The organism is Flavitalea plasmicola (genome assembly GCF_030546645.1).
Taxonomy (GTDB): domain Bacteria; phylum Bacteroidota; class Bacteroidia; order Chitinophagales; family Chitinophagaceae; genus Puia.
The window spans coordinates 115,344-173,014 of sequence record NZ_JAUOTO010000012.1 but is presented as its reverse complement, the minus strand read 5'-3'; the positions used below and the strand labels follow the sequence as shown (position 1 = coordinate 173,014).

Below are 57,671 nucleotides of genomic sequence, written 5' to 3'. Positions count from 1 at the left end.
ACGAAAAAACATCCTAAAAATGAAAAAACATTGCGCTCTTTTCTTTTACATGGCACTCTCTTTGGCTTTCGCTCAGCAGGCATCTGCACAGAAAGGCTCATCTTATGAAAATGCGGTCGGCATGCGCGTCGAGTTCGGGAGCAAGTACGGCACCTGGGCAGGTCTGTCCGGTAAGCATTTCTTTAATGAGAATGTTGCCGGCGAGATGATGATCCTGTTTGGAGATCACGTGACACTGCTGGAGCCGGAATTACAGTATCATGGCGACATAGCGAACGCAGAAGGTTTGAAATGGGTGCTTGGTTTCGGTCCGGGCTTTGCCTTCGGCAACGGTACATCGGATGTGTTGCTGCGCCCGCTGGCAGGACTTGATTATAAGATCGCGGATGTTCCCATCAATTTTACATTTGACTGGCGCCCGGCCTTTGTGCTGACGCATGGCACCGACTTCAATGCGGCGCGTTTTGGCCTTGCCGTTCGATATGCTTTCTAATGCGAAAGGGGTAGGTGAATTTGCTAAAATCAGCTAATATTCGCTGCAATCGGGAAAATTTCAAACAAATTCACCTATTTCCTTGCATTTAGCGTCCTTTAATCACAATTTAATTTGATAATTATTTCTGGCGGGTAATTTTGTTGCATGGTGATAAGGACCCTGCTACTTACCTGCGCAACCGTAGTGATCTTTGGTCGTCTGGCCGCACAGAAGCCCTCCGGCAATGGGGGCGTGATCACCGGCAATGTGCTGGAGGAGGCAGGCGGCAAGGCGGTTGCTGCGGCGACGATCGAGCTGCTTTGTCCGGCGGAGCCCGGTAAGGGCCGGTCGACGGTTACAAATGGCAATGGCGAGTTTGTCTTTTCCAACCTCGATATGGGGATCTACCAGCTGCGGATCTCCAGCGTGGGATTCAATACGCTGTCCATCGACAGCATCCGGCTGCGCCCGGACCGGAATGATTTCAGCCTGAACGACCTTAGACTAACGGCCAGGAGCACGGAGATGACGGCCGCGGTCGTGTATGCGGAAAAGCCCCTGGTCCAGAGCAAGAATGGCAATATTACTTTCAACGCGGCGGAATCCCCGCTCAGTGCGGGCTCCAGCGCCAACGAGCTGCTGAAGAATGTGCCGCTGGTCAGTACGGATGCCGATGGCAACCTCACCGTACGGGGCAAGCAGCCCAAGGTGCTCATCGATGAAAAGCCGGTCAATCTCAATGCCCGCCAGTTGCAGGATTTCCTGGATGCGCTGCCGGGGAACATGATCGAACGCATCGAAGTGATGACCAATCCGCCTCCCCAGTATGCCAATGAAGAAGGAGGAGTGATCAACATCGTCACGCGGAAGGGCAAGATCGGCATCGGCGGCAGATTCAGCGTGTATGGCGGTACGAGGGGCGAGGCCGGAGCGGGCTTCAACGGCAACTACCGCGACAAGCGGCTGGTGGTGAATCTCAGCGGGGGCCTTGGATACAATGAGTTCACCGGAGACGGCTGGTCAAAAAGACAGAATATTTATCCTGACTCCACTAATTTTTTAAACACGACCAGCAACTACACGAACAGGAATACGCGCCCCAATGGCAGATTGAGCGTGGACTACGACCTGGACAAGAACGACTTTGTCAATGTCGTTGCGCAGATCAATAACAATGACTTCCGCAACCGCAATTTCACGGAGTACACGAATATAAATGGGGCGGGCAATGTGTACCAGATCAGCGACCGGAACAAGCTCAGCACCGGGCATAATGTGAATCCGAAGGTGAGTTTTACTTACCGCCACAAGGGGAATGAGCCCGGCGAGGACTTCCAGGTCATTGCCTCTTATGACTATTCCTCCAACCTGATCCACCGGGATTTCAATCAGCCTTATTTTTACCCGGACCATAGGCCTACGGGGGTCGACTCTACGCAGGCGCAGGACAATAACAGCTGGATAAAGGGATACAACATCCGGGCGGATTACAACAAGCCGCTGATAGGGCAGAAAACTTTTTTGTACCTGGGTTCATTTTACAATTACAGCGGCAACCTGGTGGATGTGTCGACAAGATTCTTGAACAAGGCGGATAGTTCCTGGATCACCAGCGATCTGCTGAGCAGCCATCTCCGGTTTACACAAACCATCACGGACTTCAAGGGATCGCTCAGGCAGGTGTTTGGCAGCGGCTTCTCACTTACGGCCGGTACGGCCCTGGAGCGAACGGGTGTGGCTTTCGACCTGTATTCGCTGAAAAAGGATACGGCTAACCATTACTGGAACTGGCTGCCGTTTGCGAATTTCAATAAGACCTGGGAAAGCCAGTGGAGCGTCACGCTGGTGTACAGGCGGACCATCCGCCGGCCGGGCATCGGCGAGCTCAACCCCAGCGTGGATTATTCCGATCCTTACAATATCCGGAGCGGCAACCCGGGCCTGCAGGCCTCCACGGCGCATAATTTTGACTTTTACCTGGGGAAGAACAGCGACAAATTCTATCTAAACTACGGACTGGGCTTTAATAAGGTCCAGGATATCTTCAGCCAGATACAAACCCTGCTGCCGGGTGGTGTCACGCTGACCACTTTTCAGAATATCAGCCATCGGGACGAGTATTCCACCAGCACCTGGGCGGGCTATACCTTTTCCCGGCAGTTCCGGGTAAACCTGGGGGCCAGCTTCAACTACAATGTTTACAGCGATTTCGATCATGTCACCAGGAACTATCATGACGGCGGGTCGTTGTATTCCAATTTCAATCTCACCTATACGCCTACACGATTGTGGAATATCACCGGCAGCTGTCTGCTGAACCGGTATGCCAATCCGCAGGGGGCTTCTTCCAGCTACGTCAGCATGAACATGGGTATCCAGCGGAAATTTTTTGACAGGAGGTTTATTGTGACGCTGAATATCACCGATCCTTTCGTACAGCAGCACAGTCTCAGCCACACGTATGGTACGGATTTCTACCTGGAGAGCTATGGTTCCACCCAGAGCCGCAATTTCCGGCTAACCCTGAGTTATGATCTGCATCGGGTCATCGACGCGGGGAGGAACAAGCTGCTCAGGGCAGGGCATCAGGCTTCATAGTTGTCGCTTCACCAGCAGCATCGGGGCTATGGAGCAGATGGTCATGATCACCAGGCAGGTGAGACTGATCTGTGTGCTGCTGCTATCTGCCGCGGCCGCCTGGAGACAGCATCCCACCAGCGAGAGTCCGATGCTGGAGCCCATGGAGTAGGTGGCGGATTGGAGGCCGGCCGCGATCCCCTGCCGGGCGGAAGGAACGTTCGACAGCGAAAGGATCGTAAGGGAAGGATAAGCGATGGAGATACAGACGCTGTTGACGAGGAACAGCGCCGCCAGGTACCAGGACAGCTGGCGGGCTTCGACACCGGTCAGCAGGAGCAGCAGCCCTGCCGCCAGGCAGATCATGGCCAGGAGGGCCACTTGCGACACCTTCATCCGGGTGTAGAGCCAGGGCAGGAAAAATTTCGCTACCAATGCAGACCCGATGCTGTAGGGGAACATGAGGAGCCCGATGGCCTGCACGCTCCAATGCATCACTTCAAACAGGCTGAGCGTACAAAGGAATATAAAGCTGAGAAAGCTGATCCCCAGGATCAGGGAGGCGCCCAGGGCCCGCAGGCCGGCGCTGCCGGCAAAGATATCTTTCGCAAAAAATGGCTGCGGGTGATGGCGGTCATATCGTAGCAGGGTGAAGCCGGAAATACCGGCCGCTGCCAGGAGGGGAAGGACACTCCATCCCAGGGTATTCCATTCGTGTATGCAATAGCAGAAAAGCAGCAGCGTGGCTGTCAGCCAGCAAGCCGTCAGCGGGCTGAGGGGGGCGGCATTGTTCATCTTCTCACCCGGGATCAGGTAGCAACCTGCTGCCAGAACGGGGAGGATCACCGGGACATTGATACCAAATATCCAATGCCAGTCATAGAAGGAGGTGATGATGCCTCCCAGCGCCAGTCCACCGGCAAAGCCTATGGCGGCAAAGGCGCCGAAGATACCCATGGCCGTCTGACGGGGCCGTCCTTCTTCGAAATGGCGGCTTATGAGCGAGATGGCACCCGGGATCGCCAGTGCGGCACCCATCCCCTGTGCTGCACGGGCTGTCAGCAGCGGAATGATGTGGTGACTAAGAAGGGCCAGGGCGGAAGCGCCGGCGAACAGCAGCATGCCCAGGAGAAAGATGCGTTTGCTGCCGGCATAGTCGGACAGGCGGCCGCCCAATAGCAGGAAGCCGCCGAAAGTCAGCAGGTAGCCGGTCTGTACCCATTGGGCCGCGGCGATGGAGACGTGCAGGTCGCCGGCGATCACGGGCAGGGCGAGGTTGACGACGGAGACGTCCAGGGCTTCGAAGAAGATGGCGGAGCAGGCGAGCCAGAGGATGGTGCGCTGGCGCGTGGCGAATCCGGAGGAGGTTAGCTGATGCGTGTTATGGTTGGATGGCGATCGCATATGGAAGACATGAATACGTGCTGCAGGTGTAAAAAAAATAGCCATATAAAAATAAAGAGAAGTCGCAAATGTATTTTCCCGATCGTAAATTTGTTACAATTGCTATTTGTCGGGCATTCTGAAATGACATTTGTTATTTTTAATCGATTTTTATCATGAAAACAGAACGAAGCATCTCCGGCGGACTGGAGCTGGATACGGTGGATATCCAGATCCTCAACCTGCTGCAGGTGGACGGTAAATTATCGGTCCGTGAGCTGGCGCGAAAGATCGGACTGTCGACGACGCCTATTCACGAGCGGCTGCGGCGGCTGGAGTCATCGGGGATCATCGATCATTATGCGGCGGTGCTGAACACGAATCACCTGGGACAGTTCATCATCTTCTTCGTGTATATCACGCTGAAGGAGCATGGGACGAGGCAGGGCGGATTGTTCATAGAGCGCATCAGGTCTTTTCCGGAGGTGGTGGAGTTCCATGTCATCGGAGGGGAGCATGACATGATGATCAAGGTGATCGTGCCGGATATGGTGTCTTACCGGAGGTTCTTCGTGGAGAAGCTCGGGGAGGTGCCGAATGTGGCAAGGCTGCAGAGCGTGATCGTGCTGGATACGTTGAAGCGGGAGAGCAGGATACCGTTGTGACAACTTACAATTGCATATAGTTTTATTTCCGCAAAACAAGAACGGCTACCCGTCGTTAGAGGAATAGCCGTTTGAATGAAGTGCGGGCGATAGGGGTCGAACCTACATGGATTGCTCCGCTAGATCCTAAGTTTTTGCTTCAGCTTAATCTAGTTGAATCTTATTTAACCTTATTTTACTTAACTACTTGATTTCAAATAGTTAAAGCGTTGTTCGGTATCTTTATTTGGACGTTGAGAAACCTCAATTAACTGCTGGTTGCCAGCAAATTTCCAGCAAATTCTTGTGGGAGTGATTTCGTAAATATCACAAAACGTTCAAATATGACAATACCAACATTCGCCGTGGACCTCGACACCCGGAGACTCAAAATCAAGAATGGAACCTACCCAGTCAAATTGTATGTTGACTACAATGACGTTCCAAACACCTACGGTACCATTTATGACATGACATTGGAGGAGTGGCAAAAGTTGAAACAGCCGCACATTAGCGCCAGTCTCCGGGAGAAGAGAGATAAGCTCCAAGAGCTGGAGGATAAAGCCCGTGAGTTCGCACGAAGCCTGGAGATATTCTCGTTCAATCGGTTTGAACAGCTGTTTATAGAGGGCAACCCATTAATAAAGGCTCGCAAGCGAACAAATAAAGGAGGATCGGCTCCCGCGGATAACTTCGATTTCACCCCCTTTTTGGAAAAAGTATACATACTAAAGGACGAAGATCTCGGAAAAGGCTCCATCCTGGATGTATTTGTAATGAAAATTAAAGACCTGCTCCAGGAAGGCAGCGTCGGGACCGCCCAGGTATACCAGGCGGCGTACTATTCGTTAAAATCCTATTGGGGGTTGAAGCGATTTGGCGAGATCAGTGTGTCTGTTATAAAACAGTATGAGCGATCGCAGAAAGAAAAGGGCAATTCCCGATCGTATGTAGGGATAAATCTCCGGACTTTAAGGGCAATGTTCAACTATGCGGATGCTAAAGGAATAATCGACAAGAAAAAGTATTATCCGTTCGGTAGATATAAATATGTCATTGCTAAGCCTGCCAAAAGAAAAAAGTTTTTAACACCGCAGCAATTGGCTTCAGTCTATTTCTATCAGTCAGACGATTGTGATTTAATGGAAGCAGTTGCGTACTGGAAATTTCTTTATCTCGGGAATGGCATGAACATGAAAGACGCATTGCTTCTGACATGGGATTGCTTTCAGGGAAACTATATTGTTTTTGAACGTGCAAAAACGGAACTGACGGCAAAAGGGGAGCAAGACTCTATTGATGTATTTATCTCGGATGATCTGCGTGAAATCCTTAATTATCTGGGAACTAAAGACAAATCTCCCGATAATTATATCTTCCCAATACTCAACAAGGAAATGAATGCCGTCGAAATTCATCATACTATAAAACGGGTGATAAAGCGAATTAATGCCCGAATGAAGTGTGTATGCAAAGACCTCGGAATACCACCGATTGCCACGACAGGTCTTGCCAGAAAGGCAGCCGTCAACCAGGTTTTAGCGGGCGGGGCTACACCCCACTTTATTAAAGAATTTTTGGGTCATGAGAACCTCAATACCCAAAACCATTACACTGATACCGCTGCTGAATTGCAAAAACGACAAATGGCCATTCAATTAACTCGGTTTGAAAATGCGGGCCGGCCGGATTTATCTGGTTCGAATCAGTCAACTTCCAGTCCTTGCTCATAAGGGTATTAAAATCAATGACATAGAAAAAGCTAAATAAATTGGCATTTTTTTGGTTGACAAATTCATATTTTTATTTAATTTTGTCAACAAGCGAAAAATTGATATGGCAGAATCAAGGGAAAATACTTTTGGAGCAAGACTAAAGCTGGCTCGAAAAATGGCGGGAATGTCCCTGCAGGACTTGTCCGATGCACTGGCAAATAAGGTGACTAAACAGGCATTAAGCAAGTACGAGCAGGGTGAAATGAACCCGACCAGCGCAGTATTATTGGCCATTTCGCAGGCTTTAAAACTTAAGCCGGACTATTTTTTACGGAAAAAAAGCCTGGAATTCGGTGACATTCAGTTTCGAAAGCGTGCAGCCCTGTCAAAGAAAGAAGAAGAAGCCATTGTTGAAAAAGTGCGCGATTACGTAGAAAGGTACATGGAGTTAGAAGAAATATTGAATGTGCAGATGAGCTTCGAAAACCCCTTGGGGGGATTCAAGATTTCGGTCAAGGCGGATGTGGAATTGGCGGCGATGAAGTTGCGGAAGGATTGGGACCTGGGCGATAAACCGATTGCTAACATTGTCGAGATGCTGGAGCTAAAGGGGATTAAAGTGGTGCTAATCGACGATGCTGATGGGCTAGATGGTCTTGCCGTTTTTACGTCCACTGGTATTCCGATAATTGTAGTGAATAAGTTGGATAAGTCGATAGAGCGGATTCGGTTTACCATAATCCATGAACTTGCTCATTTATTGCTAAACCTTTCAGTTCTGGGGGACGATCATCGCCAGGAGGAAGAATGGTGCCACTTCTTTTCGTCTTGTTTTCTGCTTCCTAGCCACATGTTGCGGCGAATGATCGGCGGAGGAAAGCGCTCCTATATCTATATCAATGAACTAATCAGCATCAAGGAATATTTCGGAATATCCATTCGGGCAATCGTTCATCGGCTTCGGGCTTTAGAAGTGATAACCGATACCTATTACAATCGGTGGATTGTGTATATGAGCAAAACTTATGGCTCAAAAAGTGAACCAGGCCAATACAAGGGGCGGGAAGAGGCCAAAGGGTTTGACCTGCTGATCGCCCGAGGTCTTTCCGAAGGCATTATTAGTTTGAGCAAGGCTGCATCTTTAAGCAATACTGACATTAATCACCTAAGAAGGCAATATGGCAGTATCAGCTAAAGTGGAAGTGGTTATTAAGGACGCCTGTATTATGTTCGATCTCATTGATCTGGGATTGTTGGACGGCTTTTATCAGCTAGAGCTAATCGTAATGACCACGCCCGGAGTGATCGCCGAGATTCTTGACGAAACCCAACTGAAGCAGATCCAGGTGTATATCGACAACGGACGGCTCCAAATTGATACATCAGGTATGCTCGAAGACCTTGATCAAATTGTAGAAGCGAATCCAGGCCTTAGCTTCACAGACGCATCTGTTTTAGATCTGGCTACCCGTCACAAGGCAACCGTTCTGAGCTCGGATCAAAGTCTTAGGAAAGAGTCGCAGAAAAGGGGATTGACAGTGCGAGGATTGTTGTGGATAATAGAACAATTGCACCTGGAGCAGATCCTGGCCATAGAGGTCATGCTGGAGAAATTGAAACTGTATCAAGAGCTGAACAAGTGGGCGCCACGGTCCCATATTGAGGCCCTAATTAAGAAATATGTGACCAACTGATCTACTTGCAAAGCAGCACCTTTAAGATTGCGAATATGAAAGTCATTCTCATCAATTCACCCTTATTCCGAAATAGGAACGACCGGTACGATGAAGATTCGCTGCCGCCTATCGGGCTGGGGTACATCGCTACCCAGCTCAAAAATAGCGGAATAGCAGTGGAACTGATTGACGCTGTCTATCAGCGTATTCCGTTGGTGGACCTTATTGCGATGCTCTCAGCAAAACGGCCCGATGTAATCGGTATAAACATCTTCACTACGAACTACGAGCTGGTCAAGGATATCTGCGAAGGACTTGATTTCCCCACCCGCATTGTTGTGGGAGGCCTATCCACGAGAGAATTATACAAGAATATCCTCACCTGGAAAACGGACAATCCGATTGACGTGATAACGGGTGACGGGGAACGGATCATGCTGGACATTGTCCGAGGATCTGTATCTGACACCGCCTTTCTTAACGAAGGAAATCGAAGAGTATTTAAGGTCGACAACCACTCCAGCTATCTCGTTGATGATATTTCGGATGTCGCCTTGGATAGGACCTTTTTCATGAATGAGCCTGTCCTACATCCGCTTGGCTTCATAGAGGCGAACATCGTGACGAGTAGAGGATGTGTCTATAACTGTACGTTCTGCGCTGCAGCTCGATCATTGAATCGGGACTACCCAGTCCGGGAAAGGTCGGTGTCGTCGATCAAGGCCGAACTTCATGAAATCGCTACGCAACTTCCGACTGTGAGTTCCATACGGGTGCTTGACGACCTTTTCCTTAAGTCAAAAGCCTCTATTCAGAAGGCTATTGAAATCTTTAGCCCCTTTACTTTTCAATGGCGATCCATGGCGCATGTGCAGACTTTCCGCAATGTGGAGGATGACCTGATGGACGGCCTCCGTGACAGCGGTTGTCATGAGCTCTTTATAGGAATAGAATCCGGGTCGCCAAGGATACTGGAAAACATCAACAAAACGAAGGATGTGGCTGTCATCGTTGAAAATCTAACCAAGTCATTCAAAGCCGGTATACCAATTAAAGGGTATTTTATCTACGGTTTTCCTGGGGAGACCGAGAAGGACATGCAAATGACCTACGAATTAGCTGTCCAGCTTAAGGATATCTCTCGCCGATATGGTGTGAATTTCAGAACTAGTGTGTTCCAATACCGGCCGTATCATAGCAGCCAAATTTATCATGATCTGGAGGCCCAGGGTAAGAGTCTACAGGTATCGCAGGTAGAACCTAATGAGGCCTTATCCAGCCTAGTCGGCCGTTTGCAGTTCAATTTTCATAGTGGCAATTACTCAGAAGTTGGTAATCAGGTAGTTCAAGATTATATTTACCGCACAATTAACCTCAATGGCGGTAACATCTTCTCCGATTTCTCACCCGACGGTGGCCCCCTGCAACGGGAAAATCTGTAAATCCTGCGGACTTTATCTCAACCAAGCACCGATCTTCGACGAAAGGCGAATGGCGGATGTCTTTTGGGTCGGCTTGTCCGCTGTGCGATTCGAAGATGGCCAGGAGAGACTGCCTCTTTCTCCACTAACTGCCTCCGGTGCGTTGATCAGCCAGATCGAACAACCCTATACTTCCAAGTTGAGGTTTTATAAGACCAATTTGGTAAAGTGCTTGCCACTAAAAGATGATCGAATACGTTATCCGATGGAACGAGAAATGGAAAAATGCTTTTCTAATTTCGAATGGGAGTTGGAGAACCTAAGGCCGGCCACTGTGTATTTATTGGGGAAGCAAGTAGCTACATTTATACTAAAAAAGCTTTCAGGTGACAAACCAATACTTCCCGAAGATTTTACATATACATCCGTAAGAATCAACAATATCAGCTTTATCCCTGTTCATCATCCCTCCTATATTTTGGTATATAAAAGAAAAATGCTGGAACAATACGTTAAGCATGTTCAAATCCTTTTTCCATCGGAATCACGCGGCGAGAAATGCAAGGATCACTCTGCCAGTCATAAAATATCATCGCTAAAACGAAAATTCGATGGTTCGAGGGTGTAGATTATTACAGGTTCTAGTAATTGATGATTTTACCGTATAGTTGGAATGTTGAGGAGTGGTTACCGGTAAAGAATTGCGGGGGTATAGTGTTGCTCTAATGAACCTTCATTCAGCAGTAGGTGACCCGCTAGAAAAAAGCACTAATTCCCGAGGCTAATCCGTTCAACGACCGGCTAGGCTAAGCTGGCAATAATCTTACGGGTCTCGCCTCGATTCAGATGAAGACGGGTCGCTTTCATCTGAATTGCTAGGGGGTGGAGTCTCCGGAATGACTGCATCAGGAAGGGCCTTGGCTAAAGAAGATGAGCTATTTTTGTCAGTCGCTTCAGGAGGCATCAAATTATACCAGGATGAATACATTGTATATGAAGGGTAAATTTGTTCAAAGGTCATTTTCATAAACACTCCAGATCCAAGCCAAGATTCTCTTTCAGCCATATGAATGTCTTTCAGTGCCATCGTACTTATCAATATTCCCCGGTTTTGAAACTCAAAAATGTCACCTTTTTTGGTCATGGCCTTGACGCGTCCCATTTCCTTCCGGGTTGCCCATCTTGCCGAGAGTTGAAATTCTTCGGCCAATGCCATATATTTTTCAATATCGATCAAAAAAAGAAGAAACACACGACCAAACATCAAATCAAAAATAAACTCCTTCGCAAAAGGCAAGGTAAAGATTGGCTTATATAGAGACTCAAAGACCATACGTATGTCCATTAGAATGTACTTCTCAGATTCGACCTGTGCCAATGCTTTCAATACCGTCCGCCCCTGGTCCCGGAAGTCGCCTTTGAATAAGCCTATATGCAAACAATTGTCGATATAATCATAAGCCAGCATATTATTTTTATCAAGTTCTTCACGGAGCCTAATTAGTCTGTCCGTATATCTGGGCGTTGGTTCTTCAGGTGTGATGATAGATATCGGCCGGCCTGTCGAATTATCGATTCCTTCATCTTTATTGACGACGTCCGCAATATTCTGTAATACCATCATTTGTTTAAACTGTCGCTCCAATTGGTCCAGGTCGTCTTTTGAAAAATGGTATTTCTTATAAAGTTGTTCGGGTGTCATTTCCTCTTTAGTCATTTCTCCCAGCATTTCTAGGATTTGGTGATTTCTAGTCCCTTCTTTCACTTCCTGAATAGTTAACTTGCCGTCAATAAGGCATAAGAGGTCGCCTGCCTGAACATAACCGGTAAGGTCCGTTATCAAAGCAAAATCCGTAGGTTTTTTGTTGATTTCAGCAGCGACAAACCTAACGGATTCGAAATTAGTGTCTCGAAGCTTCTTCTCTCCTCCAACACCATTATAAAGGCGCCTTGAAATATAAGTCTGACCTTTGATCAATTGCCAAACTATCGAGTCCATCAAATGCCGGAGAATATTTTCTTTTACATCCAAGGCTTTCATATTACCGTTGATCTTTGTCTGAGCCCCCTTATCTTTTTGTTTTCTGGCTGCTTTCAAAGCGGCGTTATTGGCTTCCCTTTCATCTTGAATTTGCAGAATCAGGTTTAAAGCCTTTTCCTGCCCCATTTTAAATCCCTTATGAACATTACCAATAAAATCCTCCTTTCTCTCTGTTATTGCCTGCTTCAACTGATCATATTGCTCAAAATCAGTTGTGAATGTAGTCTTAATGCCATATTCATGTATAAGATCAGTTATATCCCGTATTTGTACCTCAAAATCGGCCCATTCCTGTTTATCCTTGAGATAGCGTGGTCTCATTGCGTCAAGTTTAGTAATAGCTTCACCGAGACTAGTTGTACCTGTCTGTTGCAAAATATGGTCTCTATATGCAGCCGTAAGTTGGGTAAGGACGCCGTTATCGATATTGTCTTTTAAATAGCGAATCCCATCACGTCCTTCAGCTCCTGCCTTATTCAATATGGATTTGATGGCAAAATTTGCCAATAATGGTGGGGTATTTAAAATACCCATATTCGATGGAATCTTTGTGTAAAGAATCGTTTCTACTCCCTGGAAGCCATCAATCCGTTCAATAGTGACCGCATCCCTATTCTTTTCATCTGATCGATTGTATTGCTCTCCTGATCCAACCTTGTTTCGTTCTCTTCTCCAAAGCATCGAAGTCGCCTGTTCGATGCTTGTCTCATCGTCAAGAACAAGGATCATGGCATTAACGGGGGTACCTCCTGTAACAGGTATTAAGGTTGGCGCGTTATCCCTGGTTCGACTCAACCGGGCATATTCAACCTTAAAAGGCGTCTGACAAGCAATCCTGTCTACAATATGTTTAGCTATTTCATCTCCGGGATTATTGATCAAAGACCCGTAGGCCATAATTCCAAGCGTTCGTTTGCCAGTTGTAGAATCCATATTCGGGGGTTAATAAATAAAACTACATATTTAGGAGCAAACGCCAGAAGCCTCATTAGTTCATGGCGCATAGATGGGCTATTGGTATAGATTTTCGTTTTATATTTTGATTATCAATGTTGTTAACTTTAGAGCATGCGATCAGTTCGTCCTCCAAAGATTAAACTTCGTCCGCCGGCCTAACCTATATATCTCATTTATATAATCTATTACCCTATTAAGGTAATTTTGTCGGTTTTCAGTTTAGATGTAGCCAAACAATCACCGGTCGATTATGGTTTTAACCCCTTATCACGCCAAATACATCGCCTATGAGCTTACCAGAAGAAGTTTCTCCGATGGTATCCAAAAATTAGCCTCTACCCTCGTCAATGCCCAGGTGGACATCAATCCACACCAGGTTGAAGCCGCACTTTTTGCCTTTCGCTCCCCACTGTCAAAAGGGGCGATCCTAGCCGACGAGGTCGGTCTGGGAAAAACCATTGAAGCCGGCCTCGTGATTGCTCAAAAGTGGGCCGAGAGAAAACGACGCATACTAGTCATCACCCCGGCGAATCTTAGAAAACAGTGGAGTCAGGAACTGCTCGATAAGTTCTTTCTCCCATCCATTATTCTGGAAGCAAAATCCTTTAGCGAAACGGTAAGAAGAGGCAGTGGAAATCCCTTCACACAAAGTGCCATCACCATTTGCTCCTACCAATTCGCCCGGGCCAAAGAAACATTCATCCAGCAAATCGATTGGGACTTGGTGGTCGTAGACGAGGCCCACCGCCTACGCAACGTGTATAAACCGGGAAACAAGATTGCGCAATCGATAAAAAAATCCCTTGCAGATGCCCCGAAGATTCTGCTTACGGCTACGCCGCTTCAAAACAGCCTGCTGGAGCTTTATGGTTTAGTCAGTATCGTCGACGAATATATTTTTGGCGATCAACGGAGTTTTAGGGCACAATACAATCGGCTAAATGGCGCCGTCGACCCCACCTCATTCAACGAGTTAAAAGACCGGCTTAAACCCGTCTGCAAGCGAACGCTCCGCCGCCAAGTGTTGGAATATATCAAATACACAAACCGGATAGCCTTGGTCGAGGAATTCTATCCGACCGATGATGAACAACGTCTCTATGACCTAGTTACCGAATATTTACAACGGGATAATTTATATGCCCTCCCCGCCAGCCAACGCAAACTGATGACGCTCATTTTACGACGGCTCCTTGCATCCTCCACTTATGCCATATCTGGTACGCTGGAAACCCTTGCCGCAAAACTCGCCGGCATGATCCAACGTCTTCATCAACAAAGCATCGAAGACTCGATTGCGGCGGATTTTGAGTCCTTCGGAGAGCTCAAAGACGAATGGTTGGAGGAAGGTGAATTACTACCATCGAGCGGCGAGGTAGCGGAGAATGACGTTCCGAACATACAAAGCGAGATCGATTCGCTGCAATCCTTTGCTCAACTGGCGAATTCGATCACCTTGAATTCAAAGGGCGAAAAGCTGTTCACCGCCCTTGAAAAAGGATTCAATGAGGTGGACAGACTCGGCGCTCCTAAAAAAGCGATCATTTTCACAGAGAGTACGAGGACACAGGAATATCTCCGGGCCAATCTGGAAAGCAAGGGGTATTCCGGTCAGGTAGTCCTATTTAACGGCACGAACAACGATAAGCGCTCTAGGGCGATCTACCAGGACTGGGCGGAGCGCCACAAGGGGACAGATAAGGTGACCGGTTCCCGAACGGCCGACATGCGGGCCGCGCTGGTAGAGTACTTCAGGGACCACGCCACCCTAATGATCGCCACCGAAGCCGCAGCCGAAGGTATTAACCTGCAGTTCTGTTCGCTTGTCATCAACTTCGATCTCCCTTGGAACCCTCAGCGCATCGAACAACGTATTGGCCGCTGTCACCGCTATGGCCAAAAATTCGATGTCGTGGTTGTCAACTTTCTTAACAGAGCGAATGCAGCCGATGTCCGGGTATATGAACTACTCGAACAGAAATTCAACCTGTTCAGCGGGGTGTTCGGCGCAAGCGATGAGGTACTCGGAAGTATCGAAAGCGGGGTAGATTTTGAAAAACGCATTGCGCTCATCTTCCAGGAATGCAGGACACCCGACCAGATTGCGACGGCCTTTAATCAACTTCAATCCGAATTAGAAGCGACGATCGGCGAGTCCATGCACCGGACAAGACAAAGTCTACTGGAAAATTTCGACGAGGAAGTGCATGAAAAGTTAAAGATCAACCTGCAGGAAAGCAAGGAATACCTAACAAAATATGAAAGCTGGCTCTGGAATATCACCAGGTATTGCCTCGGCGGACATGCTGAATACGCCTCCGACGAGCATTCCTTCACGTTGTTGCAAAATCCCTTCGAAGGATCCCAAATCCATCCCGGCCCTTACAAGATCGGCAGGAATGTCGATAAAGCAAACGCCTACCGCATCAATCACCCGCTGGCCCAGGCGATCATTGACAAATGTAAATCCAATTACCTCCCAACTGCCGAACTATGTTTTGATTATTCCAACAATGCCAAACGAATCTCCATTCTCTCCCCACTTGTCGGCAAAAGCGGCTGGCTAAAGATCGCTATCCTGACCGTTACTACGTTTGACGCGGAAGACCACCTCTTGATTGCCGGGACCATCGACGACGGTCGCCCCCTGGATCAAGACCAATGCTACCGACTATTTTCCCTTTCTGCGGGGGTGATAGCAAATACGATCGACCCAGACGACACGGAACTGGGACAACTCGAGACCTTGTTGGAAAACAGCAAACAAAACATCCTGCAAGACATTCGCGTCCGAAACGCAAACTATTTTGAGATCGAGATTGAAAAGCTGGATCATTGGGGAGAAGATAAACGAAATTCTTTGAAAGTCGCACTAAAGGAACTAGACGAACAGATCACCACCATCAGGAAACAAGCCCGACTGTCGCCTGACCTCGCCGAAAAACTGGCATTGGAAAAGCAACGAAAAGAACTTGAATCAAAGCGCGACGGATCTTGGCGTGAATATGATGGTGCGGCCAAAGAGATCGAACTGAGCAAAGACAAACTGCTTGGTCAAATCGAGCAAAGACTCCAACAGACAATAACCGAAGAATCCCTTTATACAATAAAATGGACCATTAAATAGTAAGCCAATGAACCAGAATCCCAATGAGCTGTTGGCCGTACAAATCACCAAAGAACTCCTCCGCTTGAAGTTGATCGACCCAGCAGCTGAGAAAAAATTCACCCAAGCTATCGGCCAGGGAACACTCCGCGAATCCGATTGGAAACTCTATCTCGAGGAAGAAGTTAACAAGCAAAATACGCCAACCGATGAAGCTAAATAATTTAAAGATAACTGCATTCAGGGGAGCAACAAAGCCCTTGCTTTTAGAATTTGACCCGGCCAAGAACATCACTATGATTTTTGGTGAGAATGGAAATGGCAAATCAACCATTGCAGATAGTATCGTTTGTCTTTGCACCCCTCAGCACGGCTCGTTAGAGGATAAATCTTCGATCGATAAATCCTTCTTCGCGTCCGTCGATAAGAAACCCGAAGATGTATCCATCCTATTGACCACAGATTCCGGTGCTTTCGCCGCGAAAATGTCCCGCGCCGGTGCTTTTGAGAAGAATCCCGCCACCGGGCACCCGACCGTCCGGCACTTGCGGCGAAGCCAAATTACGCAGCTGATCGAGGAACAGCCCTCCAAACGATACGAAAAACTTTCGACCTACATCGACGTAGCCAACATTTCCCGGTGCGAGGACAGTTTGCGCAAGGCACAAAAAGAGACTGAGACTGAACTCAACACCGCAATCGCCACGCTTACCAATGCAATACAAACCCTCGAGAAAGCCTGGACAGCCGAAGGAGTACCCGGCAAATCCTGGGAAGAATGGGCAAAAAAGGAATCTGCAAAGGATATCAGCGCCGAAACAGCCAAATATGCATTTCTCCAGGCCATTCAAAAAAACGCGTCCATGGTACAAGAACACCAAGCAAAGTTGGCGAATGACCGGAAGTCCCTTACCGATTCGGAAACAAACCTGAAAACAGCGGATGAAGCCCTACACCTAGCAATGGAAAAAGACAAAAACGCTCATAAGGATCTGTTGGCTGTATTACAAAGCGCAAAAAATTACCTTTCGGAAAAACAAGAAGTAAAATCCTGCCCCGTTTGTGACAACACTATAGAACGCAAGACCGTGCTGGAATCGCTTTCAAAAAAAATTGAGTCGATGGAGCTCATCAAATCGCTCACAGAGAAATTTAGGGCCGCCCGACAGGACAAGGACGGAAAAACACAGGTCTTTGAATCCTCCCGCCATTCCCTCTACCAAAAGTTAGTCACACTGGAAAAGTCGATGGCCGCGGCTGGCGAACCCGGCTATTCTGCCTTGACAGCTAAACTATCTTTTCTATATACAGATATCCTAGAGGGTGAAAAGATCGATCGATACCTGAAGATCAGCGATCACCTCCTTAGCACTCTGGAAAGCCAAAAGCCGGTCGTCGAGAAAATAAAAACCGCCATCGACCAAAATAATCTCATCAAGGGCCAATATCAGGCCATCAAAGACTCTCGGGTAAAGATTGGAAGGACCGACAAACTGTCCAAGGCTATGAAAAGTACCCTAGAGGTCGTCGAAAATGCTCGGAAAGACTTTATCCAGGGCGAACTCACCTCCATCTCTTCCGAAGTGGACCGGCTGTATCAAAAGATTCATCCGCGGGAGTCCCTGGGCGGCATTTCCCTGACTCTTAAAAAGACCACCAAAGCCTCGCTCGAACTCAATGCAGACTTTTATTCGAAAAAAGCGGTGACCCCGCAATCGGTGTATAGCGAAAGTCATCTCGATACTCTCGGCATCACCGTCTTTCTTGCCTTGGCAAAGCGATATGGCGTGGGTAACTCGATCCTCATCCTGGACGACGTCGTGATGTCCGTGGACGAAAACCACCTCGACCGGTTCGTAGAACTTTTACACGATGAGTGCAGTGAATTTGCGCATATCCTCATTACGACCCACTATCGTCCATGGCGGGACCGATACCGCTATAACCGTGCGCCTGCCAGCAAGGTCCATTTTGTGGAGTTGAGGTCCTGGTCTCTAGATAGCGGTATCCGCGTGCAAAACGGGAAAGTCGCTATCGACGAACTCCGTGCTGCGCTGGCCGACCCCAAGTATTTCGACCGCCAGAAAATTGTCAGCGCGGCTGGCATCATCCTTGAGAATATCCTTGACTTTCTTTCTCTACTCTATGGCTGCCGAATTCCACGCAAACCAAAGAACGACTATCAGCTTCGCGAGCTCTTAGATTCGCTATCCAAAAAGTTGATCGGGGCACTAAAAATTCAACAATTCGGAAAAGATGCAATAACCGGAAAATATCTCCCTACTGCGCTCCAAAAAGAGACCGAGCTAAGATCCCTCGTGGATGAAATAAAGGAACTCGCAATCATCCGCAATTGGGTGGGTGCCCATTTTAACTATGATGGTTCGCTAGTCAGCGACAAAGATGTCACTTCCTTCGGTGAAGCGACATTAGTTCTTGCTGAACTATTAACCTGCCCCGAAAATGGGCAATTCCCTGACAGAAGCAACTCAGGCTCCTATTGGGAGACTAAAACGGGATCAATACGCTTATATCCGTTAAAGGAGCCAACATGACATAAGGAATTATTGATGCGTTTTAAAAGTGTCAAACGCGAGGGCACTAGTTCTACTGAAACGGCCTTAATCCACCCGGAATGGAAATAGATCTCCGTCACAGAATCGCCAATACCTTCCCGATCAAATGATTTTCCGGGACCAAGCCCCAGTACCGGGAATCCTGGGATCCATAGAGATTGTCGCCGATGCCCCAATAGTATCAGTTGAGCTTAACCCGCTAACACCGTTCAGTCTTTCCGCGTCAGCGGGAAGTGATGCTGAAGGGCGGCCTGCTGGCCCATTACACGCTGGGGTATTATCATACCTATGACGGGCGTCCGACGTTCGAGGTCAATCCTTATTTGTTCCGGATCGATCAGGACAATTGGGTCAGAGCCGGTTTACCCGTTGATCAGCGGGATTTTAATCAGGTGCTTTCTAATACGCAGTACCGGCGGGCCTATATCCTATTGGAACAAACGAATGAGTTTAGAGAACTTCCTTAAAATCAACCATCAGGAAATGACGGCCAACCGGTCATGCATGGCTTTTGCTCCTGGTGCGTCAAAAGTGTGGTGGTCTTAGACAAAATAAGTAAATTGTTTGGTTCAATTCCATCTTTATCATGACTATTGTAGAATTTATTAAGTCTAATCTCGCGCAGAATACGCCCATGGGCGACCTTTGCCGCGATATTCAGGGAGATCCGGGGTTCCCTTCCAATAAGTCCGAAGAAGAAGTAATTTCTTACTTACAATTTCGCACCAGCCGGGGCGGCACCGACTCGGTGCTAAAAAAAATGCTTCGGCAATATGAAATGCAGCGGGCAACAGTTGTCGACACATTGGATGTGGAGACGCGATTTGCTGTGCTACGGACGGAGCGCTGGAATTTTTTGAAAGAAAGCTTCCTGGTTGACAAAGTGCATTTGGTTGGAAAGCCGACGGATATTTACAAAGTCTATTGTATCGATTCTATGACGGGCAAAGCGCTCCTGTTCGACATCAAATCGAAGAAGAGTTTGAATGATCTGAACCTGATGGATGCGGCAATTATTTTCATCGGCGAACTGACGCAGATTGTGACGGTCAGCGAAGCGGTACGTCAGCTGGAAAATTGCTCCTATGATACACCGGTGAAACCTTATATGCCGAACTTTCAGGAATTGATAGTCTTTTTAAAGCAGTATGTCTGATTGGTCATGATCACCTCCCATCAATACCTTGCCGACAATCCCATCGACCCCAAGAGCGAGCGGCTTATTGTGGGGACGATCCATCCACATAATCACAATGAGTTTCAGGTACCCTTTTTTTATGGCAGTGAATGTAGCCTTTGGGAGATACTCCACGGGGCTTTTCCAGCGGAATTACCCAATCCGTTCCATCTCGATGACATTAAGACCTTTCTTCGACGCCGGAAGATAGCAATGAGTGACATGATCTGGCAATGTCGGCGAAAAAATGCCTCCGCCCTGGATAAAGATTTGATCCCCCTTCGCCTGAACAAAGAGCTTTTGGATCAGGTCCGTCAGTCCAATATCCAGGAAGTGTTTTTTACCAGCGGCTTCGATACCAATGCTGCCTTTAAGCTGTTCTACCGCAATGTACTTGGGCGACCGATCACCAAAAAGATCAGGGAAGACCGGGAAGTCACCCTCGAACCGGCGTTACTGGGCCGGTCCGTTCGGCTGCGGATCCTGTATTCTCCGTCCCGAAGGGCCCTATCAGGCCTGAGCGGGAACAAACAATATATCGCCAGCATGAAGAATTACAGACATTTGCCGACACCGGTAAAAGCCTGGCGCGTGGACTACTATCGACAGGAATTCGGCAAACCGGCGTAATTAACCGACCAACGTTACATTGGATGACGCTATTCAAACTGAAATGGGAAAATATGGGCTGGATCAATATGGCAGAGTCCGTGGCCTCCTTTCCTTGGCCAGGGTTACCGGAGGATGTCCATTTTTCTGTCAGCTATGCCCCGAACACTGACGAAATGAACCTCCACCTGTCGCGGAATTTGCCGGGTTTGCCATCCGGCGACAAGCCGCGGATCCGGATTGCCCAGTGGCCGAAAGCCGAAGCAGAAGAAATGGCCAGGCTCCTGTTCATCAGGTATTGGCAGCAGTTTTGGGAACCGTTCGACATGCCAAAATTCCAGTACCGGCGCTCAGCCAAAGGTCAGGCGGCCCGGTATTGTTCGATCTCCCGGCTGTTGAAGCCGGGCGGGAGACATGTTATCCAGCGCCGGCTTAAATCGGAATTGCTTACGCATCTTACCCGCAAAAGAAACGGCCGGGAACTTATTCTTAGAGAAGAATTGATCCCATCGCTCGAACGACTCATGCTGCAGCCTGATTTCTTCTGGACGATGGTTGACCAGTTCAAGCGTGTACCGAGGCAATTTACCGGGCCAATGGAGATGGGCCTGCTCCGTACTAGAGATTTTAGTGGCATAGTTGTCCGACTGCAGGGACAGTGGTTCACCTTTCGCAGGGCCGTGGACTGGGTATCGCTATTTCGGAGTTTTTTCGAGCCGGAGGTCTTCGAAGCGTTGCAGCAAAAATTAGCGGAGGCGATTCGCGTTATTTCAGAGGCGACAACAGGGGAGGATACACGTTCTTTTCATGCGCCTTTCAATCTGACGATTATTTGCCCCGATAGATGAGTGCTGGCCGCAGACCGTAAGGGGCTTTCAATCAATTTGCAGTCTGTCTTTAGACCCAGGGGCTAGTCCGTTTAGGATTGGCTAGGTCGAAATGTGTTGTGCGGTCCATACAAAATAACACTGCCCAAAAAAATGCCTAATCAGAAATTGAATCAAACGGCGCCCTTTATCATGAAAGCTGGAACGCGATGCCTAAGAATTGGCCTCAAGAGAAGTACTATTTATATTGCAAATGATTGATAATGAATCGTATGATGATGCTCGTGTGAACCAGGTTAAAAGAAAAAAGGCCCACCAAGTGGACCTTTTTCTCAAGTGCGGGCGATAGGGGTCGAACCTACACGCCTCGCGGCGACAGATCCTAAATCTGTTGCGTCTGCCAATTTCGCCACGCCCGCAAATAATTATCTCAACCCACCTTTAGAATTGCCAGCAAATTCCCAGCAATTTTTCGTGCCCCGAGATCAGATTATATTGCTTTAAATCGCAATATCCTGATATCCAAGCGAAGTTAAATAAGGCAAGACTAGATTCAGGATGGTTAAGTTGGATCCTAAGTCTAGTGCGTCTGCCAATTTCGCCACGCCCGCGGGACTTTTGCCGTTGCCGGCCCGTAGAGCAGGTCAGGATAAGGCGTGCGAAGCTACGCTTTTTTTTGTAAATTCGTAAGGTATGGAAATGGAAACCGTTGCTGCGACGCCGAAATATAATTTGACCGAAGAACAGGAGAAGAAGCTGATCCTCAGAGAATACCGTGCCCTGTTGCGTTCTCTCAAGCCCAAATTGAAAACGGGCGACAAGGAATTGCTCCGCACGGCCTTTGAAATGGCGGCCGAGGCCCACAAGACCATGCGGCGTAAAAGCGGGGAACCCTATATCCTGCATCCCCTGGCCGTGGCCCGGATCTGTTCCGAGGAGATCGGGCTGGGCGTCCGCAGCACGATCTGCGCCCTGCTGCATGATACGGTGGAAGATACGGACATCACTTTAGAAGACATCGAAAGGGAGTTCAGCGGGGAGATCGCCCGCATTGTGGACGGGCTGACCAAGATCTCCAACGTCGTGGACGTCAACGCTTCCCGGCAGGCGGAGAACTTTAAAAAGATCCTGCTGACGCTGACCGATGACCCCCGGGTCATCCTTATCAAGCTGGCGGACCGGCTGCACAATATGCGGACCCTGGACAGCATGAAAAGGGAAAAGCAGCTGAAGATCGCCTCCGAGACGGTGTATATCTATGCCCCCCTGGCCCATCGCATGGGGCTTTATAATATCAAGACGGAGCTGGAGGACCTGGCCATGAAGTACCTGGAGCCGGAGGAATACCGGGAGATCGCCCGGAAGCTCGCGGAGACCAAGCGGGAGCGTTCCAGGTATATCAACGAATTCATCAAGCCCCTGAAAGACAAGCTGGACAAGGCGGAGAGCTTTGATTTCGAGATCTACGGCCGTCCGAAGAGCATTCACTCCATCTGGAATAAGATGCGGAAGAAGGGGGTGGCTTTTGAAGAGGTATACGACCTGTTCGCCATCCGGGTCATCCTGAACTCCCCACCGGAGAAGGAAAAGGAGGATTGCTGGAAGGTGTACTCGATGATCACGGATGAATACAACCCGTCTCCGGAGCGTCTGCGGGACTGGTTGAGCAATCCTAAGTCCAACGGGTATGAAGCGCTGCATACGACGGTGATGGGTCCCCAGGGAAAATGGGTGGAGGTGCAGATCCGTTCCAAGCGGATGAATGAGATCGCGGAAAAAGGGTTGGCCGCCCATTGGAAATATAAGGAGGGGGCTGCCGATGAAAGCCGGTTTGACAAGTGGTTCCAGCAGATCCGGGAGGTGCTCAATACGCAGGATAACGACTCCATCGATTTCCTCCAGGACTTCAAGACGAGCTTCCTGGCGGAGGAGATCTATGTCTATACACCGAAGGGGGATGTGAAAATGTTGCCGGTGGGATCCACCGCGCTGGATTTCGCCTTTGCCATCCATAGCGCCATCGGCGTACAATGCATCGGCGCCAAGGTAAACCACAAACTGGTGCCGCTTAGCCATAAGCTGCGCAGCGGCGACCAGGTGGAGATCATCACCTCCAGCAAGCAAAAGCCTAATGAGGACTGGCTGGGCATCGTGGTGACAGCGAAAGCCAAGAGTAAGATCAAGGATGCTTTAAAAGAGGAAAAAAGAAAGATAGCCGACGAAGGAAAATATATTGTCCAGCGTAAGCTGGAAAATTTCGGGGCTGGGTACAACCAGCATAATATCGATGTGCTGACAGCCTTTTACAAACTGAACTCTTCTTTGGATTTCTTCTACCAGGTGTCGGTGCGTAATATCGACCTGAAGGAGCTGAAGGAATTTCAGCTGTTGGGCGACCGGCTGGAGCCACCCAGGCCGCCCAAGCCGCAGCTGCTCGACATCCGGCCGGGAGACGTCCCCGCGCCTGCCGTCCCCCGGAAGGACGCAGAGCTGATCATTTTCGGGGAAAGCAGCGATCGTATCGTATATACCCTGGCCAACTGCTGTAAGCCTATCCCGGGCGACGACGTATTCGGGTTTGTATCGGTGGGCAAGGGGCTTACCATCCACCGGACCAACTGTCCCAATGCCGCCAAGCTGATGGCCAGCTATGGCCACCGGGTGGTGAAGACCAAGTGGGCCAAGAATAAAGAGATCTCCTTTCTCACGGGTGTGCGGATCGTGGGCATGGATGACGTAGGCGTCGTCAACAAGATCACCAATCTCATCTCCGGAGAATTGAGGATCAACATCAGCGCCATGACCATCGAGGCCAAGGAAGGATTGTTCGAAGGCAATATCAAGGTCTACGTCCATGACAAGGAAGAGCTGGAAGAACTGGTGCAGCGGCTGAAGCAGCTGAGCGGTATCCATTCCGTTGTTCGATTTGACACTGAATCCGCCTGACGCGCGCCGCCGATCTGCTAAATACGATGAGATGGCCTGCCGGAACATGGCTTCTACAAATTCCTTTTTGACAGTACGTGTTTTACCGTACTTTTGCCGCCTCATTTTGAATCACAAACCAGCAAATTGCAACATTCATGGTTGATGTAATCTTAGGCCTCCAGTGGGGGGATGAAGGCAAGGGAAAGATAGTGGACTATTTCGCTCCCCGTTATGATCTGATCGCCCGTTTTCAGGGGGGGCCTAATGCCGGACATACGTTGTACGTTAAAGACAAGAAGATCGTTCTGCACCAGATACCTTCCGGGATCTTTCATGAAAAGACCGTCAATCTCATTGGTAATGGCGTGGTGCTGGACCCGGTGACCCTTAAAAGAGAATGCGAGTCGGTGGCTGCCTTTGGCGTGGACTACCGCAAGAACCTCTATATCGCGCAGCGGACGCACCTGATATTACCCACGCATCGTGCGCTGGACAAGGCTTCAGAAGTTTCAAAAGGGCAGGAAAAGATAGGCTCCACATTGAAAGGCATCGGTCCGGCTTATATGGATAAGACCGGGCGCAACGGCCTCCGGGTGGGCGATCTGCTGGACAAAAGCTTTACGACACAATACATCAAGCTGCGGCTGAAGCACCAGCGGCTGCTGGACGGCCTCAACTTCCACGAGGATATCTCCGCGTGGGAAGAGGAGTTCTTCGAAGCCCTGGAGTTCATGCGGCAATTCAAGATCGTCAACGGAGAATACTTCATCAATGATAAGATCAGCCAGGGCAAGAGCGTCCTGGCGGAAGGTGCGCAGGGCAGCATGCTGGACGTAGATTTCGGCACTTTCCCTTTCGTCACCTCCTCCAATACTATTTCGGCAGGCGTTTGCACGGGTCTGGGCATCGCGCCGCAGAAGATCAGGGACGTCATCGGTGTCAGCAAAGCTTACTGCACCCGCGTTGGCAGCGGCCCTTTCCCCACCGAGCTGGAAGATGCCACGGGAGAGGAGCTGCGCAAGGTGGGCAGCGAATTCGGCGCCACGACCGGCAGGCCCCGGCGCTGCGGATGGATCGATGGCGTTGCCCTGAAATTCGCTTGTATGATCAATGGCGTCACAAAGATCGTTATGACCAAGGCGGATGTCCTGGATGGCTTCGGAGAGCTGAAGATATGCACAGCCTACAAGGTAGGAGGAGAGACTACCAGTGAGATCCCCTTCCAAATGAATCGATTACAGATCGAGCCCGTTCTGGAGTCTTTACCGGGCTGGAAATCAGACGTTACTTCTTTGAAAAAATATGATAACTTGCCTGAGAAGATGAAGGAATATGTTCAATTTATCAATAAGTTCCTGGGAGTAAAAATTGCGTATATTTCCAATGGACCGGGTAGAGATCAGTTGATAGAAATTTAAAAAAAATTAGTTGTCGAAAAATTTGGCGAATTAAAAACTTAGCCGAAAATTTACACACACAATCTTATTGGACTATGGCACCAAAATCTGATAAGGAGGGAAAGGGTTCTAAGAAATCCGCGCCTCAGACACCAAAGGAAACTCCGGAAAAGGCATCTCCGAAATCCAAGAAACCAGTGGATGACGATGAGGATGATGACGACGATGCTGATACGGATACCCCTAAGGCATCCTCCGGCAAATCTGCTAAGACTTCTGCGAAAAGCAAGAAGGATGACGATGACGACGATGATGAAGATTATGGAGAAGATGAAGTTGACGAATGGGAGAAAGTAGAAGAGGAAGAAGAGTGGGATCCCGACTTCGATGAATTCGATATTCCCAAATCAAAAACGAAAAAGGCCACGGGCGGCAATACTTCCAAAAAGACAGGGAAGGGCGGTGACGAAGATGACCTGGGCCTTGATGACGACTTCAAGGACCTGGACCTTTTCGGGGAACGCGGGTTTGACGAAGAAGAGGATGATTTCTAACGGGCATGCAACCGCGCACCTTCGTTTCATTTCTTATCTCCGATCTACAGCGAATAAAAATGCAGATGTTGAACTGGGCTTCCCGGTTCAACATCTCTGCTTTTCTGGACAACCAGGATTACCATCTTCCGTTTCATAGCTTCGACGGTCTTCTTGCAGCGGGTGCAGTGGAGTATGTCCGGGCTTCCGCGGGTCATGCTTTTGAAGATCTCCGGGAATTTGCGGGCCGGCATCACGACTGGCTGTTCGGACATTTCGCATACGATCTCGTGAAGGAGACGGAGCCATTCGGTATTTCGCAGCAGGCCACCAATCCTGTCGGATTTCCCGACCTGTTTTTTTTTATTCCTGAAATTATTATTGAGCTGAAGGGGGACAGGCTGCATATCGGCAGCCTGCGGCAGGACCATGCCGGGATCCTGGAGGAGATCCTTGCTGCGCCTGGCGATGGGGTTGGCAGGCAGCCGATGGACGGGGCGGCTGGTGGGGCAGGAACGCGTAATGCGGCGGGTAGCGTTGAGCGGGGGGAAGGCCCAAGGCTGCAGGCTGCTTTTTCCCGGGAGGAATACCTCGAAACGATCCGGACCCTCCGGGAGCATATTCTCCGGGGAGATTGTTATGAGATCAATTTCTGCCAGGAATTTTTTAGCCAACCGACGGATGTGGACCCGCTGCAGATCTGGCAATCGCTGTCAAAGGCTTCGCCTAATCCATTCGCAGCATTCTACCGGCTGGAGGATAAATACCTGCTTTGCGCCAGCCCGGAAAGATATCTCCGGCGGGAGGGCAATAGGGTGATCTCCCAGCCCATCAAGGGCACGGCGCCCCGGGTTCCGGGTGACCCCGGGGCAGATCGGGCGGCCGGGGCCGGACTGGCGGTCAGCGCCAAGGACCGCAGCGAGAATGTAATGGTAGTCGACCTGGTACGAAATGACCTCTCCAAAGTTTGTCTTCCGGGGTCTGTGCGTGTACGGGAGTTATTTGGCATTTACGGCTTCCCCCAGGTTTACCAGATGACAAGTACCGTAGAAGGCGAGCTGGCCCCGGGAGTCGACTTTATTGACGCTATACAGGCTACTTTCCCCATGGGGTCGATGACCGGGGCGCCGAAAAGAAGGGTGGTTGAACTGATCGACCAGTACGAACGAACTTCCAGGGGGCTGTTTTCAGGGGCCCTGGGGTATGTGACGCCTGAAGGGGATTTCGATTTCAATGTGATCATCCGAAGCCTGTTCTATAACAAGACCTGTCATTACCTGTCGTACCAGGTGGGATCGGGTATAACTTTTTACAGTAATCCGGAGCAGGAGTATGAAGAATGCCTGGTGAAGGCGGAGGGAATAAAGAAAGCGCTGGGTTTGAGGACCTAGCGCTTTCCATGATTTATTATGTGTTGGTCCTGATCGGACCAGACAAATGATTATTTAGACTCTAACCATGGCCCTTCGGGTAGAACGCCTGAGGCGTTCTAATTGGCCGTCGCTACACGATCACTGCTGCTGGTCAGCAGCTGCTGAACGGATTCGTTGAGGATCTCGTATTTATTGGCTGCAAACGAGGCCATCTTATCGGCCGGCAATTTCAGCTCATAGGTATTATTGCTACTGGCCATCACCTTGTCGAAATTGGGGTTATACCGGGAAAATTCGGTGATATCCATCATGATATAGCGGGCGATGATACTGCCACAATATTTGCCGGAAATCGCCACGGTCTCGGAATTTTCCAGCTCTTCCGGGGTCAGTTTCCGGCAGGAAGCGTACATGGAGGATCCGGGCAGCTGTTCCACGGCTTCCGCACGGGTGAGGGTGGTGATGCTACCCTGTCCTTCGAAAGTATACTGTGTTCCAATGAACTTCTTTACGTGGATCCGGGATTCGGTGGGCAGGTGATACTGCAGCTCCCAGAAATTGCGGCTTCCGCTGCGACGGATGGCGTGGTAGACATTGGCGGTGCCCCCGTTATAGGCGGCGATCACCAGCAGCCAGTCGCCCAGCTCGTTGTACAGGTCACGGAGATACAGGGCGGCGGCACGGGTGCTTTTGTAATAGTTCTTCCGTTCGTCGATGTTCCGGTTGACCTTGAGGCCCAGGTCGCGTGCGGTCTGGGGCATCAGCTGCCAGGGGCCTACGGCCCCCACTTTAGAGCGGGCTGTACGTTTTAGATTGGATTCGATCACCGCCAGGTATTTCAGCTCCTTGGGCAGACCATACTGGGCCAATATGGTCTCTATCAGGTTGAAATAACTCCTGCCATTGGCCCGGACCTCCTGGAGCTCGTCCCAGTTGTCCTTAATGTAGTCCTGGACAAAGCTAAGCGCCTTGGGATTTAACCGTACGCCATTGCTGCTGCCTACCGAAGTGGCCAGGAACAGCTCTCTGTAAAGGTCATTTTGGGAATTGGAATTGGCAACGGTGGTAACATCGGCAATTTTTCCTGCGACCCGCTCAGTATCAACGGCTTTGCTGCCAGCGGGGGTTGAAATGCCCTTTGAAACGGGCACATCTGCGAAAGAAGGGTACATCCATCCTGAACTGATAAACATGATGGTTATGCCCAACAATAAAAGTCTTTTGTTGTTCATGTCCAACGCTTTAAAAGATGGTAAACAACCAAAACGGCGTTTACAATCTTTCATAGGAACGGAAAACGGGAGATTGCTGCTTTAAGCCATCAACCAAAACGGATTAATAAAAAGGGCGCCTTAAGCGTCCTGGCCCCGGGGCCATTTTTAAGATTTTGGGTCAAATTGATGATCGCTTCACGATCTCTCAGTCACATAGAGTAGGATTTTCGTAGGACTTATATTGTTGCATTATCAGATGCGAGAACTGCAGCAAAGATAACTCTTTAAAACGAGAAGTCATAGCCTGCATACCAAAAGGCATGCCATTTGTGTGGGTAAAAAGGGGGATGGAAATACCGGGGATTCCGACCAGATTTGCATAAACCGTATAGATATCAGCGAGATACATTGCAATAGGGTCGTCCATCTTCTCTCCGATGGTAAAAGCGGTGGTAGGGGAGGTCGGGAGGATAATTATGTCGAATTCTTTGAAGATCAATTCAGTACGATCGACCAGCATTTTTCTCACCTGCTGGGCCTTGGTGAAATAGGCATCGTAGTAGCCTGCACTTAACACAAAGGTTCCCAACAAGATGCGCCGCTTGACTTCCCGTCCGAAGCCTTCGGAGCGGGAGCGCTTGTAAAATTCTGTTAATTCAAGTTGAGAGTCGTGGGTCCTGTAGCCGTATTTCACCCCGTCAAACCGGGCCAGGTTGGAGGAGGCTTCGGCGGTAGTAAGCACGTAATAGGCCGGGACGATATAATCCAGGAGATCGAAGTCCACTGCCTCCACGGTGTGACCGTCATTGCGAAGCTGGTCCAGGCAATCCAGGAGGGTATCCCTGATCTCGGGGTCCAGGCCCGGGTGGGTGAGGGCTTCTTTGAAATAGGCGATCCGGTATTTGGCGGCGGCCGGCGTGTCGAGGTCTGAAAAGGTGGCCGTCTTATCGGTCGCTACGGTGCTATCGAAGTCGTCTTCCCCGGCGATGACGTCGAGAATGGCTGCGACATCCGGCACCGTGTTCCCGAAGATCCCGATCTGGTCGAAAGAGGAAGCGTAAGCAATGAGTCCATAGCGGGAGACCCTGCCATAGGTGGGTTTCAGTCCGAGGATACCGCAGAAATCGGCTGGCTGTCTGACGGAGCCACCCGTGTCGCTGCCGAGGCTGGCCATGCAAAGGCCGGCCTGAACGGCCACTGCGGAGCCTCCTGAGGACCCCCCCGGGACCTTTGTGAGGTCACGGGCATTCAGCACTTTTCCATAGGCCGAGTTCTCATTGGTGGAACCCATGGCGAACTCATCACAGTTGAGATGTCCTATGAGGATGGCTTCTTCGCGAAGAAGCTTTTCCACTGCCGTGGCGTGATAGATGGATTTGAAATTGAAAAGGATGCGGGAGGCGGCGGTCAGCGGATGATCTTTATAGGCGAGGACGTCTTTCAGACCGATGATTACGCCGTGGAGGGCCCCGGTGCTTCCCCCTGCCCGTCTTTTTGCATCCAGGCTGCGGGCTTTTTCCAGCGCTTCGTCCCCGTATACCTGGATATAAGCGTTGAGGTGCTTATGAGCCGCGATCCGGTCAAGATAATGCCTTACTGCGTCTTCGCAGGAGCATAGCCCTTCCGATAAGGCTTTGTGATAGTCTTGTATCGAGTGAAATGTAAACAACAGCGCAGCAGTGAAAAAGGATTAGTGCTGGGTAGTGGAGGTACCAGCGCCGGCGGCCTTGGTATCCTTCTCATTCATTCCTTCTTCCAGCTCCTTTTTTACATTGCTCTTGGCATCATTGAACTCACGAATCCCACGACCCAGGCCACGCATGAACTCGGGGATCTTGCGACCGCCAAACAGCACCAGCACCGCCAGGATGATCAGGAACCACTCACTTCCACCAGGCATTGAAATCAGAAAATTGGTAAACATAATCAAAGACTTTAGGTATACTTTATGTATAGAACGACAAAGTTAACTCTTTATGAAATGATAACTACTTTTTGGGAGGATATTTAACAAACAAGTCCCGGGTGTTAACAAAAAGAGCCGGTCCTCACCGGACCGGCTCTCACAAAGTATTTTGCGGGCTTATTTAGCAGCAGCAGCGGCCACGGCCATTCTCTTTTCCTTGATACGGGCGCTCTTACCGCTCCTGGTACGCTGGAAGTAGAGTTTTGCACGACGTACGCGACCGACCTTATGCAGCTCGATGGACTCGATATTGGGGGAAAACAGGGGGAAAGTCCTCTCCACGCCCACGCCATCGGAGATCTTCCGAACCGTGAAAGTGGCGGTATGGCCAGTTCCCTGGCGCTTGATCACATCTCCCTTGAACCCCTGGATACGCTCCTTGTTACCTTCAATAATTTTATAATTGACAGTGATATTATCACCGGCTTTGAACTTCGGGAACTCTCTTTTTCCTGTCAGTTGCTCGTGTACAAAAGCTACAGCAGCGTTCATAACTTCATTTTTTAAGGATGGCAAAAGTAGGAATAATTAAGGAATCGTCCAAAATTATATCTACCCTAATTAATTTTACCTGGCCACGTTGACCGCGCGTTTTTCCCGGATGACGGTGACCTTGATCTGGCCGGGATAGGTCATTTCGGTCTGGATCTTCTGGGCTATCTCGAAGCTGAGCTTATCGCTGTCCAGGTCGGTGACCTTGTCGGCTTCGACGATGACCCGCAGTTCGCGACCGGCCTGGATGGCGTAGGCTTTTTCCACTCCCTGGTAGGCCAGGGCGAGGTTTTCCAGGTCTTTGATGCGCTGCAGGTATTGCTGCATGATCTCGCGGCGGGCGCCGGGGCGGGCGCCGCTGATGGCGTCACAGGCCTGTATGATGGGGGCGATGACGTATTGCATTTCCACCTCATCGTGGTGGGCGCCGATGGCATTGATCACGGCGGGGTTCTCCCCATATTTTTCGGCCAGCTTCATCCCCAGGAGGGCGTGGCTCAGCTCAGTTTCCTCGTCGGGCACCTTGCCAATGTCATGCAGCAGGCCGGCGCGTTTGGCCAGCTTGGGGTTCATTCCCAGCTCTGCGGCCATGATCCCGCAAAGATTAGCTACTTCGCGGCTGTGCATCAGCAGGTTCTGCCCATAGGAGCTGCGGAATCGCATCTTGCCCACGATCCGGACCAACTCTTTGTGCAGGCCATGGATCCCCAGCTCAATGACCGTGCGTTCGCCTATCTCCATCACCTGCTCTTCGATCTGCTTGCGTGTCTTTTCCACGATCTCCTCGATACGGGCCGGGTGGATACGTCCATCGGTGACCAGGCGCTGCAGTGACAAGCGCGCAATCTCACGCCGGAGGGGGTCGAAGGAAGACAGGACGATGGCTTCGGGAGTGTCATCCACGATCAGGTCCACCCCCGTGGCGGCCTCAATGGCGCGGATATTACGCCCTTCACGGCCGATGATCTGGCCTTTTATTTCGTCGCTTTCCAGGTTGAACACAGTGATAGAGTTCTCGATGGCCTGTTCGGCAGCCGTTCGCTGGATGCTCTGGATGATGATCTTCCGGGCTTCCTTGTTGGCTTTTTGCTTGGCGTCGTCGATGATCTCCTGCTGTATGGCCAGTGCGCGCGTCTGGGCCTCTGCGCGGAGGCTTTCTATCAGCTGGGTCTTTGCCTCTTCGGCGGTGAGGGCGGCGATCTTCTCCAGGCGGCGGATATGCTCTTCCTGGTGTTTTTCCAGCTCTGTCCGCTTAAGGTTCACCACTTCGATCTGGCGGTTCAGGTTATCCTTAATGACGTCGTTGTCTTTCGCCTGCTTATCCAGTGTCTCCAGCTTCTGATTGAGACTCTGTTCCTTCTGACGGATGCGGGTCTCTCCGTCATTCAGCTTCCTGTTGCGTTCCAGCACCTCTTTATCATGCTCTGCCTTTAATTGAACGAATTTCTCTTTGGCTTCCAGCAATTTCTCCTTTTTCAGGTTCTCTGCCGTGGTCTGGGCATCGGAGACGATCTTTTTGGCTTGTGACTGGGCGTCGTCTATCTTTTGCTGCGTGTTTTTAGCAAAGAGGAACTTGCCCGCAACAATTCCCACTACTAATGCGATAATTCCCGCTATGACGGTATATAACATTGAATCTTAAATTTAAAATGTTCACAATCATATATTTCTTATTCAGGTTCATGATTGTATGAAAATGTGTTAGTTGGCGAAGATAGGGAAAACGGGTTAAAATAGCTTCAAGCTGCGAGCTACAAGCTGCAAGCCTGGAACGGCTAATATAGGACTTTAACACCTAATCAAACCAACTTGTAGCCTGAAGCTAGTAGCTTGAAGCTTGTAGCTTGTAGCTTGTAGCTCGGAGCTCAAAGGGCACGGTCCAGCTGCTGTTCCATCCGGCTAAGGGTTTCCAGCAGGGAGGGGTCCAGCGCCGGCTGCCCTCCGGCAGAGGTCTCAGTTGCGTACGAGAGCAGGACCATGGCGATATAGTCCTGCATATCCTTACCCGCAAACTCGGTTTTGAAGGCAAGGATCTTATCATTGATGGACTTTAAAGTCTTACGGACCAGCTCTTCATCTCCGGGAGCTATCCTGATCCGGTAGCTGCGGTCGCCTATTACAACATTTATTGGGATCAACTCTTGCATACATCAAATACTTGTTTTAAATTTATCCACACCTTATACACAGAGGCCCTGATTTGAGCGAAGGTAGTTCCATTTTTCTCATCCTCATTCATTCATACCTAATAAAAACAAACTTTTGCTCACCAATACCCTATCTAAAAACTACGAAAGCCATGTTCTTAAAAATCAAATCGCCCGTGTTTATTGACAGGCTGACCTTTATGGTCGACCAACCCCAAAAATGCCTCCTGAAAGCCGTGCTGAAAGATGACACAGGCATCGTCTGCGGAGCCATGGAGACGGAAATGGAAAAAGACCAGCTGGAGCTTTATTGGGGTGGCCTGAATGATCTTCCTTACGGGGTGTATACGCTGGAGGTCTCGCAAGGCGCGGATGAAATGAAAATGCGCCTGGTCAAACGGGTTTGAAGGATACTATTCTCCCAAAAGCGCAATGCACCGGTCTATTTCCCGGATGTACTGACTAAGCCGTTTTTCCAACACAGCCTTTTCCGCAAGAGGCATCTCCCCTTTTTTTGCTTTCAGGATCTCCACCTGCTGTCGTAACTGCTCTACCTGCTCTGTTCTGCTGCCTTCGGACCGTCGAAGCTGTTGAAGCTCGTCTTTGAGCCTGTTATTTTCCTTCAATAAGGATTCCCGCTGCCTGAGCACCTGCTGCAGCTTGTCGTGGATGCGTTGTACCTGTAATTCGATCTCCTGCATAGTTTTTGGGCTGCGAGCTTTGAGCGAGGTTGGTTAAGTGATTTTCAGATTGGATCAACAAGCTTCGGGCCGTTTTTTGAGCTGTGAGCTACTAGCTTCGAGCTATGAGGAGGTTTTATTAGCTCCTGGCTCGTGGCTCGAAGCTCACCGCTCGCAGCTTGCAGCTTGCAGCTTGTAGCTCGCAGCTTGCAGCTATTTCCTGATTTCCGCCTGCAATTCTTTCTCCAGCACGTCCCTGATGCGACCCACCATCCCATCGATCTCCTTGTCCGTCAGGGTCTTTTCCTCGTCCAGGAACGTGAAGCTGACGGCCAGGGATTTTTTATCCTTCCCCAGCTTTTCACTTTGAAAGATATCAAAAAGCTTGATATCCTGTAGCTTTCCCACCCTGGCGCCCTGGATGGCTTTCTCCACCTTTTCAAAAGTGAGGGAGCTTTCCACGATCATGGCCAGGTCTCTTTGCACGGGCAGTTGTTTGGGTAATTCCCTGAATTCCACGTCCTTGCCGGATGTCAGCGCCAGCAGCTTCTGCCAGCGGATGTCGGCGAAATAAAGGTCCTGTTTGCAATCGAACTGTTTGAGGACGGAGGGGCTGACCATTCCGGCTTCTACAATGACGTCTCCTTTTGCTGAGATGGAAAGGCCCGTGGGCAACCTGGACGATTGCAGGGGCTCCCAGGCGGGGAGGGCAAGCCCCACCAGCTGGAAGATCCTTTGGCAGAGGGTCTTTATATAATAGAAATCGGCGTTGGGTCCTTTTCCCTTCCAGCCGTCGTCGCGCAGCTGCCCGGTGACCCACAGGGCCAGGTGCTGCTCCTCCGTATATTGGCCGATGCCGCTGGTGTGATAGGTCTTGCCGAATTCGAAGAATTGCAGGCTGGTGTTCTTCCGGTTCAGATTATGGGCTACGGATTCCAGCCCTGTCTCCAACAGGGAGGGCCGCATGATGTTCAGCTCCGCACTGAGGTTGTTGACCATTTTGACTACGGTCTCCAGCTCTTCGGGAGTGTAGTAGGCGCTGTTGGTAATGGAGTTGGTGAGGATCTCATTGAACCCCTGGCCTACGAGATAGGCGGATACGGCCATCTTCCATGCTGCGGCGCTCCTGTCTTTTTCCACGGAGGGGGAGATGGTGATGCTGGACGGGATGGCAATGTTGTCCAAACCGTCTATCCGCATGATCTCTTCCACCAGGTCAGCCGGGAGGCTGACATCGGGTTTGTGCCAGGGCACGTCCACATGGATGGCGTCGATCCCTTCCTTGATGATCCCGAAGCCCAGGCTCAGCAAGATCCCCTTTACAGTGTCGGGGTGGTAGTTCTTCCCACTGAGCTTTTTCAGGTAGTGATGTTTCAGGATCACCTGTGTCTTGTTCCTGGGATCAGGGTAGACATCCACTATCTCGGACGCGATCTCCCCTCCCGCCAGCTCTTTGATCAGCAGGGCGGCCCGTTTCAGGGCGCTGACGGTGCCCGAAATATCCATTCCTTTTTCGAAATGGATGGCGGCGTCTGTCCGCAATCCATGCCGGAAGGAGGTCTTGCGGATATCGATGGGATTGAACCAGGCGCTTTCCAGGAAGATGTCCCTGGTGTCATCGTTTATGCCGCTGCTCAGGCCTCCGAAGACACCCGCGATGCACATGGGCTCTTCTCCATCCGAGATGGTCAGGTCTTCACCGGACAATTTTCTTTCTTTTTCATCCAGGGTGATGAAGGGTCTGCCTTCCGGGAAGTTCTTCACGACGACCTTGCCTCCCTTGATGGCGTGGAGGTCGAAAGCATGGAGGGGCTGTCCCATTTCGTGCAGCACATAGTTGGTGATATCGACGATGTTGTTGATGGCCCGGACGCCGATGGCTTTCAGCCTGTCCTGCATCCATTGAGGAGATGCCTTGATGGTGATGCCTTTGATGCTGACGCCGGAATACCGCTCGCAGCCACGGGCATTTTCAATGCTTACAGCGATGGGCAGGCTGTTATTGTCCGGCTTAAAGGCATTCAATGAGGGTTGTTTGGGCCTGTATTCCTTATTTTCATGCAGGCTGAGCCAGGCGCAAACATCCCGGGCGACCCCCAGGTGGCTCATAGCGTCCATATGGTTGGGAGTGAGCCCGATCTCTATGATATGGTCGGTATAGGGGTGAAACCAGTCGGCCGCCTTCATGCCTGCTTTGGCTTGGGAGGGTAATACGAGGATGCCTGCGTGGCTTTCTCCCAGGCCGATCTCATCCTCGGCGCAGATCATCCCATGACTTTCCTCCCCCCTGATCTTAGCTACTTTCATGGTGAGAGGGTCACCCTTGGAGGGGTAAATAGTGGCGCCGACGGGGGCTACCACCACTTTTTGTCCCGCAGCCACATTCGGTGCACCGCAGACAATGGAAAGGGGTTCGGGTCCGCCGATGTTCACTTTGGTAAGTCTCAATTTGTCCGCATTGGGATGCGGGATTGCTTCCAGCACCTCTCCGATGATCAAACCTTTCAGGCTGCCTTTCACGGATTCGTATTTTTCCAGGCTTTCCACTTCCAGCCCCACGGAGGTAAGGATACGGGACAGTTTTTCGGGATCGATCTTCACCGGAAGGTATTCTGAGAGCCAGTTATAGCTGATGGTCATGATTATTTTCTATTGGAGGGCAAAGATAGCGGTTTTACCTGCGTGTGACTTCGGCCGGGGGATGGAAATATTTCGCTGATAATTACGTTTTTAAGCCAGATAAGTGTGAGATTTGGGCTGTTGCGGGTAGGAAGTGGTAATCAAATGTTAATACTTTTGGGGTCGCTTTACCTAGCATAGATCGTGCAGTCTTATTCTATGTAGTACTCCTTAAAAATCTGGTTTATGAAAAAGCACCTGTACATTTTTGCGATCCTGGGATTGGTAGGTTTAACAGCCTGCGGTCCCACTTATGTGGTTCAGCGGCCTTCGCCTCCTCCGCCTTCGGCGCAGCCTATGCCGCCGCCCCCTCCGCCTCCGGCTCCGGAACCTGAGCCGGAAGCTTCCTATCAATCTTTTTATGATGATCTGAGCCCCTACGGGCAATGGATAGATGATCCCAATTACGGATATGTCTGGTTACCGGATGTCGGTCCTGATTTCAAGCCCTATGCCACCAATGGCCATTGGGTATACACCGAAGATGGCTGGACCTGGGCTTCCGACTATCCCTGGGGCTGGGCTGCCTTCCACTATGGCCGCTGGTTCTTTGCCGATGGCTATGGCTGGATGTGGGTCCCGGGCAATGAGTGGGCGCCGGCCTGGGTGACCTGGAGGAACAGCGACGAATATTATGGCTGGGCTCCCATGGAGCCGGGGGTCAGCTTTGGCATGTCCTATGGCGGCGGTTATGCCCCCCCGCCACACTATTGGTGCTTTGTCCCGCACCAGTATGTCGGGAGTCCCCAGATCCGCAGCTATTATGTCAATGAATCCCGGAATGTGACGATCATCAATCGTACCACGATCATCAACAATACGACGATCATCAATAACAATGGGCCTACCCGGAGCGTGAACTATGGCCGCGGTCCCGATCCGAATGAAGTAGGAAGATATTCAGGCTACAGTATAAGACCCATGCCCATCAGGACTGCCAGCAGACCCGGCCAGCAAGTGAGCAACAATGGGATGGTGATCTATCGCCCCCGAATAAACGAAGGGCCCCGGTATAATGCCGGCAATTACGGCTCGTCCCGTCCGGCGCCCACCAGGGTGAACAGCATGAATACCGTCAGGCCGGTGAATACAACGGTCTACGGCAACAGGCCTCCTGCCAGCAATGGCTATCCCAACAGGGATAACAGGCCTGTCACCGGGCGGCCTGTGTCAGGGTTCCCGAACCAACCCGGGCAGCCCGTGCAACAGCCGTCGCGGCCCGATAACCAGCCTGTGACGAGGCCTTACACGCCACCTGCTGAGCCGCAGACGAGGCCGACGAGGCCCGCAGTGCAGCCGCCAGTGCAACAGCCCGTACAGCAGCAGCCCTCACAGCCTGTGCTGCAGCCTTCCCAGCCCGTGCAACAGCCGGCAAGCCGTCCTGGCAGACCTTGGGGAAGACCTGTACAGCAGCCGTCACAGCCCGCACAACAACCTGCTCAGCCAGTGGACCAACCGGCCCAACCTGTACAACCTTCGCCTCCTGTGCAGCAGCCGGCGAACCCGCCGGCAAGCCGTCCTGGCAGACCCTGGGGAAGACCTGTACAGCAGCCATCGCAGCCCGCTCAGCAGCCTGCGCAGCCAGTGCAGCAGCCGGCCCCTCCTGCCCAACAGCCGTCGCAGCCCTCCAATCAGCCTGTGGCGAGGCCCACGAGGCCTGCGGTGCAGCCGGTGAACCAACCTGTACAGCAGCAACCGGCCCCGCGCCAGCTGACGCCCAGGCCTACGCCTCCGCAGGCTCCGCCGGTGCAGCCACGGCCCGTAACCCGCACCGTTACCCCTCCTCCCCCGCCCAAACCGAGTGAGGACAAGCAAAATACCAGACCAGAGAGACAATAGCCCTGGTTCAAATTACTATCCCCAGCGTGTTTCAAGGCCGCTGGGGATCTTTTTTTGTGCTCCAAAACCCTTCAAACCGCATTCTGGTGTTTCAGCCTCCTGGCAAAATATTTGGCCTTAAATCTTTGTGCACAGCAGGTGTGAATTTAAAACGGGAAATGGCTGAAAACTTTTTTAAATTGTGGATAGCTGGCGGGTTAGTGTGTATAACCGGGGGTTAAATGTGGATAACAGAGTGGATTTTGGTAGGAAAAATATAGAAAAAGAAAAAGTTTTTTCGACGGGATTTTGAGTTCTATATTCGCCCTCCTGACTCAAAGGGGTAACATTCTGTTCATTTTGCCATAACAATTTCTTAATATAATATAGGCTGGAACACTAACCTAATGAGCCTGGTCCCCTGGACGGGATGGTGTGTCCGACAAACGGGTGTGCAGTGACAAAGTAACCCATTTGCCGGACACGTCTGAAGGATGGTCCTTCGGACACGAACCCTGGGTTCGTTTTGTGCTGGACACCCTATTTTTTAATTATTTGGACGGTTTATCAATGGATCTTACTAACCTTAATCTCAACAAGGACCGCAGCAAATTCAGGCGCAAGCCTACTGTGGATCTCAGCACCATGGTTTATGGTAAAATTCCTCCTCAGGCCAAGGAACTGGAGGAGGCTGTACTGGGCGCCATCATGCTGGAAAAAAGTGCTTTTGATACTGTTGTGGAGATCTTAAAGCCCGAATGCTTTTACCTGGAGGGTCATCAACGCATATACAAGGCCATGCAGTCCCTGGCCCAGAAAAGTCAGCCCATCGATATCCTCACGGTGGTGGAAGAGCTGAAGGTCCGGGAAGACCTGGAGGTGGTAGGCGGCCCCTATTATGTGACGAAGCTGACCAATTCGGTGGTGTCTTCCGCCAATATAGAAACGCACTCCCGCATCGTCCTGCAGAAATTCATCCAGCGGGAGCTGATCCGCATCAGCGGGGAGATCATCGGAGACGCCTACGAGGACAGCACAGACGTATTCGACTTGCTGGACGACGCGGAGAGCAAACTATTCGAGATCACCAACAATCACCTTCGAAAGAATTTCGACAGCATCGACAGCGTCCTGGTCAAAACGATCCAGCGGATCGAAGAGATGCGGAACAAAAAGGATGAGATCTCCGGCGTGCCCAGCGGATTTTCCACCCTGGATAAGATCACTTATGGCTGGCAGCCGACGGACCTTATTATCCTGGCTGCCCGTCCTGCCGTGGGTAAAACGGCTTTCGCCCTTAACCTGGCCCGTAATGCCGCCCTGAATAATATCAAGCCTACTCCCGTTGCTTTCTTCAGCCTTGAAATGAGCTCTGCTCAGCTGGTGCAACGTATCCTTAGCGCTGAGAGCGAGATCTTTATGGAAAAGATCGCCCGCGGCCGCCTGGAGGATCATGAGATGAAGCAACTGTACAAGAAAGGGATCGACAGGCTGGCAAAAGCTCCTATTTTCATCGATGACACCCCTGCCCTCAATATTTTCGAGCTGCGCGCCAAGTGCCGCCGTCTGAAAAACAAGCATAATATCGGCTTTATCATCATCGACTACCTGCAGCTGATGAGCGGGGGCGGCGACAATAAGGGCAACCGCGAACAGGAGATCAGCCAGATCTCGCGTGCGCTGAAAGGTCTGGCAAAAGAGCTCCAGGTGCCTATCATCGCCCTGTCCCAGCTGAGCCGTGCCGTTGAATCGCGCAAGGAAGGGGAGAAGATCCCCCAGCTGAGCGATCTGCGTGAATCAGGCGCTATCGAACAGGATGCCGACATGGTGATGTTCCTGTACCGGCCCGAATATTATGGCATCACCGCCAATGAAATGGGAGAAAGCAATAAAGGGGAGACACATGTGAAGATCGCCAAGCACCGTAACGGCTCCCTGGATACCGTCAAGCTGCGGGCGCTGCTCCATATACAGAAGTTCACTGAGTACGAGGGGGATGATTTCGGGGGCATCGGCATGCCTTCCGGCGGCAGCTGGAAGCCTGTTCAGGATGACGATGGCGGCGGCGCCAAGCTGTATATCCAGGCCGGCAGCCGGATGAAGGACCTGCCTATCGACGAGGACGATGTGCCTTTCTAGCTGTGAGCTGTGAGCTACAAGCTGCAAGCTACAAGCCAGAGTTGAATTAAGTTTGTCTGAGGTTCGCTAATCAAATAGCAATAAACAGCTCCTTACGAGGGGCTTTTATTTTGCACTGACCATTACGGCAGGTCTTGTTGAGGGAGGGGGCGTTTTTCCATAGTACAAACAAAATAAGCAGTAAACCGGATAATCCAAGCCCCGGGGCCTGTAACTTCGCCTGATAAGAAGCTCCGATGGCATTACCTTTTTTTTATCTATCCGCGTATCGTCCCGGCGATGTTGAAATAACGCTGGACGAAGATAATTCCCGTCATGTGGTCCAGGTGCTGCGGATGCAGAAGGGACAGCAGCTGCTGCTGACGGACGGTAGTGGATGGTTGCTGACGGCGGCGATCCTGGACGATCACAAGAAGAAATGCCTGGTCAGGGTAAATGCGTCGGTTTTTCAGCCGGGCCGGACGAGGAAGGTGACCGTGGCCATGTCTCTGCTGAAGAACGCTTCCCGCTTCGAATGGTTCCTGGAGAAGGCGACGGAGATCGGTGTGACGGGTATTGTCCCGCTGCTGTGCGAAAGGACGGAGAAGCAGCATTTCCGCCAGGACAGGATGCAAAATATCCTGGTAAGCGCGATGCTCCAATCGCAGCAGACCTGGCTACCCGCATTGCGGACTCCTACCCCGTTGGCGCAGGTGATCCGGGAAAGTTCCGGGGAGGAGGGTTTTATCGCACATTGCGTGGAGACGGAGCGTTCATCCCTGGCCGTGGCGGCGCGTGCTTCGGCCGCGGCTTCGCAGCTGATCCTCATCGGGCCGGAAGGGGATTTTACCAAAAACGAGATTGAAATGGCGCTGGGCAGCGGTCTTCTGCCTGTTACGTTGGGGGAGACGCGCCTGCGGACGGAGACGGCGGGCGTGGTGGCGGCAACGCTTATGTGTATACGTTGATAGAATTATTTTTTCTGGTATTTCCAGCGCAACGACTTGCCTTCGGTCAGCCATTCCATGGCGGTGGCTATACGTTTTTCCCGTGTGGCCTCAGTCTTCGCTTCCGCGATCCATTCGATGTATTCCCGCCGGTGGGAAGGTGAAAATGCCTCAAATGCAGCCAGCGCTTTTTTGTTTTTTTTCAGGGCCGTAGTCAACGCCGCCGGGATGGGTGGTTCCTTTTTGGGGGCTGCTTTGGGCTTTGTTTTCTTGATACCCTTTTCGTTGAGCTCCGCAGCTTCGCGGATGTAAGCGATCATGATCTTGTCCGAAGGCAGGTCTTTCTTAGAGGTGATCCGGTCCAGATGTCCCATCGCGTTCTTTTCCTTTAACTGCAGGATGCCTTCGGGATCTTTCAGCAGCGAGGCATTCCACAGCCCGAAAGCGCAATGCGCCTTAAAGGCCGCCATGTTACAGAGGATGCTGCCGTTGTTCTGGAAGAACGGCATGCCCCATTTGATCGTTTCCTCCACGCCGGGCCAGGCTTTATGCACCAGCTTGCGGATGTGTTCGAGGATGGGGCGTGCAAAATCAGCCGATCTGATGATGTACGCGTCGATGCGGGCATCGATGACGGTGGTGGTTTTAGTGTTTGTCATGTGGCTTTATCGTTTTCTTTTTATAGCGTGTATTCAGCAGCTCGACACCGAAGGCAAAGGCCATGGAGAAATAGATGTAGCCTTTGTCGATATGGGCATGATGAATGGGCTCCAGGCCTTCGAAGAAAAGACTGAATCCTACCATCAGCAGGAAAGCGAGCGCAAGGATCTTGAGGGTAGGCCGCCTGTTGATGAAATCCGCGATCTTCTGGGAAAAGAAGAACATGATGATCATGGCAATGATCACGGCGGTGATCATGACGGGTACCTGTCGGGCCAATCCTACGGCTGTGATGATACTATCAAATGAGAAAACGGTGTCCACCAGAACGATTTGGGTGACGATGGCGCCGAATGACATGGACGGCTTATCCGCCGCCGCCAGTTCGTGACCGTCCCCTTCCAGCTTTTCATGAATTTCCTTCACGGTCTTATATAAGAGGAACAGCCCGCCTGCCAGCATAACGAGATTGCGTATGCTGAACCCATAGCCAAACACGGAGAAAAGCTCTTTGCTGCCATTGGTTACCAGCCATCCCAGTCCCAGCAGAAGGAGGCTTCTGATCAGGATGCCGGCGATCATCCAGATGCGACGGGCGCTCAGCTGTTTATCCGGAGCCAGCCTGCCGATGAGGATGGATACAAAAATAACGTTATCGATACCCAGTACGATCTCCAAAAGCGAAAGGGTGAACAGACTAATAAGCGAATCAATACTAAAGAGGGGAGCCATAAGTGTGTGTGCGTTAAGATCATTAAGAGGCCGTAAAAATAAGACCTTTACCCCACAAAAAAAGGCACCGTCCTTCGACGATGCCTGTTGCAATTTCATAGAAAAAGGCTGTTAGGAAAAGCCTGACGATCAATCACCGCCTTTAATGGTTTAGGGGTTTGGGTGGTGACGCCGTCATTATGTAAAGCTCAATGTTGAAAGTTGTAGTGGCAGGCGGGTAGAAGCACAAAAAGGGCAACATTTTTCATTGTTTCAAGCTTGGGGTTGTGCCGCAAATAACGGCTATCGCAATGAAAAAAGTGCATTCCGCGCGTCTGAATTGATACTCGTGTTGATTTTGGCAATAAGTGTGTCGATTGAGGCCATAACTGTGTCAACGTTGCAGTTTTGCGCAGATCCGGCCCACGATAAAGGGGCCTTCGTAGATAAAACCGGTCCATACCTGCACCAGCGAGCCGCCTGCCGCTGTTTTCTCCAGGCCGTCCTCGCCTGTAAAGATCCCGCCGGAGGCGATGATGGGAAGGGTCCCTCCTGTTTTCTTGTGTATATACCGGACTATTTCGGTCGATCTCTCTTTTAAGGGGGCGCCGCTTAATCCACCGGCGCCGATGGTTTCCAGGCGGGCGGGGGACGTGATCAGCCCGTCCCGGCTGATGGTGGTATTGGCGGCCACGAGTCCATCCAGCCTGATCTCCATAGCCAGGTCCACCACGTCGTCTATCTGCTGCCAGGTAAGGTCGGGCGCGATCTTCAGCAGCAGGGGCCTTGGCGGGATATGGCGGACGGCGGCCATCTCCTGGTTCAGCGCCTGCAGGCGGGTGAGGATATTGTGCAGGGCGTCCTTTTCCTGCAGCGCACGCAGTCCCGGCGTATTGGGAGAGCTGACATTGACCACGAAATAATCCACGTGGTCGAAGAGCTCGCGAAAGCAGATGATATAGTCTTTCCACGCTTCCTCGTTGGGAGTGGCCTTGTTCTTACCGATGTTGCCGCCGACGATCAGCGGAAGGCGCTGGTTGCCGCCGGACCGGGCGCCGTTCTTCTCCCGCCATTGTTTCAACCGCTGTGCGATGACCTGTACGCCTTCGTTGTTAAAGCCCATCCGGTTGATCAATGCCTGGTCCTGGGGGAGGCGGAATAGCCTGGGTTTTTCGTTCCCGTCCTGGGGCAGGGGGGTCACTGTTCCTATTTCGACGAATCCGAAGCCCAGGGCGTCCAGTTCCCTGAGGTAAAGGGCGTTCTTGTCAAATCCGGCTCCCAGGCCAACGGGGTTGCGGAACGTGAGACCGAATACCTCTTTCTGCAGGGAACCGCCTCCCCTGTCCTCACTTGCAGCTTGTAGCTTGTAGCTTGCAGCTTCGTCCGGCCGGCAGGCCCAGGTCACCAGCTGCCTGGACCAGCGCCAGCGGCAGAGCGCTCTTAACATGTTCATGCTGAAATAATGCACATCTTCGGTAGGGAACAGGAACAAGATATTTCGGAAAAACTTGTACATGGCGCGAAGATATAATGGTTGGTCGAATCGCTTTGGGATTTGCCCTCAAAATCTTATCTTTGATACAGACAGTTGCATAAACAACTAACGAAAGCTATCATTATGCAGGAAGCATACATTGTCGCCGGCTATCGCTCGGCAGTAGGTAAATCCAAGCGAGGGAAGTTCCGTTTTTACAGGCCTGATGACATGGCCATCGATGTGATAAAAGGGTTGTTGGCATCCGTCCCGCAGCTGGAGCCCAGGCGGGTGGACGATGTCATCGTGGGCAACGCTGTACCCGAGGCCGAGCAGGGGCTGCAGGTGGGGCGGATCATTGCCGCCCGGGCCGTAGGCATACATGCTCCCGGCGTCACGGTGAACCGGTATTGCGCCAGTGGCCTGGAAACCATTGCTATTGCCACTGCCAAGATCCGCACCGGCATGGCCGATTGTATTATTGCCGGTGGAACGGAAAGTATGAGCATGGTGCCCACAGCGGGCTGGAAGACGGTGCCTGCCTATTCCATTGCATCCGAAGATCCCGATTATTATCTGAATATGGGCCTGACGGCCGAGGCCGTAGCCAGGGAGTTCAAGGTCAGCCGGGAGGACCAGGACCAATTCTCCTACGAGTCGCACCAGAAGGCCATCAAGGCTATCGGGAACGGCTATTTCAAGGAGGGGATCCTTCCGCTGCAGGTGGAGGAGATCTATGTGGATGAGAAAGGCAAAAAGCAGAAAAGGAGCTTTACGGTAGATACGGATGAAGGCCCCAGGGCTGACACTTCCCTGGAAGCGTTGGCCAAATTGAAGCCCGTGTTCGCCGCCGGCGGCTGTATTACGGCGGGCAACTCTTCCCAGACCAGTGATGGCGCCGCCTTTGTCATCGTCATGGGCGAGCGGATGATGAAGGAGTTGGGGCTTCAGCCTATTGCCCGTCTCGTGGCCTGCGCCAGCGCCGGGGTGCATCCCCGTATCATGGGCATTGGTCCCGTAGAAGCGGTGCCCAAAGTATTGAAGCAGGCCGGTATGAACCTGGGTCAGATCGACCTGGTAGAGCTCAATGAGGCTTTTGCATCCCAGTCCCTGGCCGTGATCCGCCAGCTGGGCATAGATCCGGCCATCGTCAACGTCAACGGAGGCGCTATTGCCCTGGGGCATCCGCTGGGCTGCTCCGGCTGCAAGCTGACCATCCAGCTCGTCCACGACCTGAAAAGGCTGAAAAAGAAATACGGCATCGTTACTGCCTGTGTCGGTGGCGGGCAGGGGATTGCCGGGGTAATAGAGCACCTGAATTAGGTCCGCGGCATTGTCATATTTCGTCTCTCTGTATTACGTCCTTATACTACAGGACGGATAAGGGGCACTTTCTAAATTAAAAGAGGGGCTACCCGTCATATTTTCACGGTGTCATATCATAAATAGTTTTAACTTGCTTTCTCGTTAAACGCTTACTGGTCATAGGCATTTTAACCGCTGACAATCTTTTTTCCGTAATAAGGAATCCACTATTTATACAATGATTCGAGTATTCATTACTGATGATCATGAAATGTACCTGGAAGGATTGGCCCTATTGCTGGGCAGGCAGGAAGGCATAGAAGTCGTCGGGACCGCTCAATCCGGAAAGGATCTGCTATCGCGCCTTAATGACATCCAGACCGACATTTTATTGCTGGACGTTTATCTTCCGGACATGGGAGAAGAAGAGCTGTTGCAAAGCATCCGGGCCAGCCGTCAGGACCTGAAGATCATTTATCTCACGCTGTTGCGTGGCACCCGCTATATCCATAAGCTTACCCGTCATAATATCCAGGGATATGTGCTGAAGAATGCCACGCTCGATGAGCTGCTGACAGCCCTGCAAGCCGTACAGAACGGCGGCAGCTATTTCAGCAAGGATATCAACATAGGGGACAGGGATGAAGATTTCCGAAACACCATTACCATTGAAGACAAACAGATAGATGAGATCCTTTCCCGTCGCGAGCTGGAAGTGCTCAAGCTTATCTGCCGGGAATATAGCAATGCCGAGATCGCCGATAAGCTTTTTCTAAGCGTAAGCACGGTGGAGACACATCGCAAGAACCTCATTGCCAAGCTGGGTGTAAATAATACTGTAGGCCTCGTAAAATTTGCCCTCCGGAATAAGCTGATCGACTAACGCTGTAACCACAATTGCACTAAGGTGCTCAAAAGAAACTTACTGTATCCGCAAAAGATGATTATCGTAAAGTAAAGCCAACTAAAATAAGTGAAGCGGCCATTGACCCTTTTCTTACTGCTTATTATCTATTCTGCGTTGTCCGCTCAGATGGACAGCGCCAGTATTATAGCAGCGTATGGAAAGGGTATTCACTTTACGGAAGCGCAGGTGGATTCCATCCGCTATTATGCGGACTTCATCGATCAGGCCGGCCCGAAGACCGGCTACTTAAAAGCCAGGGTGATGGCGCTTCGCCTGCACGGTTTCTATTATGAAAACAAAGCCGATTACAAGCGGGCCATCGACTATTATCTCCAGTCCCTGGACGAGGCCAGGAAGATCGACGATATCCAGCATCAGATCAATGCCCTGACGGACCTGGCTGTCATGTATACGGAAATGAAGCAGCCGAAGAAGGCAAAAGATGTCTACCTGGAATGCGTGGCCCTGAACAAGAAAAGAGGGGACGCCGGATCTCTCCTCACCAGCTATATCAACCTGGCTCCTTTATATAACCATTTAGGCCTTTATGACAGCGCGCTCCTTTTCCTGCAGGAAGGCCTGCGGATCGGTAAACCCCTGGAAGAACAAGGAAAAGAAGACCTGTCCAACCTGTACAACAATCTGGGACAAACCTATTATTTTCTGAAGAACTACGATAAGGCCATCATATATTTTGCGGACAACTACAGGCATCATGTGGCGGCCCAGGGCCTTACGGCCAAGGCGACGCAGTGGTTTGACGTCCTTAATCTGGCCGATGCCTATACCCAGAAGAACGTGCTGGATTCCGCGGGCAAGTATGCCGCGCTTGCCCTGAGCCTGGCCGAGCAGCTGAATGCCAGGAGCAAACAATCGGATACCTATCAGATCCTCTCCAAACTGGCGCAGCGCCGGGGCGACTATAGGAAGGCTTATGAGTACCAGTCCAAATGGTATGAGCTGGATACTGCCATCGTGAATGGGGAGACCTATAAGGCCATTGCCGAGCTGGAAGAAAAATATGAGGCCCGGCAACATGAGAACGAGATGCTGCTGCTCCAGGGAGAGATAACCCAGCAGAAATTCCACACCCGTATCATGGTCATCATGAGCATCAGCCTGCTGCTGATAGCCATCCTGGCAGCCATGGCATTTGTCATCAAAAGAAAGGTCAACCGGAAGCTGCAGGCCACCAATGACCTGGTCACGCGGCAGAATGAACGGCTCTCGGAACTGAATTTCGAAAAGAACTCTTTGATCAGCATCGTATCGCATGACCTGAGCACTCCCTTTGCGAGCATCGGCATGTGGGCCCAGCTGCTGCAGGTGGATGCCAGCAACCTGACCGCGGAGCAGAAGAAAGCGCTCAACCGCATCGAGCAGGCTACTGCCTATGGCGAAAAGCTGATCCGTCATATCCTGGACGTGGAAAAGGTGCAGACCAACCAACACAAGCTGCAGCTGGAGAACGTGGACCTGCGGATCTTCTCGGAATCCGTCATCGATACTTTCCAGCCGGCGGCAGATAAAAAAAATATCCAGCTGCACCTGGAATGCCCTGAAAAAAGTTTGTATTTCCTCAGCGACCGGCAATTGTTAAGCCGGATGCTGGAAAATCTGCTGTCCAATGCCATCAAGTATACGGATCAGGGGAAAAACGTCTGGATGAGCGTCAGCGATGAAAGGGATGCCATCAGCATCAAGGTGCGGGATGAAGGGGTGGGCATCGAAAAAGACGAGCTGCCTCACCTGTTCTCGAAATATAGCAAGATCTCTTCTCAACCCACGAACGGGGAGCCGTCCACCGGACTGGGTCTTTCCATCGTGAAGCGCATCTGCGAAGAGCTGAACGGCCAGATCCACTGCGAGAGCTGCCCGGGCGAAGGCTCTATCTTCACTGTCGTCCTGAAAAAATGACCGGGCTGGTCATTACCATCTGATTAACATATTTTAATGGTTAAAATTAGGCTGAGGCCGCCGGCTGGCCTAAATTTGAAACCTTGTAGCAAAAATTGGTGATCCCAGTCATGAATCGATGTATATACCTAGTCCCGTTATTCTTTCTGAGCTTCCTTCTGATGGCATTTGTGCCCGGCACCGGCAGTCTTACCGGCAGGATCACCGACCAGCATGGCGCATCGCTTGCGGGCGCTACTGTCTATATCCCTGATCTTAAGCTGGGCGTGGTTACGGACACGGCCGGGTATTATAAATTCTCTTCGCTTCCTTCCGGGAGGTACCTGGTTGAAGTTCATTCCATCGGTTTTAAAACTTTCACGAGGACGGTAACTATCAGCGGCCCTGTCGTCCAGGACTTTTCGCTTTCCGACGAATATGTGGAAGAAAGCCCCGTCGTGGTGACAGGGCTTTCGAAGGCTACGCAGATCAAGAGAAGCCCCGTTCCTATCGTCGCCATCAATCATGATTATCTCATTTCCAATCTGAGCACGAACGCTATCGACGCTATTTCCAGGATCCCCGGCATCAGGGCGGTCACCACAGGCCCCAATGTTTCCAAGCCTTTTATCCGGGGTCTGGGCTACAACAGGATCCTCACGCTGTATGACGGCATACGGCAGGAGGGGCAGCAATGGGGGGATGAGCATGGCATCGAAGTGGACCAGTATGGTGTGGAGCGCGTGGAAGTGATCAAGGGGCCTGCCAGCTTAAGCTTCGGCTCGGACGCGCTTGCAGGTGTCGTCAATCTCATCCCCACGCAGCCTGCGCCGGAAGGGAAGATCCGGGGTGATATCACGATGGACTATCAGACGAATAATAAATACCTGGGCGGGTCCGGCTACGTGGGCGGCACTATGAACGGCCTGGAGTGGATGGCCCGCATCTCCCATAAGCAGGCGGCGGATTACAGGAATAAGATCGATGGCCGTGTCTTCGGCACTGCATTCAGCGAGACGGACGCAAGCGCTTCCCTGGGACTTCACCGCAAGTGGGGCTATTCGCACCTGGACTTCGTGCTGTATGACGACCTGCAGGAGATCCCTGACGGCAGCAGGGACAGCGCCACGAGGCGGTTTACCCGACAGATCACGGAGGCGGACACGGTGCGCCAGATCGTTTCGGATGCGGACCTGGGCAGCTACCATATTGAAAAGCTGCACCAGCATGTGCAGCATTACCGGGTCTATTCCGGCAACAGCTTTACCCTGGGAGATGCAGGCAGGCTGCAGGTGAACCTGGGATTCCAGCGCAGCATCCGCAGGGAATACAGCCATCCTGTCGCTTACACCACGCCCGGTCTTTACCTGCAGCTGACCAGCTATACCTATGACGTAAAATATTTTCTGCCGGAATTCGATAACTGGAACGTGACGGCGGGCCTAAACGGCATGTACCAGCAGAACAACAGCGCGGACGGGACCGAATTCGTTATCCCATCCTATCACCAGATGGACATGGGACCATTCCTGCTGGCCAAACGCAGCTTCGACAAACTGGATATTTCCGGGGGGCTGCGTTTCGACACCCGCCGGTTCACCAATTCATCGTTGTACACTGCCACTGACCCGGCCACGGGCTTTGACCGGCCTGTGTATGGCGCGGACACGGCGGGTGCGGACCTTCAATTCACCGATTATAAGAAAACATTCACCGGCTGGTCCGGCAGCATGGGCGCCACCTACAATTTCTCCGAACAGCTGGCCGTCAAAGCCAATATCGCCCGTGGCTTCCGCGCTCCCAATATTGCCGAGATCTCGGCCAATGGCGTACATCCCGGCACTAATATCTACCAGCTGGGCAACCCTGACTTCAAGCCCGAGTTCAGCCTGCAGGAAGACCTCGGCTTCGTGTATTCGTCACGGTATGTAGTCGCCAGTCTCGACCTGTTCAATAATTTCATCTCCAACTATATCTATAACCAGAAGCTGCAACGGGCGGACGGCTCCGACTCCATGGATATAACGGGGAAGAATACCTATTTTCAATTCGTCGCATCCCGCGCACGGCTTTACGGCGGCGAGGTGAGCGTGGACTTCCATCCCATAAAGGCCCTGCATTTCGAAAACAGCCTTTCCATCGTTTATGGCAACAATAAAGGCGTGAAAGGAAAAGCGCTGAATGACAGCGCCAGGTATCTGCCTTTTATCCCGCCGACGCATGGTATCTCTGAATTGAGATATGAGTTCGCGTCCAGGACTTCTCACCTCGTACATGCTTTTGTAAAAGTTCAGATGGAATATTATGCGGCGCAGAACAGGGCTTTCCTGGCCTACAATACGGAGACGCCTTCGGCGGGCTATACGCTCTTCAATGCAGGCGTGGGAGGAGGTTTTACCGATAAGAAAGGGAAGACCATCGTCAATGTATATCTCAATGGGGACAATCTGTTCGATAAGGCGTACTACGACCATCTCAGCCGGTTGAAGTACTTTCTTTACGCTGCGACGGACACCCATCCCAGCCATGGGATCTATAATATGGGGCGCAATATCAGCCTGAAACTGAGCTTTCCGCTGGATTTCAGCCCGGTCCGGAAGGCGGACAATACAGGTGCGGGGGGGCTGTGAGGGGTTTTTACAAAATAATATTGCATTTCCGGCGTTATTTATTTACTAACCCGATGTCATAAACAAAAAGCCATTCACCGGCGGGTGGGTGGCTTTTAACTTTCATTCGGATGGTCCTGGTAATATTCATCCGTCTTATAATCGAAGCGTTTTACGGGCGTTTGCTTATAGTTGGGATCGTAGCTGACGAAAAAGTACAGGTAGATCACCCGGCTTATGCGCATCAACCACGGTTGGAGACCGACGAGCAGGAAAGCATTGATCCCCATCCACCAGAAGAAGCGATTGTCCTCCGTGGACAATCCAACCAGCACCCACCATGCGACGAAGGTTGCTACGGACAGCGCAAATGAAAGTGCGTAGCTGACGTAGCCGGTGCCGTACCAGAAGCCTACTTCCAATTCAAAAGGCTGTCCGCATTCGGGGCAGGTCTTTGGCATCTTCATGGTCTGTCGCAGTTTCCAGGGGTTGGGCTGGCTGAACATATGACCCCGGCGGCAGCGGGGGCATTTCATCGTGAGGATGCTCCAGAAATATCCGGGCTTTTCTTGTGCAGGCATGGGGCAAAGGTACGGCTATTGAGGTAATGCCCGTATGGTTGTCCCGGGGGATGAAAGAGGTGAACGAGTCTGCGATGGAGTGAGGAGGAGGGGTGATCAGCGTTCCTTTATTATCCGCCACAGGGATTCCCAGTCGCCTCCGTTATACACCTGCGTGATGCCGGCCGACCTTAGTATTTCCGCGGCTTCCCGGCAATGAACCCCGGCGTTGCAACAGAGGATCACGGGTTTTCTCAGGTCTCTGATCCTTCCGATGTTGACCCTGATCCGATCTATGGGAATATTCAGGGCCCGGGGAACATGTCCCTGGTCGAATTCATAGGCGGTCCGCAGATCGATGACCACGCCTCCTTCCTGTAAGGCCTGCCGGACTGCAGTGTTTCCGCTTACGAGTCCAAAAAGGTCAGATAACCATCTCATGATTTATGATGTCTTAAGCGGTGCAATTTAATATATTTCAGAAAAGTGAGATGACCGATCTGGACCGCGATGACGAAGCCGTTGAAACCATCTAAGAAGCCTGCCCGGAGGAAGTAGCTGGTCAGGAAGGCCCAGAAGGGGTTGATGACAACCTTGAACCAGGTGACCTTTTTTCCTCTTTCGAACAGGAGCTGTGCGGAGAGGCGGCTGTACTTGTTGTTCTTATCTACATGGTCGTCGAAATTCGAATAGGTATAGTGAAGGAGGTCGCCGGTGAGCAGGCCGATTCGGGCATCATTGTCCGGGACCAGGGATTCATGGACGATGTCCAGGCTCCAGGCGCTTTTTTTCCTATGGGCCATGCGGAGCTTCCTGTCGGGATACCAGCTGCCATGGCGGATCCATTGTCCGCAATAGTTATTCAGCCGGTTCATCAGGTATCCGTCCTGGGGAAAGTCCTGGTTCTTCTCCCTTAGGATGCTGGTGCAGAGCTCTTCGCTGAGGAGCTCATCCGCGTCCAGGAACAGGATATGATCATGACTGGCCAGGACGGCGGCTGCGTTCTTCTGCGATCCATAGCCGGTGAAGGCGCGTTGGTGCAGCCGGCCTCCCAGATCCCGTACGATCGCCGCCGTCTTATCCGTGGAAAAGGAATCCAGCACGACGATCTCATCGGCAACGGACATCACCGACTGCATACATCGTTCGATATTCTTTTCCTCGTTGTAAGTTATAATTACGACGGATAGGGGTGTCATGTAGCTTTTATTGTTGCATATTTCCTTTCGCCTATCTGTTGTCTCCACATCGCGTAATAAAGACCTTTTTCCTCGAGCAGCTCCACATGGGCGCCCGTTTCCACTACCTCCCCTTTTTCCAGTACATAGATCCTGTCGGCATGCATGATGGTAGATAAACGATGCGCGATGAGAATTGTTATCTGGTCTCCCCTGGAAGAAATTTCCCGGATGGTCCGGGTGATCTCTTCTTCCGTCAGCGAGTCGAGGGCGGAGGTAGCTTCATCGAAGATCAGCAGCTTGGGTTTTCTCAGCAGGGCCCGTGCGATGGAAAGGCGTTGTTTTTCTCCGCCGGACAGCTTGAGGCCGCCCTCTCCTATCATGGTATCGATGCCTTTTTCGGCGCGGAGCAGCAGGTTTGTGCAGCTGGCCTTATCCAGGGCTTCCAGGAGGTCCTGTTCGGTGGCGGCGGGGTTGACGAAGAGCAGGTTTTCTTTTATGGTGCCGGCGAACAGCTGTGTATCCTGCGTGACGAAGCCTATTTGCTTACGAAGGTCGTCAAAGTCGATGGCGTTCTCGTCCATCCCATTGTATAGGATATTCCCTTCCCTGGGTCTGTATAGGCCGACCAGCAGCTTCATCAATGTGCTCTTGCCGCTGCCCGACGGGCCGACAAAGGCAAGTGTCTCGCCGAATTTTGCATCGAAGCTGATGTGGTCGATGGCATTGTGATGGGCGGTGGGGTGTCTGAAGACGACGTCCCGGAAAGACAGTGTCCTCACGGGGCCCAGGTGACGGGGCTCGGCGGGCGGCAGCTCCGGCTTCTTCAGCATCAGGTTGTGAAAATTGATCAGCGAGGCTTCGGCTTCCCGGTAGGAAAGAATGATATTGCCCAGCTCCTGGAGGGGGCCGAAAATGAAGAAGGAATAGAACACCATGGTCAATACTTCGCCCGGGGTCAATCTTCCTTTGAAGACGAGCCAGAAAAGGACGAACATGATACATTGACGAAGGAAGTTGACAAAGGTGCCCTGTACGAAGCTGAGGGCCCGGATGCTTTTTACTTTGCGGAGCTCCAGTCCCAGGATCTTGAATGTGTTGTTATTGAGACGGGTGACCTCCTGTTCTCTCAATCCAAGGCTTTTCACCAGCTCGATATTGCGTAGGGATTCGGTGGTGCTGCCGGCCAGGGCGTTGGTCTCCGCGACGATGGTCTTCTGGATCCGCTTGATCTTTCTGCTGAGCAGGCTGGTCAGCAGTGCGAGCAGGATCATGCCGACAACATAGATCGGCATGATAGCCCAATGCAGGGTGAAAGAATAAATGGAGATGAAAACGACGCCCACGATGATACCGAAGAGGACATTGATAAAAGAGATAATAAATTTTTCCGTGTCGGTACGTACTTTGGATAAGGTAGACAGCGTTTCGCCGCTGCGCTGATCCTCGAACTCGCTGAAGGGAAGGGACATGGAATGGCTAAGGCCGTCGGTAAAGATGGTGGCCCCGAATTTCTGGACGATGACATTGCCGAAATAATCCTGGAAGGCTTTGGCGATCCGGGAGACCATGGCTACGCCGATGAGGATGCCCAGGAATTTCAGGACGCCCCAGATGAAATCGGATTGGGTCCGGGGGCCTTCGGGGACAAAGACTTTATTGGCTTCGTAGTGGCCGTATGTCAAAGGGTGGGTGGCATAGCCATCCAGCAGCTTACCGAAGAAGTAAGGGTCCAGCATGGAGAAGGTCTGGTTGATGGCCGCCATAAAAAGAGCGAGCACCACCAGCCACCTGTAAGGCTTGAGATAGGTTAACAGAATTTTCATATAATTACCTGAAAGATATTTATTATTTGTAATAACTCATAAAGGTACGATTCTCACTATACTAACACGTTATTGCCGGTATGGTTTAGAAGTGTATTTTTGTGCAAAACAGGCTCCGCCGGCAACTAAACTAAATGAAAGCACTCCTTTTACTGGATTTTACAGGAAAGGTATTTCTTCAAAAGGAGAAGATACTCTACTGGCTGCTGTCGGCCTTTTTCGTCTCTTTATTCCTTCCCGAGATGCCGGTGATCAACAATACCTTCATCATTGCGGTGGTCCTGCATTCCTGCTTCTATAATACGTTCGCGGAGAAGGGACAGTTGCTGCGGAAAAGAGCGGAGATCATTTGTATGCTTCTTTTCTACGGGCTGCAGATCGTCAGCGCCTTTCTTTCGGTGAACCGGGATGAGGCGATGATCATGCTGGTAAGGCGTCTGCCGCTGCTGATCTTTCCCCTTTGCATCGGGCTGTTGTATATCCGCGAGGAGCTGAAGGACCGGATCCTGCTGGCCTATTGTTTTTTTACCACGGTGGCGGCGGTGGTCTGCCTGCTCTTTGCCTATTATCAATATAAGCAATCGGGTGATGCGGGTTATCTTTTTTCCGACAATCTTACCAGGGCCATCGGAAGGGAGTCGGTATACATTGGCATGGTGGTGAACCTTGCATTGTTCACGTATGTCTATTTACTTCAAAAGCAGTCCTTTGCCATCGAGTATAAAGGGTTGGTCTATCTCAGCATCGCCTTCCTGCTGGTGTTCCATTTTATGCTGGCCAGCCATATCGCCATGATCACGTTGTATTCGGGCCTGATGGTCTTTGCCGCCTGGCACGGGCTGCAGAAGAAGCAGTATGTAAAAGGGGGGATACTAGTCGTCGCATTGCTGACGACGGCTTTTTTGTTGTTGAAATTCTTTCCCAGGCCCCTGGCAAGCTTCAAGGAGCTCAGCCATACGAACTATGTTTACAGTCGTCCCGGGACGATGCTTGACAAGCCTAACGCGACGGGTGGATGGAATGCCACGAATACGCGGCTGGCCGTATGGCACTGCGGATGGCAGCTGGCGAAAGAGCATCTGCTCACAGGTGTGCCCCTGGGAGACAAACAGGACAAGCTGGTGGAGGTCTATCAACAACGACATTTCACCTATGCTGCCGAATCCAGGAGGAATATGCATAATACCTACCTTGATGTGCTATGCAACATGGGTATTGTTGGTTTGTGTATCTTTTTGCTGGGTTACCTGGTCTTTCCGCTGGCCGGCTGCTACAAGGGCAGGGATGGCCTGGGTATATTCATTATCCTTTCTTTTGCTATTGCAATGGTCCCCGAGACCTGGCTGGACAGGAGCGTCGGGTGCATCATGCTGGGTTTCTTCTTCAGTCTCGTCAGCGCGTGGAGACGCTGATGTCCATTGGTTTATAAATTTTTGGTAAAGCATATGACGGAACAAGTCGATAAGGAAGGATTCGAGACCCTGAATACATTGTCCGCCGCAGATAACTTTAATCTCTGGATGTTTGATACGATCCGGCCCTTTATAAAAGGAAAGATCTTCGAAGCCGGCAGCGGCATCGGTAATATCTCCGGTCTCCTGCTCAACATGGGCCAGCCGGTGACCCTCAGTGATTATTCTCTTCCTTACAGAAAGCTGCTCGCCGGAAGATTCGGGAAGCATCCGCATCTCACGGAGATCCTGGACATGGACCTCGAGGACGAATTGTTCGACGAAAAATTCGCCGCTTATTTCGGGACGTTCGATACGGTGATCGCCCTCAATGTCATCGAACATGTGAAAGCAGACGGATATGCTGTTGCAAATTGTAAGAAACTGTTAAAAGAAGGAGGGCACTTCATTGCGCTGGTACCTGCCTATCAGCTGTTATACAATCGATTCGACAAAGAATTGGGGCATTATCGCCGATATTCCAAAAAGTCGATGCAACGCTTGGTGTCCCCCCACTTGTCTATAGTGCGATGCCGATATTTTAACCTGGCAGGTATCCTGGGCTGGTTTGTTTCAGGTTCGATATTGCGATACAGGACGATACCAGGCGCTCAGATGGATGTGTTCAATGCGTTGGTACCGGTGTTCAGGTTATTGGACAGCGCAGTATTTCATCGGGTGGGCCTATCAGTTTGGGTGGTCTCAGTGAAAAGTGGAAATATTAAGTAACTTTGCGAACGCTAAATCAAGATAATATCCATAAAAGACTAAAGCCGGCCTCATTTGTGCGCAGCTTCTCATTATTGAAGTCGTTCAGCGAGAAGAAAGATTTTGCTGGTTGGGATCCATATGATGGACTGAACAGCAGGCTGTTCCAGTCGCTGCCCCTGGTGAGGGATTCCCGCTTTTGCCGGCTGGCATGGATACAGTTCTTTAAGAAAAGTCCTATTAATTTCCGGCGCATTGCCGGTGTGCCTGAGCAGCACAATGCCAAGGGCCTTGGCCTTTTCCTGAGTGGGTATGCTCAGCTTTACCGGGCGGATCCACGACCCGAGTACAAGGAGCATATTTACTACCTGGCTGATAAAATATTGACTATCAGCTCAAAAGGGTATTCGGGCTATTGTTGGGGCTATAATTTCGACTGGCAGGCAAGGGCATTCTTTCAACCGAAATGGACGCCAACGGTGGTAGCTACCTCCTTTGTATCGGATGCCCTGCTAACGGCTTATGATGTCGTGCCGGAGCAGCGATGGCTGGATGCGGCTGTATCCAGCACGCAGTTTGTCCTGAAAGACCTTAACAGGACCTATGATGAAAGCAACGGGAGCTTTTCCTTTTCCTATTCACCGCTTGACCAGACGCGCGTTTTTAACGCTTCTTTGCTTGGCGGCAGGCTATTGGGCAGGGTGTTTGCGTACACAAAGGAGGATCCTTTACGGCAGGAAGCCAGGAAAGTCATGCAATATGCCTGCAATCATCAGCGTCCCGACGGGGCATGGGCTTATGGTACGCTGCCTTATCATCAATGGGTAGATAATTTTCATACGGGCTTTAACCTGGAATGTCTTCACCAATACCAACAATATACGGGTGATAGCAGCTTTCAACCCTTTAT

General features: G+C 51.1%; 48 protein-coding genes and 1 tRNA gene (1 of these 49 only partly in view). 30 read left to right on the top strand and 19 right to left on the bottom strand.

The annotated features are described in order from the left end of the window. Nucleotides 1-19 precede the first annotated feature (19 nt). Complete coding sequence (locus Q4E93_RS33590; protein WP_303592387.1) at nucleotides 20-493, top strand: hypothetical protein; 474 nt, start codon at nucleotides 20-22, stop codon at nucleotides 491-493. Nucleotides 494-640: 147 nt separating this feature from the next. Further along, entirely contained in the window at nucleotides 641-3,073 is a 2,433-nt protein-coding gene (locus Q4E93_RS33585; RefSeq protein WP_303592385.1) for an outer membrane beta-barrel protein, read from the top strand. Here Q4E93_RS33585 and Q4E93_RS33580 read toward each other — a convergent pair. Next, nucleotides 3,068-4,456 carry an MFS transporter gene (locus Q4E93_RS33580; protein WP_303592383.1) on the bottom strand — a complete coding sequence of 463 codons (1,389 nt, stop codon included), beginning with the start codon at nucleotides 4,454-4,456 and terminating at the stop codon, nucleotides 3,068-3,070. The genes Q4E93_RS33585 and Q4E93_RS33580 overlap by 6 nt on opposite strands. Nucleotides 4,457-4,611: 155 nt before the next feature. Between Q4E93_RS33580 and Q4E93_RS33575 the strand changes: the two genes are divergently transcribed. The 6 genes from Q4E93_RS33575 to Q4E93_RS33550 all read left to right on the top strand — a co-directional run bounded on the left by Q4E93_RS33575 (nucleotide 4,612) and on the right by Q4E93_RS33550 (nucleotide 10,519). After that, entirely contained in the window at nucleotides 4,612-5,100 is a 489-nt protein-coding gene (locus Q4E93_RS33575) for an Lrp/AsnC family transcriptional regulator (protein ID WP_303592381.1), read from the top strand. A gap of 323 nt (nucleotides 5,101-5,423) precedes the next feature. Then, nucleotides 5,424-6,812: a tyrosine-type recombinase/integrase gene (locus Q4E93_RS33570; protein ID WP_303592379.1), complete on the top strand. Its 1,389-nt coding sequence runs from the start codon at nucleotides 5,424-5,426 to the stop codon at nucleotides 6,810-6,812. Between the two features lie 49 nt (nucleotides 6,813-6,861). Continuing rightward, nucleotides 6,862-7,989 (top strand): helix-turn-helix domain-containing protein, encoded by a 1,128-nt coding sequence (locus tag Q4E93_RS33565; RefSeq protein ID WP_303592377.1) that lies wholly within the window; start codon nucleotides 6,862-6,864, stop codon nucleotides 7,987-7,989. Continuing rightward, nucleotides 7,973-8,488, top strand: a complete 516-nt coding sequence (locus Q4E93_RS33560; protein ID WP_303592375.1) for a PIN domain-containing protein — start codon at nucleotides 7,973-7,975, stop codon at nucleotides 8,486-8,488. Before Q4E93_RS33565 ends, Q4E93_RS33560 begins: the two co-directional genes overlap by 17 nt. Before the next feature lie 35 nt (nucleotides 8,489-8,523). Further along, the gene (locus Q4E93_RS33555) at nucleotides 8,524-9,912 is read left to right on the top strand and encodes a B12-binding domain-containing radical SAM protein (RefSeq protein WP_303592374.1); all 1,389 of its coding nucleotides are present in this window, start codon (nucleotides 8,524-8,526) and stop codon (nucleotides 9,910-9,912) included. Next, nucleotides 9,848-10,519: a uracil-DNA glycosylase family protein gene (locus Q4E93_RS33550; protein ID WP_303592373.1), complete on the top strand. Its 672-nt coding sequence runs from the start codon at nucleotides 9,848-9,850 to the stop codon at nucleotides 10,517-10,519. Before Q4E93_RS33555 ends, Q4E93_RS33550 begins: the two co-directional genes overlap by 65 nt. Nucleotides 10,520-10,714: 195 nt before the next feature. Here the strand turns inward: Q4E93_RS33550 and Q4E93_RS33545 are convergent, their stop codons facing one another. Next, entirely contained in the window at nucleotides 10,715-12,865 is a 2,151-nt protein-coding gene (locus Q4E93_RS33545) for a hypothetical protein (protein ID WP_303592371.1), read from the bottom strand. 274 nt (nucleotides 12,866-13,139) lie between these two features. On the opposite strand from Q4E93_RS33545, the gene Q4E93_RS33540 reads away from it, so the two are divergent. From Q4E93_RS33540 to Q4E93_RS33530, 3 genes are read left to right on the top strand one after another with little or no spacing between them, the layout of a single operon-like run. Further along, a complete protein-coding gene (locus Q4E93_RS33540) occupies nucleotides 13,140-16,016 on the top strand; it encodes an SNF2-related protein (protein WP_303592369.1) in 2,877 nt (958 codons plus the stop codon). Between the two features lie 7 nt (nucleotides 16,017-16,023). Continuing rightward, nucleotides 16,024-16,218, top strand: coding sequence for a hypothetical protein (locus Q4E93_RS33535; protein WP_303592366.1), 195 nt, complete (start codon nucleotides 16,024-16,026; stop codon nucleotides 16,216-16,218). Further along, the gene (locus Q4E93_RS33530; RefSeq protein ID WP_303592364.1) at nucleotides 16,205-18,550 is read left to right on the top strand and encodes an AAA family ATPase; all 2,346 of its coding nucleotides are present in this window, start codon (nucleotides 16,205-16,207) and stop codon (nucleotides 18,548-18,550) included. The genes Q4E93_RS33535 and Q4E93_RS33530 overlap by 14 nt, the downstream gene beginning before the upstream one ends. 97 nt (nucleotides 18,551-18,647) lie before the next feature. Here the strand turns inward: Q4E93_RS33530 and Q4E93_RS33525 are convergent, their stop codons facing one another. Then, the gene (locus Q4E93_RS33525) at nucleotides 18,648-18,740 is read right to left on the bottom strand and encodes a S26 family signal peptidase (RefSeq protein ID WP_303592408.1); all 93 of its coding nucleotides are present in this window, start codon (nucleotides 18,738-18,740) and stop codon (nucleotides 18,648-18,650) included. Nucleotides 18,741-18,807: 67 nt separating this feature from the next. On the opposite strand from Q4E93_RS33525, the gene Q4E93_RS33520 reads away from it, so the two are divergent. From Q4E93_RS33520 to Q4E93_RS33505, 4 genes are all read left to right on the top strand, one after another. After that, on the top strand, nucleotides 18,808-19,038 hold the full coding sequence (locus Q4E93_RS33520) for a hypothetical protein (RefSeq protein WP_303592362.1): 231 nt from the start codon (nucleotides 18,808-18,810) through the stop codon (nucleotides 19,036-19,038). Nucleotides 19,039-19,157: 119 nt separating this feature from the next. Next, on the top strand, nucleotides 19,158-19,727 hold the full coding sequence (locus Q4E93_RS33515; RefSeq protein ID WP_303592360.1) for a YozE family protein: 570 nt from the start codon (nucleotides 19,158-19,160) through the stop codon (nucleotides 19,725-19,727). Nucleotides 19,728-19,733: 6 nt separating this feature from the next. Continuing rightward, complete coding sequence (locus Q4E93_RS33510) at nucleotides 19,734-20,378, top strand: uracil-DNA glycosylase family protein (protein WP_303592358.1); 645 nt, start codon at nucleotides 19,734-19,736, stop codon at nucleotides 20,376-20,378. A 23-nt stretch (nucleotides 20,379-20,401) separates the two neighbouring features. After that, complete coding sequence (locus Q4E93_RS33505) at nucleotides 20,402-21,205, top strand: hypothetical protein (RefSeq protein ID WP_303592356.1); 804 nt, start codon at nucleotides 20,402-20,404, stop codon at nucleotides 21,203-21,205. Between the two features lie 316 nt (nucleotides 21,206-21,521). Here Q4E93_RS33505 and Q4E93_RS33500 read toward each other — a convergent pair. Further along, nucleotides 21,522-21,603 (bottom strand) — tRNA-Leu (locus Q4E93_RS33500). Nucleotides 21,604-21,877: 274 nt separating this feature from the next. Between Q4E93_RS33500 and Q4E93_RS33495 the strand changes: the two genes are divergently transcribed. From Q4E93_RS33495 to Q4E93_RS33480, 4 genes are all read left to right on the top strand, one after another. Continuing rightward, nucleotides 21,878-24,130 carry a RelA/SpoT family protein gene (locus Q4E93_RS33495; protein ID WP_303592354.1) on the top strand — a complete coding sequence of 751 codons (2,253 nt, stop codon included), beginning with the start codon at nucleotides 21,878-21,880 and terminating at the stop codon, nucleotides 24,128-24,130. A 137-nt stretch (nucleotides 24,131-24,267) separates the two neighbouring features. Next, nucleotides 24,268-25,530, top strand: a complete 1,263-nt coding sequence (locus Q4E93_RS33490) for an adenylosuccinate synthase (RefSeq protein WP_303592352.1) — start codon at nucleotides 24,268-24,270, stop codon at nucleotides 25,528-25,530. Nucleotides 25,531-25,604: 74 nt separating this feature from the next. Further along, complete coding sequence (locus tag Q4E93_RS33485) at nucleotides 25,605-26,063, top strand: hypothetical protein (RefSeq protein ID WP_303592350.1); 459 nt, start codon at nucleotides 25,605-25,607, stop codon at nucleotides 26,061-26,063. Between the two features lie 59 nt (nucleotides 26,064-26,122). Beyond that, entirely contained in the window at nucleotides 26,123-27,433 is a 1,311-nt protein-coding gene (locus Q4E93_RS33480) for an anthranilate synthase component I family protein (protein ID WP_303592348.1), read from the top strand. Between the two features lie 98 nt (nucleotides 27,434-27,531). On the opposite strand, the gene Q4E93_RS33475 is transcribed toward Q4E93_RS33480, so the two are convergent. The 6 genes from Q4E93_RS33475 to Q4E93_RS33450 all read right to left on the bottom strand — a co-directional run bounded on the left by Q4E93_RS33475 (nucleotide 27,532) and on the right by Q4E93_RS33450 (nucleotide 33,234). Further along, entirely contained in the window at nucleotides 27,532-28,647 is a 1,116-nt protein-coding gene (locus tag Q4E93_RS33475; RefSeq protein WP_303592346.1) for a lytic transglycosylase domain-containing protein, read from the bottom strand. Between the two features lie 187 nt (nucleotides 28,648-28,834). After that, nucleotides 28,835-30,298, bottom strand: a complete 1,464-nt coding sequence (gatA, locus tag Q4E93_RS33470) for an Asp-tRNA(Asn)/Glu-tRNA(Gln) amidotransferase subunit GatA (protein ID WP_303592344.1) — start codon at nucleotides 30,296-30,298, stop codon at nucleotides 28,835-28,837. A gap of 21 nt (nucleotides 30,299-30,319) precedes the next feature. Then, complete coding sequence (locus tag Q4E93_RS33465) at nucleotides 30,320-30,553, bottom strand: Sec-independent protein translocase subunit TatA/TatB (protein ID WP_303592342.1); 234 nt, start codon at nucleotides 30,551-30,553, stop codon at nucleotides 30,320-30,322. Nucleotides 30,554-30,712: 159 nt separating this feature from the next. Beyond that, nucleotides 30,713-31,087: a 50S ribosomal protein L19 gene (gene rplS / locus Q4E93_RS33460; RefSeq protein ID WP_303592340.1), complete on the bottom strand. Its 375-nt coding sequence runs from the start codon at nucleotides 31,085-31,087 to the stop codon at nucleotides 30,713-30,715. 75 nt (nucleotides 31,088-31,162) lie between these two features. After that, nucleotides 31,163-32,719, bottom strand: a complete 1,557-nt coding sequence (gene rny / locus Q4E93_RS33455; RefSeq protein WP_303592339.1) for a ribonuclease Y — start codon at nucleotides 32,717-32,719, stop codon at nucleotides 31,163-31,165. A 233-nt stretch (nucleotides 32,720-32,952) separates the two neighbouring features. After that, entirely contained in the window at nucleotides 32,953-33,234 is a 282-nt protein-coding gene (locus tag Q4E93_RS33450) for a cell division protein ZapA (protein ID WP_303592337.1), read from the bottom strand. Between the two features lie 152 nt (nucleotides 33,235-33,386). Between Q4E93_RS33450 and Q4E93_RS33445 the strand changes: the two genes are divergently transcribed. After that, complete coding sequence (locus Q4E93_RS33445; RefSeq protein ID WP_303592335.1) at nucleotides 33,387-33,641, top strand: hypothetical protein; 255 nt, start codon at nucleotides 33,387-33,389, stop codon at nucleotides 33,639-33,641. Between the two features lie 6 nt (nucleotides 33,642-33,647). On the opposite strand, the gene Q4E93_RS33440 is transcribed toward Q4E93_RS33445, so the two are convergent. Together Q4E93_RS33440 and pheT are read right to left on the bottom strand one after the other, a co-directional pair. Continuing rightward, nucleotides 33,648-33,935 carry a hypothetical protein gene (locus Q4E93_RS33440; protein WP_303592334.1) on the bottom strand — a complete coding sequence of 96 codons (288 nt, stop codon included), beginning with the start codon at nucleotides 33,933-33,935 and terminating at the stop codon, nucleotides 33,648-33,650. Between the two features lie 192 nt (nucleotides 33,936-34,127). Beyond that, the gene (pheT, locus tag Q4E93_RS33435) at nucleotides 34,128-36,554 is read right to left on the bottom strand and encodes a phenylalanine--tRNA ligase subunit beta (RefSeq protein WP_303592332.1); all 2,427 of its coding nucleotides are present in this window, start codon (nucleotides 36,552-36,554) and stop codon (nucleotides 34,128-34,130) included. Between the two features lie 225 nt (nucleotides 36,555-36,779). Here pheT and Q4E93_RS33430 point away from each other — a divergent pair, with 225 nt between their 5' ends. The 3 genes from Q4E93_RS33430 (at nucleotide 36,780) to Q4E93_RS33420 (ending at nucleotide 41,497) form a co-directional block, all read left to right on the top strand. Beyond that, the gene (locus Q4E93_RS33430) at nucleotides 36,780-38,432 is read left to right on the top strand and encodes a DUF6600 domain-containing protein (RefSeq protein ID WP_303592330.1); all 1,653 of its coding nucleotides are present in this window, start codon (nucleotides 36,780-36,782) and stop codon (nucleotides 38,430-38,432) included. 549 nt (nucleotides 38,433-38,981) lie between these two features. Further along, nucleotides 38,982-40,550, top strand: a complete 1,569-nt coding sequence (gene dnaB, locus Q4E93_RS33425) for a replicative DNA helicase (RefSeq protein ID WP_303592328.1) — start codon at nucleotides 38,982-38,984, stop codon at nucleotides 40,548-40,550. Between the two features lie 236 nt (nucleotides 40,551-40,786). After that, entirely contained in the window at nucleotides 40,787-41,497 is a 711-nt protein-coding gene (locus Q4E93_RS33420) for an RsmE family RNA methyltransferase (protein WP_303592326.1), read from the top strand. Between the two features lie 5 nt (nucleotides 41,498-41,502). Here the strand turns inward: Q4E93_RS33420 and Q4E93_RS33415 are convergent, their stop codons facing one another. The 3 genes from Q4E93_RS33415 to Q4E93_RS33405 form a co-directional block, all read right to left on the bottom strand. After that, nucleotides 41,503-42,135: a YdeI/OmpD-associated family protein gene (locus tag Q4E93_RS33415; RefSeq protein ID WP_303592324.1), complete on the bottom strand. Its 633-nt coding sequence runs from the start codon at nucleotides 42,133-42,135 to the stop codon at nucleotides 41,503-41,505. Continuing rightward, nucleotides 42,122-42,868 carry a TerC family protein gene (locus Q4E93_RS33410; RefSeq protein ID WP_303592322.1) on the bottom strand — a complete coding sequence of 249 codons (747 nt, stop codon included), beginning with the start codon at nucleotides 42,866-42,868 and terminating at the stop codon, nucleotides 42,122-42,124. The genes Q4E93_RS33415 and Q4E93_RS33410 overlap by 14 nt, the downstream gene beginning before the upstream one ends. Nucleotides 42,869-43,241: 373 nt before the next feature. After that, nucleotides 43,242-44,363, bottom strand: a complete 1,122-nt coding sequence (locus tag Q4E93_RS33405; protein WP_303592320.1) for a quinone-dependent dihydroorotate dehydrogenase — start codon at nucleotides 44,361-44,363, stop codon at nucleotides 43,242-43,244. A 102-nt stretch (nucleotides 44,364-44,465) separates the two neighbouring features. Between Q4E93_RS33405 and Q4E93_RS33400 the strand changes: the two genes are divergently transcribed. From Q4E93_RS33400 to Q4E93_RS33385, 4 genes are all read left to right on the top strand, one after another. Then, the gene (locus tag Q4E93_RS33400; protein ID WP_303592318.1) at nucleotides 44,466-45,644 is read left to right on the top strand and encodes an acetyl-CoA C-acyltransferase; all 1,179 of its coding nucleotides are present in this window, start codon (nucleotides 44,466-44,468) and stop codon (nucleotides 45,642-45,644) included. A 220-nt stretch (nucleotides 45,645-45,864) separates the two neighbouring features. Further along, complete coding sequence (locus Q4E93_RS33395; RefSeq protein ID WP_303592317.1) at nucleotides 45,865-46,509, top strand: response regulator transcription factor; 645 nt, start codon at nucleotides 45,865-45,867, stop codon at nucleotides 46,507-46,509. A gap of 102 nt (nucleotides 46,510-46,611) precedes the next feature. After that, the gene (locus Q4E93_RS33390; protein WP_303592315.1) at nucleotides 46,612-48,450 is read left to right on the top strand and encodes a tetratricopeptide repeat-containing sensor histidine kinase; all 1,839 of its coding nucleotides are present in this window, start codon (nucleotides 46,612-46,614) and stop codon (nucleotides 48,448-48,450) included. 110 nt (nucleotides 48,451-48,560) lie between these two features. Next, on the top strand, nucleotides 48,561-51,059 hold the full coding sequence (locus Q4E93_RS33385) for a TonB-dependent receptor (protein WP_303592313.1): 2,499 nt from the start codon (nucleotides 48,561-48,563) through the stop codon (nucleotides 51,057-51,059). 95 nt (nucleotides 51,060-51,154) lie between these two features. On the opposite strand, the gene Q4E93_RS33380 is transcribed toward Q4E93_RS33385, so the two are convergent. The 4 genes from Q4E93_RS33380 to Q4E93_RS33365 form a co-directional block, all read right to left on the bottom strand. After that, entirely contained in the window at nucleotides 51,155-51,619 is a 465-nt protein-coding gene (locus Q4E93_RS33380) for a DUF983 domain-containing protein (RefSeq protein ID WP_303592311.1), read from the bottom strand. Nucleotides 51,620-51,715: 96 nt separating this feature from the next. Further along, nucleotides 51,716-52,039, bottom strand: coding sequence for a rhodanese-like domain-containing protein (locus Q4E93_RS33375; RefSeq protein WP_303592309.1), 324 nt, complete (start codon nucleotides 52,037-52,039; stop codon nucleotides 51,716-51,718). Then, nucleotides 52,036-52,797, bottom strand: coding sequence for a glycosyltransferase family 2 protein (locus Q4E93_RS33370; protein WP_303592307.1), 762 nt, complete (start codon nucleotides 52,795-52,797; stop codon nucleotides 52,036-52,038). Before Q4E93_RS33370 ends, Q4E93_RS33375 begins: the two co-directional genes overlap by 4 nt. Continuing rightward, nucleotides 52,794-54,602 carry an ABC transporter ATP-binding protein gene (locus Q4E93_RS33365; RefSeq protein WP_303592305.1) on the bottom strand — a complete coding sequence of 603 codons (1,809 nt, stop codon included), beginning with the start codon at nucleotides 54,600-54,602 and terminating at the stop codon, nucleotides 52,794-52,796. Before Q4E93_RS33365 ends, Q4E93_RS33370 begins: the two co-directional genes overlap by 4 nt. Nucleotides 54,603-54,736: 134 nt before the next feature. Between Q4E93_RS33365 and Q4E93_RS33360 the strand changes: the two genes are divergently transcribed. The 3 genes in view from Q4E93_RS33360 to Q4E93_RS33350 are tightly spaced (at most 33 nt apart) and all read left to right on the top strand, a layout consistent with a single transcriptional unit that may run on beyond the window. Further along, nucleotides 54,737-56,014, top strand: a complete 1,278-nt coding sequence (locus Q4E93_RS33360; protein ID WP_303592303.1) for an O-antigen ligase family protein — start codon at nucleotides 54,737-54,739, stop codon at nucleotides 56,012-56,014. 33 nt (nucleotides 56,015-56,047) lie between these two features. Then, complete coding sequence (locus Q4E93_RS33355; RefSeq protein ID WP_303592301.1) at nucleotides 56,048-56,782, top strand: class I SAM-dependent methyltransferase; 735 nt, start codon at nucleotides 56,048-56,050, stop codon at nucleotides 56,780-56,782. 2 nt (nucleotides 56,783-56,784) lie between these two features. Continuing rightward, nucleotides 56,785-57,671, top strand: the 5' portion of a protein-coding gene (locus Q4E93_RS33350; protein WP_303592299.1) for a prenyltransferase/squalene oxidase repeat-containing protein. The gene runs 343 nt beyond the window's last position; only the first 887 of its 1,230 coding nucleotides appear in the window; its start codon is at nucleotides 56,785-56,787; the stop codon falls past the right edge of the window.

Coding starts and splice junctions, on each gene's coding strand:
- Q4E93_RS33555 (WP_303592374.1), top strand. CDS start 8,524: ATGAAAGTCATTCTCATCAATTCACCCTTATTCCGAAATAGGAACGAC.
- Q4E93_RS33395 (WP_303592317.1), top strand. CDS start 45,865: ATGATTCGAGTATTCATTACTGATGATCATGAAATGTACCTGGAAGGA.
- Q4E93_RS33505 (WP_303592356.1), top strand. CDS start 20,402: ATGACGCTATTCAAACTGAAATGGGAAAATATGGGCTGGATCAATATG.
- Q4E93_RS33485 (WP_303592350.1), top strand. CDS start 25,605: ATGGCACCAAAATCTGATAAGGAGGGAAAGGGTTCTAAGAAATCCGCG.
- Q4E93_RS33570 (WP_303592379.1), top strand. CDS start 5,424: ATGACAATACCAACATTCGCCGTGGACCTCGACACCCGGAGACTCAAA.
- Q4E93_RS33475 (WP_303592346.1), bottom strand. CDS start 28,647: ATGAACAACAAAAGACTTTTATTGTTGGGCATAACCATCATGTTTATC.
- Q4E93_RS33355 (WP_303592301.1), top strand. CDS start 56,048: ATGACGGAACAAGTCGATAAGGAAGGATTCGAGACCCTGAATACATTG.
- Q4E93_RS33510 (WP_303592358.1), top strand. CDS start 19,734: ATGATCACCTCCCATCAATACCTTGCCGACAATCCCATCGACCCCAAG.
- Q4E93_RS33465 (WP_303592342.1), bottom strand. CDS start 30,553: ATGTTTACCAATTTTCTGATTTCAATGCCTGGTGGAAGTGAGTGGTTC.
- Q4E93_RS33580 (WP_303592383.1), bottom strand. CDS start 4,456: ATGCGATCGCCATCCAACCATAACACGCATCAGCTAACCTCCTCCGGA.
- Q4E93_RS33385 (WP_303592313.1), top strand. CDS start 48,561: ATGAATCGATGTATATACCTAGTCCCGTTATTCTTTCTGAGCTTCCTT.
- pheT (WP_303592332.1), bottom strand. CDS start 36,554: ATGACCATCAGCTATAACTGGCTCTCAGAATACCTTCCGGTGAAGATC.
- Q4E93_RS33495 (WP_303592354.1), top strand. CDS start 21,878: ATGGAAATGGAAACCGTTGCTGCGACGCCGAAATATAATTTGACCGAA.
- Q4E93_RS33550 (WP_303592373.1), top strand. CDS start 9,848: ATGGCGGTAACATCTTCTCCGATTTCTCACCCGACGGTGGCCCCCTGC.
- Q4E93_RS33520 (WP_303592362.1), top strand. CDS start 18,808: ATGCTGAAGGGCGGCCTGCTGGCCCATTACACGCTGGGGTATTATCAT.
- Q4E93_RS33590 (WP_303592387.1), top strand. CDS start 20: ATGAAAAAACATTGCGCTCTTTTCTTTTACATGGCACTCTCTTTGGCT.
- Q4E93_RS33515 (WP_303592360.1), top strand. CDS start 19,158: ATGACTATTGTAGAATTTATTAAGTCTAATCTCGCGCAGAATACGCCC.
- Q4E93_RS33540 (WP_303592369.1), top strand. CDS start 13,140: ATGGTTTTAACCCCTTATCACGCCAAATACATCGCCTATGAGCTTACC.
- Q4E93_RS33450 (WP_303592337.1), bottom strand. CDS start 33,234: ATGCAAGAGTTGATCCCAATAAATGTTGTAATAGGCGACCGCAGCTAC.
- dnaB (WP_303592328.1), top strand. CDS start 38,982: ATGGATCTTACTAACCTTAATCTCAACAAGGACCGCAGCAAATTCAGG.
- Q4E93_RS33545 (WP_303592371.1), bottom strand. CDS start 12,865: ATGGATTCTACAACTGGCAAACGAACGCTTGGAATTATGGCCTACGGG.
- Q4E93_RS33585 (WP_303592385.1), top strand. CDS start 641: ATGGTGATAAGGACCCTGCTACTTACCTGCGCAACCGTAGTGATCTTT.
- Q4E93_RS33445 (WP_303592335.1), top strand. CDS start 33,387: ATGTTCTTAAAAATCAAATCGCCCGTGTTTATTGACAGGCTGACCTTT.
- rny (WP_303592339.1), bottom strand. CDS start 32,719: ATGTTATATACCGTCATAGCGGGAATTATCGCATTAGTAGTGGGAATT.
- Q4E93_RS33410 (WP_303592322.1), bottom strand. CDS start 42,868: ATGGCTCCCCTCTTTAGTATTGATTCGCTTATTAGTCTGTTCACCCTT.
- Q4E93_RS33480 (WP_303592348.1), top strand. CDS start 26,123: ATGCAGATGTTGAACTGGGCTTCCCGGTTCAACATCTCTGCTTTTCTG.
- Q4E93_RS33575 (WP_303592381.1), top strand. CDS start 4,612: ATGAAAACAGAACGAAGCATCTCCGGCGGACTGGAGCTGGATACGGTG.
- Q4E93_RS33430 (WP_303592330.1), top strand. CDS start 36,780: ATGAAAAAGCACCTGTACATTTTTGCGATCCTGGGATTGGTAGGTTTA.
- Q4E93_RS33440 (WP_303592334.1), bottom strand. CDS start 33,935: ATGCAGGAGATCGAATTACAGGTACAACGCATCCACGACAAGCTGCAG.
- Q4E93_RS33420 (WP_303592326.1), top strand. CDS start 40,787: ATGGCATTACCTTTTTTTTATCTATCCGCGTATCGTCCCGGCGATGTT.
- Q4E93_RS33375 (WP_303592309.1), bottom strand. CDS start 52,039: ATGAGATGGTTATCTGACCTTTTTGGACTCGTAAGCGGAAACACTGCA.
- Q4E93_RS33535 (WP_303592366.1), top strand. CDS start 16,024: ATGAACCAGAATCCCAATGAGCTGTTGGCCGTACAAATCACCAAAGAA.
- Q4E93_RS33415 (WP_303592324.1), bottom strand. CDS start 42,135: ATGACAAACACTAAAACCACCACCGTCATCGATGCCCGCATCGACGCG.
- Q4E93_RS33365 (WP_303592305.1), bottom strand. CDS start 54,602: ATGAAAATTCTGTTAACCTATCTCAAGCCTTACAGGTGGCTGGTGGTG.
- Q4E93_RS33370 (WP_303592307.1), bottom strand. CDS start 52,797: ATGACACCCCTATCCGTCGTAATTATAACTTACAACGAGGAAAAGAAT.
- Q4E93_RS33490 (WP_303592352.1), top strand. CDS start 24,268: ATGGTTGATGTAATCTTAGGCCTCCAGTGGGGGGATGAAGGCAAGGGA.
- Q4E93_RS33560 (WP_303592375.1), top strand. CDS start 7,973: ATGGCAGTATCAGCTAAAGTGGAAGTGGTTATTAAGGACGCCTGTATT.
- Q4E93_RS33530 (WP_303592364.1), top strand. CDS start 16,205: ATGAAGCTAAATAATTTAAAGATAACTGCATTCAGGGGAGCAACAAAG.
- Q4E93_RS33400 (WP_303592318.1), top strand. CDS start 44,466: ATGCAGGAAGCATACATTGTCGCCGGCTATCGCTCGGCAGTAGGTAAA.
- Q4E93_RS33380 (WP_303592311.1), bottom strand. CDS start 51,619: ATGCCTGCACAAGAAAAGCCCGGATATTTCTGGAGCATCCTCACGATG.
- Q4E93_RS33360 (WP_303592303.1), top strand. CDS start 54,737: ATGAAAGCACTCCTTTTACTGGATTTTACAGGAAAGGTATTTCTTCAA.
- Q4E93_RS33405 (WP_303592320.1), bottom strand. CDS start 44,363: ATGTACAAGTTTTTCCGAAATATCTTGTTCCTGTTCCCTACCGAAGAT.
- rplS (WP_303592340.1), bottom strand. CDS start 31,087: ATGAACGCTGCTGTAGCTTTTGTACACGAGCAACTGACAGGAAAAAGA.